The organism is Pantoea sp. CFCC18179 (assembly GCF_059412405.1).
In genome coordinates, this window is sequence record NZ_JBNBPM010000001.1 from 746,711 (window position 1) to 804,381 (window position 57,671).

General features: G+C 51.1%; 43 protein-coding genes and 1 tRNA gene (1 of these 44 cut by a window edge). 22 read left to right on the plus strand and 22 right to left on the minus strand.

The window, feature by feature from the left end:
• Positions 1-274 precede the first annotated feature (274 nt).
• The 5 genes from ACPUC7_RS03525 (at position 275) to yejF (ending at position 7,427) form a co-directional block, all read left to right on the plus strand.
• Positions 275-1,840, plus strand: coding sequence for a cyclic di-GMP phosphodiesterase (locus ACPUC7_RS03525; protein ID WP_494921787.1), 1,566 nt, complete (start codon positions 275-277; stop codon positions 1,838-1,840).
• Positions 1,841-1,905: 65 nt separating this feature from the next.
• The gene (locus tag ACPUC7_RS03530) at positions 1,906-3,714 is read left to right on the plus strand and encodes an extracellular solute-binding protein (protein ID WP_494921788.1); all 1,809 of its coding nucleotides are present in this window, start codon (positions 1,906-1,908) and stop codon (positions 3,712-3,714) included.
• Between the two features lie 10 nt (positions 3,715-3,724).
• Entirely contained in the window at positions 3,725-4,816 is a 1,092-nt protein-coding gene (locus ACPUC7_RS03535; RefSeq protein WP_494921789.1) for a microcin C ABC transporter permease YejB, read from the plus strand.
• Positions 4,816-5,838 carry an ABC transporter permease gene (locus ACPUC7_RS03540; protein ID WP_494921790.1) on the plus strand — a complete coding sequence of 341 codons (1,023 nt, stop codon included), beginning with the start codon at positions 4,816-4,818 and terminating at the stop codon, positions 5,836-5,838. Before ACPUC7_RS03535 ends, ACPUC7_RS03540 begins: the two co-directional genes overlap by 1 nt.
• Complete coding sequence (gene yejF / locus ACPUC7_RS03545) at positions 5,838-7,427, plus strand: microcin C ABC transporter ATP-binding protein YejF (protein ID WP_494921791.1); 1,590 nt, start codon at positions 5,838-5,840, stop codon at positions 7,425-7,427. Before ACPUC7_RS03540 ends, yejF begins: the two co-directional genes overlap by 1 nt.
• Here yejF and ACPUC7_RS03550 read toward each other — a convergent pair.
• The 3 genes from ACPUC7_RS03550 to rsuA form a co-directional block, all read right to left on the minus strand.
• Entirely contained in the window at positions 7,421-7,747 is a 327-nt protein-coding gene (locus tag ACPUC7_RS03550) for a YejG family protein (RefSeq protein WP_494921792.1), read from the minus strand. The genes yejF and ACPUC7_RS03550 overlap by 7 nt on opposite strands.
• A gap of 393 nt (positions 7,748-8,140) precedes the next feature.
• Entirely contained in the window at positions 8,141-9,334 is a 1,194-nt protein-coding gene (locus ACPUC7_RS03555; RefSeq protein ID WP_494921793.1) for a Bcr/CflA family multidrug efflux MFS transporter, read from the minus strand.
• A gap of 12 nt (positions 9,335-9,346) precedes the next feature.
• Positions 9,347-10,069 carry a 16S rRNA pseudouridine(516) synthase RsuA gene (gene rsuA, locus ACPUC7_RS03560; protein ID WP_494921794.1) on the minus strand — a complete coding sequence of 241 codons (723 nt, stop codon included), beginning with the start codon at positions 10,067-10,069 and terminating at the stop codon, positions 9,347-9,349.
• 166 nt (positions 10,070-10,235) lie between these two features.
• Between rsuA and radD the strand changes: the two genes are divergently transcribed.
• The 3 genes from radD (at position 10,236) to ACPUC7_RS03575 (ending at position 16,362) form a co-directional block, all read left to right on the plus strand.
• Positions 10,236-11,990, plus strand: a complete 1,755-nt coding sequence (radD, locus tag ACPUC7_RS03565; protein ID WP_494921795.1) for a DNA repair helicase RadD — start codon at positions 10,236-10,238, stop codon at positions 11,988-11,990.
• A 131-nt stretch (positions 11,991-12,121) separates the two neighbouring features.
• A complete protein-coding gene (gene rplY / locus ACPUC7_RS03570; protein WP_343553747.1) occupies positions 12,122-12,406 on the plus strand; it encodes a 50S ribosomal protein L25 in 285 nt (94 codons plus the stop codon).
• 179 nt (positions 12,407-12,585) lie between these two features.
• Positions 12,586-16,362, plus strand: coding sequence for a S6 family peptidase (locus tag ACPUC7_RS03575; RefSeq protein WP_494921796.1), 3,777 nt, complete (start codon positions 12,586-12,588; stop codon positions 16,360-16,362).
• A gap of 36 nt (positions 16,363-16,398) precedes the next feature.
• On the opposite strand, the gene yejK is transcribed toward ACPUC7_RS03575, so the two are convergent.
• Entirely contained in the window at positions 16,399-17,403 is a 1,005-nt protein-coding gene (gene yejK / locus ACPUC7_RS03580; protein WP_494921797.1) for a nucleoid-associated protein YejK, read from the minus strand.
• Positions 17,404-17,561: 158 nt separating this feature from the next.
• On the opposite strand from yejK, the gene ACPUC7_RS03585 reads away from it, so the two are divergent.
• The 3 genes from ACPUC7_RS03585 (at position 17,562) to ACPUC7_RS03595 (ending at position 19,714) form a co-directional block, all read left to right on the plus strand.
• Positions 17,562-17,789, plus strand: coding sequence for a YejL family protein (locus tag ACPUC7_RS03585; RefSeq protein ID WP_343553751.1), 228 nt, complete (start codon positions 17,562-17,564; stop codon positions 17,787-17,789).
• Between the two features lie 22 nt (positions 17,790-17,811).
• Positions 17,812-19,566: an LPS biosynthesis-modulating metalloenzyme YejM gene (yejM, locus tag ACPUC7_RS03590; RefSeq protein ID WP_343553752.1), complete on the plus strand. Its 1,755-nt coding sequence runs from the start codon at positions 17,812-17,814 to the stop codon at positions 19,564-19,566.
• A 71-nt stretch (positions 19,567-19,637) separates the two neighbouring features.
• Positions 19,638-19,714 (plus strand) — tRNA-Pro (locus ACPUC7_RS03595).
• A gap of 648 nt (positions 19,715-20,362) precedes the next feature.
• On the opposite strand, the gene ACPUC7_RS03600 is transcribed toward ACPUC7_RS03595, so the two are convergent.
• On the minus strand, positions 20,363-22,609 hold the full coding sequence (locus tag ACPUC7_RS03600) for a DEAD/DEAH box helicase (protein WP_494921798.1): 2,247 nt from the start codon (positions 22,607-22,609) through the stop codon (positions 20,363-20,365).
• 10 nt (positions 22,610-22,619) lie between these two features.
• Positions 22,620-23,501 carry a HamA C-terminal domain-containing protein gene (locus ACPUC7_RS03605; RefSeq protein WP_494921799.1) on the minus strand — a complete coding sequence of 294 codons (882 nt, stop codon included), beginning with the start codon at positions 23,499-23,501 and terminating at the stop codon, positions 22,620-22,622.
• Between the two features lie 677 nt (positions 23,502-24,178).
• On the opposite strand from ACPUC7_RS03605, the gene ACPUC7_RS03610 reads away from it, so the two are divergent.
• A complete protein-coding gene (locus ACPUC7_RS03610; RefSeq protein ID WP_343553764.1) occupies positions 24,179-24,382 on the plus strand; it encodes a hypothetical protein in 204 nt (67 codons plus the stop codon).
• A gap of 77 nt (positions 24,383-24,459) precedes the next feature.
• Complete coding sequence (locus ACPUC7_RS03615; protein ID WP_494921800.1) at positions 24,460-25,185, plus strand: 4'-phosphopantetheinyl transferase family protein; 726 nt, start codon at positions 24,460-24,462, stop codon at positions 25,183-25,185.
• 153 nt (positions 25,186-25,338) lie between these two features.
• On the opposite strand, the gene ACPUC7_RS03620 is transcribed toward ACPUC7_RS03615, so the two are convergent.
• From ACPUC7_RS03620 to apbE, 3 genes are all read right to left on the minus strand, one after another.
• Positions 25,339-26,991, minus strand: a complete 1,653-nt coding sequence (locus ACPUC7_RS03620; RefSeq protein WP_494921801.1) for a multidrug ABC transporter permease/ATP-binding protein — start codon at positions 26,989-26,991, stop codon at positions 25,339-25,341.
• A gap of 175 nt (positions 26,992-27,166) precedes the next feature.
• Positions 27,167-27,808, minus strand: coding sequence for a DNA oxidative demethylase AlkB (gene alkB, locus ACPUC7_RS03625; protein ID WP_494921802.1), 642 nt, complete (start codon positions 27,806-27,808; stop codon positions 27,167-27,169).
• A gap of 11 nt (positions 27,809-27,819) precedes the next feature.
• The gene (apbE, locus tag ACPUC7_RS03630) at positions 27,820-28,857 is read right to left on the minus strand and encodes an FAD:protein FMN transferase ApbE (protein ID WP_494921803.1); all 1,038 of its coding nucleotides are present in this window, start codon (positions 28,855-28,857) and stop codon (positions 27,820-27,822) included.
• 412 nt (positions 28,858-29,269) lie between these two features.
• On the opposite strand from apbE, the gene ACPUC7_RS03635 reads away from it, so the two are divergent.
• Entirely contained in the window at positions 29,270-29,431 is a 162-nt protein-coding gene (locus ACPUC7_RS03635; RefSeq protein WP_343553770.1) for a hypothetical protein, read from the plus strand.
• Between the two features lie 119 nt (positions 29,432-29,550).
• On the opposite strand, the gene ompC is transcribed toward ACPUC7_RS03635, so the two are convergent.
• Complete coding sequence (ompC, locus tag ACPUC7_RS03640) at positions 29,551-30,660, minus strand: porin OmpC (protein WP_494921804.1); 1,110 nt, start codon at positions 30,658-30,660, stop codon at positions 29,551-29,553.
• A gap of 855 nt (positions 30,661-31,515) precedes the next feature.
• On the opposite strand from ompC, the gene ACPUC7_RS03645 reads away from it, so the two are divergent.
• The 3 genes from ACPUC7_RS03645 to rcsB are packed head-to-tail and all read left to right on the plus strand — an operon-like array spanning position 31,516 to position 36,015.
• A complete protein-coding gene (locus ACPUC7_RS03645; protein ID WP_494921805.1) occupies positions 31,516-32,670 on the plus strand; it encodes an MFS transporter in 1,155 nt (384 codons plus the stop codon).
• Between the two features lie 23 nt (positions 32,671-32,693).
• On the plus strand, positions 32,694-35,363 hold the full coding sequence (rcsD, locus tag ACPUC7_RS03650) for a phosphotransferase RcsD (RefSeq protein ID WP_494921944.1): 2,670 nt from the start codon (positions 32,694-32,696) through the stop codon (positions 35,361-35,363).
• A 1-nt stretch (position 35,364) separates the two neighbouring features.
• The gene (gene rcsB / locus ACPUC7_RS03655; RefSeq protein ID WP_007889370.1) at positions 35,365-36,015 is read left to right on the plus strand and encodes a response regulator transcription factor RcsB; all 651 of its coding nucleotides are present in this window, start codon (positions 35,365-35,367) and stop codon (positions 36,013-36,015) included.
• Between the two features lie 63 nt (positions 36,016-36,078).
• Here the strand turns inward: rcsB and rcsC are convergent, their stop codons facing one another.
• Positions 36,079-38,928, minus strand: coding sequence for a two-component system sensor histidine kinase RcsC (rcsC, locus tag ACPUC7_RS03660; protein WP_494921806.1), 2,850 nt, complete (start codon positions 38,926-38,928; stop codon positions 36,079-36,081).
• A gap of 164 nt (positions 38,929-39,092) precedes the next feature.
• Positions 39,093-41,732, minus strand: coding sequence for a DNA topoisomerase (ATP-hydrolyzing) subunit A (gene gyrA, locus ACPUC7_RS03665; RefSeq protein WP_494921807.1), 2,640 nt, complete (start codon positions 41,730-41,732; stop codon positions 39,093-39,095).
• Between the two features lie 176 nt (positions 41,733-41,908).
• On the opposite strand from gyrA, the gene ubiG reads away from it, so the two are divergent.
• The 4 genes from ubiG (at position 41,909) to yfaE (ending at position 46,937) form a co-directional block, all read left to right on the plus strand.
• Positions 41,909-42,634: a bifunctional 2-polyprenyl-6-hydroxyphenol methylase/3-demethylubiquinol 3-O-methyltransferase UbiG gene (gene ubiG / locus ACPUC7_RS03670; RefSeq protein WP_494921808.1), complete on the plus strand. Its 726-nt coding sequence runs from the start codon at positions 41,909-41,911 to the stop codon at positions 42,632-42,634.
• A 570-nt stretch (positions 42,635-43,204) separates the two neighbouring features.
• On the plus strand, positions 43,205-45,490 hold the full coding sequence (gene nrdA, locus ACPUC7_RS03675; RefSeq protein WP_494921809.1) for a class 1a ribonucleoside-diphosphate reductase subunit alpha: 2,286 nt from the start codon (positions 43,205-43,207) through the stop codon (positions 45,488-45,490).
• 53 nt (positions 45,491-45,543) lie between these two features.
• Entirely contained in the window at positions 45,544-46,674 is a 1,131-nt protein-coding gene (nrdB, locus tag ACPUC7_RS03680; RefSeq protein WP_343554617.1) for a class Ia ribonucleoside-diphosphate reductase subunit beta, read from the plus strand.
• Positions 46,675-46,676: 2 nt separating this feature from the next.
• Positions 46,677-46,937, plus strand: coding sequence for a class I ribonucleotide reductase maintenance protein YfaE (yfaE, locus tag ACPUC7_RS03685; RefSeq protein ID WP_343554618.1), 261 nt, complete (start codon positions 46,677-46,679; stop codon positions 46,935-46,937).
• 36 nt (positions 46,938-46,973) lie between these two features.
• On the opposite strand, the gene ACPUC7_RS03690 is transcribed toward yfaE, so the two are convergent.
• Both ACPUC7_RS03690 and elaB read right to left on the minus strand, forming a co-directional pair.
• A complete protein-coding gene (locus tag ACPUC7_RS03690; RefSeq protein ID WP_494921810.1) occupies positions 46,974-48,170 on the minus strand; it encodes a nicotinamide mononucleotide deamidase-related protein YfaY in 1,197 nt (398 codons plus the stop codon).
• 154 nt (positions 48,171-48,324) lie between these two features.
• Positions 48,325-48,633: a stress response protein ElaB gene (gene elaB / locus ACPUC7_RS03695; RefSeq protein WP_494921811.1), complete on the minus strand. Its 309-nt coding sequence runs from the start codon at positions 48,631-48,633 to the stop codon at positions 48,325-48,327.
• A gap of 291 nt (positions 48,634-48,924) precedes the next feature.
• On the opposite strand from elaB, the gene ACPUC7_RS03700 reads away from it, so the two are divergent.
• On the plus strand, positions 48,925-50,583 hold the full coding sequence (locus tag ACPUC7_RS03700; protein WP_494921812.1) for a glucan biosynthesis protein D: 1,659 nt from the start codon (positions 48,925-48,927) through the stop codon (positions 50,581-50,583).
• 28 nt (positions 50,584-50,611) lie between these two features.
• On the opposite strand, the gene ACPUC7_RS03705 is transcribed toward ACPUC7_RS03700, so the two are convergent.
• The 8 genes from ACPUC7_RS03705 to nuoH all read right to left on the minus strand — a co-directional run.
• Positions 50,612-51,064: a GNAT family N-acetyltransferase gene (locus ACPUC7_RS03705; RefSeq protein ID WP_494921813.1), complete on the minus strand. Its 453-nt coding sequence runs from the start codon at positions 51,062-51,064 to the stop codon at positions 50,612-50,614.
• Between the two features lie 134 nt (positions 51,065-51,198).
• Positions 51,199-52,656 carry an NADH-quinone oxidoreductase subunit NuoN gene (gene nuoN, locus ACPUC7_RS03710; protein ID WP_494921814.1) on the minus strand — a complete coding sequence of 486 codons (1,458 nt, stop codon included), beginning with the start codon at positions 52,654-52,656 and terminating at the stop codon, positions 51,199-51,201.
• Between the two features lie 6 nt (positions 52,657-52,662).
• Positions 52,663-54,183, minus strand: a complete 1,521-nt coding sequence (nuoM, locus tag ACPUC7_RS03715) for an NADH-quinone oxidoreductase subunit M (protein ID WP_494921815.1) — start codon at positions 54,181-54,183, stop codon at positions 52,663-52,665.
• Positions 54,184-54,267: 84 nt separating this feature from the next.
• A complete protein-coding gene (nuoL, locus tag ACPUC7_RS03720; RefSeq protein ID WP_494921816.1) occupies positions 54,268-56,103 on the minus strand; it encodes an NADH-quinone oxidoreductase subunit L in 1,836 nt (611 codons plus the stop codon).
• Positions 56,100-56,402 carry an NADH-quinone oxidoreductase subunit NuoK gene (gene nuoK, locus ACPUC7_RS03725; RefSeq protein WP_343554856.1) on the minus strand — a complete coding sequence of 101 codons (303 nt, stop codon included), beginning with the start codon at positions 56,400-56,402 and terminating at the stop codon, positions 56,100-56,102. The genes nuoL and nuoK overlap by 4 nt, the downstream gene beginning before the upstream one ends.
• Positions 56,399-56,950: an NADH-quinone oxidoreductase subunit J gene (nuoJ, locus tag ACPUC7_RS03730; RefSeq protein WP_494921817.1), complete on the minus strand. Its 552-nt coding sequence runs from the start codon at positions 56,948-56,950 to the stop codon at positions 56,399-56,401. The genes nuoK and nuoJ overlap by 4 nt, the downstream gene beginning before the upstream one ends.
• 10 nt (positions 56,951-56,960) lie before the next feature.
• The gene (gene nuoI, locus ACPUC7_RS03735; protein WP_343554858.1) at positions 56,961-57,503 is read right to left on the minus strand and encodes an NADH-quinone oxidoreductase subunit NuoI; all 543 of its coding nucleotides are present in this window, start codon (positions 57,501-57,503) and stop codon (positions 56,961-56,963) included.
• An 11-nt stretch (positions 57,504-57,514) separates the two neighbouring features.
• Positions 57,515-57,671 carry the 3' end of an NADH-quinone oxidoreductase subunit NuoH gene (gene nuoH, locus ACPUC7_RS03740; protein WP_343554859.1) on the minus strand. It continues 821 nt past the right edge of the window, so 157 of the gene's 978 nt are visible here — the last part of the coding sequence; its start codon lies beyond the right edge, outside the window — the gene reads right to left on this strand; it ends in the stop codon at positions 57,515-57,517.

Sequence of the window (57,671 nt, forward strand, 5' to 3'; positions counted from 1 at the left end):
AGATCCTCTCAGCCAGAGAATAAGAAAACGCTGCCACGGCAGCGTTTTTTTTCGCCCGTCGGTTTTTAACTCAAATTCGAATGATAAAAAGTAATTGAGAATCAAAAATATAACGAGACTTTGTTCGCGCTCTCGTTATATTCTCGTTGACTTCCTGATACCCAAAACACGTGCTATAGACAGCGTTATAACGCTTGTCGTCAGCCCCAAAAATGGGTCGTCACCAAAAACGATAAACATAATAAAAAATGGCAAGACAAGGGGAATGAACTCCATGCCACTGTCGGGGACGCTGAAACGTCATGCAAGCTATTCACGCCGCATCGCCTGGAGTAGCGCGATCATCGGCGCTGTATTTTTTCTGCTTTTTGTCACCGTTCTCTTAACGCTGACCTGGCAAAAACGCATACAGCAACACGAACAGCTACTGGCTAATAGCCGCGACGATTTACAACAAGTCATCACAACCTTAGTGGATACACTTTATCCACTGCAGCAATACACCCAATTAACTTGTAACAATGTCAGCCGCGAGTTGACCTCACGCGCCGCCTTCGCGGGTAATATCCGCGCCATTTTGCTGGTGCGCGACGGCAATGCCTATTGTTCCTCCGCCACCGGCGCGTTTCTGCTACCTGCGAACGATATTTCTCCTGAATCAGAACTGGAACGCGATCGCGATATTCGCTTGATGGAAGGTACGCCGCTGCTGCCAACCAAACCGGCGCTGGCGTTATGGATGAAAAGCCCGGGAACCAAAGAAACCGGCATTCTCGCCACCATGAACATTAATCTGACGCCTTATCAGCTGCTGGCTTCTTATCATCCTGAAATCACCGGATTGGCGTTAGTGATCGGCAACAAAGCGCTGCTGAGCGGCACCAACAAAGTGGTGAAGGTCAGTGATTTGCCATTGCCGCTGCATGAAATAGCTTTCAAGAATAGCGCGCTGCATTTTATGTTGTTTGGCAGCACCTTAGCGCCGCGCGATTACTCGCTCGCGTTGTTGACCGGTTTGCTGTTCTCATTATTGGTCACCGCCGCAAGCTGGCTTTTGCTAACGCGCCATCAGCGCCCGGGCAAAGAGATCATGCAGGGGATGAAACGCGGCCAGTTTCACGTTGAGTATCAACCGCTGGTTACCGCGCATGATGGTCAGCCGTATGGCGTTGAAGCGTTGTTGCGCTGGACACATCCGATTGAAGGCATGATCCCGCCGGATGCGTTCATTAGCTACGCCGAAGCGCAGAACCTGATCATTCCGCTGACGCAGCATCTGTTCACTTTAGTGGCGCGTGACGCGCAGTTCCTCTGCCAGCAACTGCCGCGCGGCACACAGATGAGCCTCAACCTTTCACCGCTGCATCTGGCCTCTGAAGGTTTCCGTCATGATGTGCAAACGTGGATTAACGCTATGCCCGCCGACCATTTCAACTACGTGTTTGAAATCACCGAGCGGACGATGGTGGGCGAAAAGAATGCCGGAGAAATTTTCGCGTGGCTGCATGAACACAACTTCAAAATTGCCATCGATGACTTTGGTACCGGCCACAGCGCACTGATCTATCTGGAAAAATATCCGTTCGATTATTTGAAAATTGATCGTGGATTTGTGCAAAGCATTGGCACCGAAACCGTCACTTCACCGGTATTGGATGCGGTATTGCTGCTGGCGAAGAAGCTCAATCTGAAAACCGTAGCCGAAGGGGTTGAAACCGGCGATCAGGCCGCGTGGTTGGTGAATCGTGGCGTCACGCATTTGCAAGGTTATCTGTTCAGCCGTCCATTGCGTCCGGAAAAACTCGCCAGTTTTTTCCAACGTCAACGTATCCTGAGTTAACATCACGCGAACCCCATGAAACTGCTACCATAAAGTGCGGAACACCACAGGAGATCGCCCCACTTATGCTGCTGCGTCTTGTCACAGCGTTGTTGCTCTGTAGCGCCATTACGCCGCTTCAGGCCGAAACCATCAACGAAAGCTACGCCTTTGCTCAGTTGGGCGAACCGAAATACGCGGTCAATTTCAATCATTATGATTACGCAAATCCCGCCGCGCCCAAAGGCGGCAAGATTACCCTGTCGGTGGTCGGCACCTATGACAACTTCAATCGCTATGCTTCGCGCGGCAATCCCGGTCTTGGCACCGATACGCTGTACGACAGTCTATTTACCAACTCTGATGATGAACCCGGTAGCTATTATCCGCTGATTGCCGAATCGGCGCGTTATCCCAGCGATTATCACTGGATGGAAGTCGCCATCAATCCGCATGCGCAGTTTCAGGACGGCACGCCCATCACCGCGCAGGATGCCGCGTTTACTTTTCAGAAATTCATGACCGAAGGCGTTCCACAATTTCGCGTTGCCTATCGCGGCGTCAAAGTGACCGCGCTGAACCGCCTCACCGTACGCATTGATGTGCCGAAGTCGGATAAAGATTTGATTATGGGCTGGCTGACGCTGCCGGTGCTGCCGGAGAAATTCTGGCAAAACAAAAAGTTTAACGAGCCGATTGGTTATCCGCCGCTCTCCAGCGGGCCTTACCGTGTGACCTCGTATAAACCTGGCCAGTTTATTCAGTACAGCCGGGTGAAGGATTATTGGGCCGCCAATTTGCCGGTCAATCGTGGGCGTTTTAATTTCGATACCCTGCGCTACGACTATTATCTTGATGACAACGTGGCGTTCGAAGCCTTTAAGGCGGGCGCTTTCGATCTGCGCCAGGAAAGTTCGGCCAAAAAATGGGCGACGCAATATCGCGGCCGTAACTTTGATAACCACGCGATTGTGAAATCAACCATCCCTAATACCGTCTCGACCAACACCCAATGGCTGGCCTTTAACAATGAAAAACCGTTGTTTGCCGACCGCCGCGTACGCGAAGCCATCACGCTGGCGTTTGATTTTGAGTGGATGAACAAAGCGCTGTTTTACGGGGCTTACAAGCGAACTAACAGCTATTTCCAAAATACCGCTTACGCCGCGCAAGGCTATCCCAAAGCCGAACAACTGATTTTACTGGCACCGTATAAGGCGCAACTTCCAGCGGAAGTGTTCAACAATGAATATGCTCCGCCGCGATCCGACGGCAGTGGTTTTGATCGCGCCAATTTGCTGAAAGCCATGAACCTGCTGAAAGCGGCGGGTTGGGAAATTAAAAATCAGCAATTGGTGAATGTTAAAACTGGTCAACCGTTCCGTTTCGAACTGTTAATGCGCAGCGGCACGCAAAATGACTGGGCGCTGCCATTCCAGCACAGCCTTGAACGACTCGGCATTCAGGTCTCACTGCGGCAAATTGACAGCTCGCAATATTTGCGGCGCTTGCGTGAAGGTGATTACGACATGATTCCGTCACTCTATTACGCGATGCCGTGGCCTTCTACCAGCTTACGCACCATTTGGCAGTCTGAATTTATTACTTCATCGTGGAACACGCCGCGGGTGAAAGATCCGATTGTCGATCACTTTGTGCAGCAGATCGTCGAACATCAAGGTGATGAAAAAGCCCTCCTGCCGCTGGGTCAGGCATTAGACCGTATTCTGCTGTGGAATGCCTATATGATCCCGATGTGGTACAGCGCTGAAGATCGTATGGCGTACTGGGATAAGTTTTCCCATCCTGAGATTAAACCCGCGTTTGCTACTGGTCTGGATAACTGGTGGTACGACGTGAATAAGGCCGCGCGTTTACCGGCCGATCGTCGTTGAGGAGTGCCGTTTGCCCGCTTATTTTCTCCGCCGACTGCTGCTGATTATTCCCACGCTGTGGGCAATCATCACCTTAAACTTTTTCATTGTGCAGATTGCACCAGGCGGCCCGGTGGATCAGGCCTTAGCCAATGTGCAATTTGGTCACAGCACCGGACTTCCTGGCTCTGGCGGCGCTGACGTTGGCGCACGCGGTGCTTTGCAGCGAGACAATCCCGGCGACAGCCAATATCGCGGCGCGCGGGGTCTCGATCCTGAAGTGATTGCGGAAATTAAGCATCGCTATGGCTTCGATAAACCGCTATTGCAACGTTATGGAGAAATGCTGTGGAACTACATTCGCTTCGATTTTGGCGACAGCCTGTTCCGCAGTGCATCGGTGTTGCAACTGATCAAAGAGAGTTTGCCGGTTTCGATTAGCCTCGGATTGTGGAGCACGCTGATCATCTATTTAGTGTCGATTCCGCTCGGCATCAAAAAAGCGGTGCGCAATGGCAGCACTTTCGATTTCTGGAGCAGCATGGTCATCGTCATCGGTAACTCGGTACCAGCGTTTCTGTTCGGTATCATGCTGATTGTGTTGTTCTCTGGCGGCAGCTATTTCGACTGGTTCCCGCTGCGCGGCCTGACATCACCGCAATTCGATACGCTGCCGTGGTACAGCAAGATCTCCGATTACCTGTGGCACATCACGCTACCGGTGCTGGCAACGGTGATTGGCGGTTTTGCCACGCTAACCATGTTGACCAAAAACTCGTTTCTCGATGAGGTGCGTAAACAATATGTCGTCACCGCGCGCGCCAAAGGGCTGGATGAAAAACGCGTGTTGTATGGACACGTTTTCCGTAACGCCATGCTGTTGGTGATAGCCGGTTTTCCCGCCACCTTTATCAGTATGTTTTTCACCAGCTCAGTGCTGATTGAAGTGATGTTCTCGTTAAATGGATTGGGCCTGCTCGGCTACGACGCCACCATTCAACGCGACTATCCGGTGATGTTTGGCACGCTGTATATCTTCACCTTGATCGGCCTACTGATGAACATTCTCAGCGATTTGACCTACACCTTGGTCGATCCACGCATTGATTTTGAGGGACGCTGATGCGGTTATCTCCAATTAACCAGCAGCGCTGGCAGCGCTTTCGCCACAATCGTCGCGGCTATTGGTCGCTGTGGATTTTCCTGCTGATTTTTGTCCTGTCGCTGGGTGCAGAGTTGCTGGCCAATGACAAACCGTTGCTGGTGCATTACCAACAACGCTGGTACATGCCGCTGCTTTTCAACTACAGCGAAAGTGATTTCGGCGGCGATTTCTCTACGCCAGCGGATTATCAGGATCCGTGGTTAAAACAGCGCATCGATCAGCAAGGCTGGGCGATTTGGGCACCGATTCGTTTTAGTGACAGCACCATCAATTTCGCCACCGATGTGCCCTTCCCTTCACCCCCTTCCGCGCAAAACTGGCTTGGCACTGACGCCAATGGCGGCGACGTGCTCGCACGTTTGCTGTACGGCACGCGCATTTCGCTGCTGTTTGGTATCTTGCTGACGCTGTTCTCCAGCGTGATTGGTATCGTGGTCGGCGCGCTGCAAGGCTATTTTGGTGGGTTGATCGATTTGGTCGGCCAACGCCTGATTGAAGTGTGGTCCGGCATGCCGACGCTGTTCATGCTGATTCTGCTTTCGAGTGTGATTCAACCCGGTTTCTGGTGGCTGCTGCTGCTCACGGTGGTGTTTGGCTGGATGAGTTTGGTCAGCGTGGTGCGCGCCGAATTCCTGCGTACGCGTAATTACGATTATATCCGAGCCGCGCGGGCGCTTGGTGTCAGCGACAGCCGCATTATGCTGCGCCATATGTTGCCAAATGCCATGGTCGCCACGCTGACTTTTCTGCCGTTTATTCTCTGCGGTTCGATTACTACGTTGACTTCGCTGGATTTCCTCGGCTTTGGCTTGCCGGTGGGATCGCCGTCGCTCGGTGAATTGCTGTTGCAGGGAAAAAATAATTTACAGGCACCCTGGCTGGGATTGGCGGGCTTCTTCTCGCTCACCCTGCTGCTGTCGTTACTGATCTTTATCGGCGAAGCAGTACGCGATGCCTTTGACCCGAGCCGAGGACGCTAATGAGCCTGTTAACGGTAAATCATCTGGCGGTGGCCTTTCAGGATCGCCGCGTGGTGGAAGATATTTCATTGAACATCGATGCGGGTGAAACCTTGGCATTGGTGGGTGAATCCGGTTCCGGCAAAAGCGTTACCGCGTTGTCGATCATGCGCTTGTTGCCACAGCCGCCAGTCAATTATCCGCAAGGTGAAATCCTGTTTAACGGGCAGGATATTTTGCAGGCCAGCGAACGTGAGATGCGTGGACTGCGCGGCAACCAAATGGCGATGATTTTCCAGGAGCCGATGGTATCGCTCAATCCGCTACATACGGTGGAAAAACAGCTGTATGAGGTTTTATCGGTGCATTGCGGTATGCGACGTGAAGCCGCGCGCGGCGAAATGCTCAGCTGTCTTGATCGGGTTGGCATACGCAATGCTGCATCGCGATTACAGGATTTCCCGCATCAGCTTTCTGGCGGTGAGCGTCAACGTGTAATGATCGCTATGGCGTTGCTGACTCAACCGAAACTGTTGATTGCCGATGAACCGACCACCGCGCTCGACGTCACCGTTCAGGCGCAAATTCTGCAACTGCTGCGCGAACTGCAACGCGAGCTGAATATGGGCATGCTGTTCATCACCCACAACCTGAATATTGTGCGTCAACTGGCGCACAGCGTAACGGTAATGCGCAATGGTCGCGGCGTGGAACATAACCGCTGCGATTTACTGTTTAGCCAACCGCAGCAGGCGTATACCCGTGAGCTGCTCGCCGCTGAACCGGATGGCAACCCCGTGCCGTTGCTGGATGACAAACCGCTATTGCTGGTAAAAAACTTGCAGGTGGCATTCCCCATCCGTCGTGGAATACTCAGACGTACCGTGGCGGAAAAGATGGCGCTAAACGATCTCAGTTTCACCTTGCGTCGTGGTGAAAGCCTCGGATTAGTCGGCGAATCGGGTTCAGGTAAAAGCACTACAGGTCTGGCGTTGTTGCGCTTGATTGCCGCGCGCGGTGAAATCTGGTTTGACGATCAACCTTTGCACCAATTATCGCCAAAGCAGCTACTGCCGCTGCGCCAACGCATTCAGGTGGTGTTCCAGGATCCCAATTCTTCACTTAATCCACGTATGACGGTACATCAGGTGATTGCCGAAGGATTAGCGGTACATCGGCCAGAACTGAGCGCTGCCGAGCAGGAAGCTAAAGTGATTGCGGTCATGCAGGAAGTGGGATTGGATGTCGAGAGCCGTTCGCGTTATCCGGCTGAATTTTCCGGCGGCCAGCGCCAGCGCATTGCGATTGCCCGTGCGTTAATTCTTGAACCGCAGTTGATTGTGTTAGACGAGCCAACGTCATCGCTGGACCGCTCGGTGCAGAAGCAAATCCTGACCTTGTTGCGACGTTTACAGCAACAACATCAGTTAGCCTATTTGTTTATCAGCCATGATTTGCAGGTGGTACGCGCGTTATGCCATCAGCTGATTGTGTTGCGCCAGGGAGAAGTGGTGGAGCAAGGTGACTGCGATAAGTTGTTTAACGCACCAACAGCCGACTACACGCGTCAACTGCTGGCTTCCGCACAGGGAAAAGATTTGACTCAGTGACCATCGAAGGTCTCGGCGATCGCGACGCCTTGATTTTTCAGGCAACAATTAGTGGCGCTTTCATCTTCGCGTTGAATCAACAAACACGGTTGCCCTTCACACTCCGCAATTTTGCATTCCACTTGAATCTGCGCCAGCGTGTCCTGTAGCTGGTGCAGAATCTCCAACGCCAGATGACCATCGTGGCTAATCAGGCGTAACACCACTAAATCCTCAGCATGAACGCCATTGGCGCTTTCCAGACGTTCAATTTCACCCACATGATCCACCGACCAGCGATAGTGTTGTGGCAAGCGATGCACAACAGAAAGTTGCAGCATAGTTATACGGCCCCCCAGAGACGTAATTTCATTCACAACGACGGCATAACGTGGTGAATCCCAACCCGGTCAGCTAAGAATACGGACGTCAAGGTTTGCCTTCTCGTTTTCAATATAAAGCGTGATACAAAATTATTATTTGCGAGGCTTCTCGCATTTAGGCCTATGTTTACCGTGTTCGGCGGCAGTTAACAATCATTTTAGGTGCAATTCGGTTACTTTTTTATCCATAAAATTTCACATTATGGAAACATTAAGCATAACGAATGAATGGAGATTCGCGAATTTTAAGCGTGGGGACGAAAAGAATGGTGGTCACCATAAATGGCGACCCTACGGAAAAACGTGGAATTTCATGCACGTAGGGTCGTCATTTTTGACGACCTCCCTGAATTAAACAGCGTGGCGCGGACGTGAAGCGTAGCTAAACAACACCACCGAGATGGTGGCACACAATGCAATGGTCGCGACCATCGGCCAGGCACTGTTAATGCTCACTAATGACATCAACGCCCCGACCAATGCCCCGACGCCAAAACGCAGCGTGCCTGCCAGGGAAGATGCGGTCCCCGCCATATGAGGGAATTCATCGAGAATTACCGCCATCGCATTCGACGAAACTGTCGATACGCAGCCGATAAACATTGCTACGCCAAACACCAATGACAGGAAACCCAGATCCAGCGCGCTGGAGACTAATAACCAAATCCCCATCGCGAATTGAATCACCAATCCGATACGGAACATTTTCAGCGGGCCAAAACGACGCACTGCGCGGCTGTTAATCAAGGTCATCACAAACAGGAACACCACGTTCAAGCCAAAGTAGTAACCGAAGTTCTGCGGCGAGACATGGTTAATTTCGATGTACACAAACGGGCCAGCATTAAGGAAAGTAAACAACCCGGCGAAGGAGAAGCCGCTTGCCAGCATGTAACTAAAGGCGCGCTTGTGGCGAAATAAAGTCACGAAATTGCTGATCGTGGTACGTAAATGGAAACGTTGCCGCTGCTCCGGCTTCAATGTTTCACGGATTTGCGTCACCACCAAAACCGTGGTGATCAACGCGGCACCTGCCAACGTCCAGAAAATCGCATGCCAGTTCCACAACAGCAACAACCAGCCGCCAATGATCGGGGCCAGCAGCGGCGCGATAGTCGTCACCAGCATGACAAACGACATCATGCGCGAGAAGTCCTCTTTCGAGTAGGTATCGCGCATCAAGGCATTGATCACCACGCTAGCGGCAGCGGCCGATAGTCCATGCAGGAAGCGCATGATGATCAACTGATCGATGGTTTGAGACAGTGCGCAAGCGGCGGCGGCACAGGCAAAAATCAGCGTGCCTAACACAATCACCGGTTTACGACCGTAGCTATCCGCCAACGGGCCATACACTAACTGACCAATGGCAAAGCCGAGGATGTAGAGGTTGAGCGTCATCTGCACGCTACCTGCCGAAACCGCAAATTCCCGCGCGATTTGTGGCATGGCAGGCAAGTACATATCGATGGAAAGCGGCATCAACATCGCCAGTAAACCGAGGATGACCACTAAACCAACCGGCGAATTCTTTTCCTTGCGCACCGCTTTCTCCCGCTATTTGCGTTTTTTAAGTTCTTCAGGTAATCCGATGCTGTCGATCTCTTGCTGAGTCAGTTCACGGTATTCACCTTCACCGAGATCCTCATCCAGTTCAATGTCACCAATACGTTCGCGGTGCAGCGCAGCAACGTGGTTGCCCATCGCGGCAAACATACGCTTAACCTGATGGTAGCGTCCTTCACTGATGGTCAAGCGCGCGGCTTTCTCATCCAGAATTTCCAGCTGCGCCGGTTTAGTGAGATCTTTTTCATTGTGCAGCTGCACGCCAGCGGCGAATTTCTCCACCAGCGATGGATCAATCGGCTCTTCCACTTCCACCAAATAGGTTTTTTCGAGGTGGTGCTTCGGCGAAGTAATGCGGTGCGACCACTGACCATCATCGGTCAACAGCACCAAACCGGTGGTATCGATATCCAGACGTCCAGCGGCGTGCAGCTTGAACGCTGCTGGCTCTTCAATGAAGAACAGCACGGTTGGATGATCGGGATCGTCGGTCGAGCAGACATAACCTTGCGGCTTGTTCAGCATGAAATAGCGCGGGCCTTGCTGCACCACCAGCGGATTGCCATCGTATTCAACTTCATCGTCCGGCAGCACTTTGTATGCCGCATCGCGCACGACTTCGCCGTTAATGGTGACTTTTTTGGCGCGGATTTCGCGTCCAGCGATAGCACGGCTGACTTCCAGTTGCTGAGATATGAATTTTTCGAGTCGCATGAATTCGTTTTGCCTGTTACTGCGGGGGAAACTGAAACGGTGTTTTTGTCCGTTAAGAATGTGACGGGAGTATAGCTTGATCCTTCGCCTGCTAACAGTAGCCAACCTGCGTTTCACTGGCTTTCATGCCATAATGCGCGTCCGTTCCAGAAAAAAGTTTGTCTCAATGTCTTTCACCCTGCGACCCTATCAACAAGAAGCCGTTGACGCCACGCTCAACCACTTTCGTCGCCACGCCACGCCAGCCGTTATTGTGCTGCCAACCGGCGCGGGGAAAAGTTTGGTGATTGCTGAGCTAGCACGCCTGGCGCGTGGTCGTGTGTTGGTTTTGGCGCACGTTAAAGAGCTGGTTGAGCAAAATCACAGTAAATATCAGGCTTATGGATTAGACGCCGACATTTTTGCCGCCGGTTTGCAGCGCAAGCACAGCGAAGGCAAAGTGGTGTTTGGCAGCGTGCAGTCGGTGGCGCGTAATCTGGATCGCTTCGACAGCGCCTTTTCATTAGTGATCGTCGATGAGTGCCATCGCATCAGCGATAACGAAGAGAGCCAATATCAGCAACTGTTTGCCCACCTGCGTCAGCACAATCCGCAGTTGCGCCTGTTGGGATTGACCGCCACGCCCTTCCGTCTCGGCAAAGGCTGGATTTACCAGTTTCATTATCACGGCATGGTGCGCGGCGATGAGCAGGCGCTATTTCGTGACTGCATCTATGAATTGCCGCTGCGCTATATGATCAAACACGGCTTTTTAGTGCCGCCTGAACGGCTGGATATGCCGGTGGTGCAATACGATTTCAGCCGTTTGATCCCGCAAAATAACGGCTTATTTAGCGAAGCCGATCTCAACCGTGAACTGAAACAACAACATCGCGTGACGCCGCACATCATCCGCCAGATTGTTGAGTTCGCGGAAGATCGCCGCGGCGTGATGGTGTTTGCTTCCACGGTTGAACACGCGCGCGAAATTCTCACCTTGCTGCCGGAAAATAGCGCCTTAGTGTCGGCTGAAACAGCGGTGAAAGATCGCGATCGTTTGATTGCTGAATTCAAAGCGCAGCAACTGAAGTTTCTGGTCAACGTGGCGGTATTAACCACCGGTTTTGATGCGCCACACGTGGATTTGATCGCCATTTTGCGGCCGACGGAATCCGTGAGTTTGTATCAGCAAATCGTGGGTCGTGGTTTACGTCTAGCACCAGGCAAAACTGATTGTCTGGTATTGGATTACGCCGGAAATCCGCACGATCTTTTCACGCCGGAAGTCGGCACGCCGAAAGGTGCCAGCGACAATCAACCGGTGCAGGTTTTCTGTCCTGCCTGCGGTTTCGCCAATACCTTTTGGGGCAAAACTACCGAAGACGGCCACATCATCGAACATTTTGGCCGTCGCTGTCAGGGCGTGTTGGAGGATGATGATGGCGAGCGCGAACAGTGTGATTATCGCTTCCGCTTCAAAAACTGCCCCGATTGCAACGCCGAGAATGATATCGCCGCCCGCCGCTGCCGCGAGTGCGACAAGATACTGGTCGATCCGGATGACATGCTGAAAGCCGCGCTGAAACTGAAAGATGCGCGCGTGTTGCGCTGTGCCGGCATGACGCTGGAACAGGGGCGCGACGACAAAGGTGAATGGCTGAAAGCCACCTATTTTGATGAGGATGGCACCAGCGTGAACGAGCGTTTTCGCCTGCAAACGCCTGCGCAGCGCAAAGCCTTTGAGCAGCTGTTTATGCGTCCACACCAACGAGCGCCTGGCGTGGAACTCGGTTGGCAAACCGCCGCGGATGTCATCGCCCTGCAACCGTTATTGCGTCATCCAGACTTCGTGGTGGCACGCGCCAAAGGGCATTTTTGGCAGATTCGTGAAAAAATGTTTGATTATCAAGGCCGCTATCGCCGCGCTAATGAGCTGCGATAAGCGGCGGAATCATTTGCCCCTGTCACCCCATTGGGGCTATAATGCCGCTCGCTTTTGCATTCGTAAAAGCGTTTGAATAACCGTCCTGTTGCTGGGTCGCCTGTAGCAGGAACTATTGAAAGAGATATCAAATGTTCACTATTAACGCTGAAGTACGTAAAGACCAGGGTAAGGGTGCGAGCCGCCGCCTGCGTGCAGCAAACAAATTCCCAGCCATCATCTATGGCGGAAATGAAGCACCAGTCGCTATCGAACTGGACCACGACGCCGTAATGAACGTGCAGGTTAAACCTGAGTTCTACAGCGAAGTGCTGACCATCGCTGTTGATGGTAAAGAAATCAAAGTTAAAGCTCAGGCGGTACAGCGTCATCCGTTCAAGCCAAAACTGCACCACATCGACTTCGTTCGCGCTTAATCGCTGAATGAGTTGATGATAAAAGGGCCGGTTGCGAAACCGGCCCTTTTATTTTGCCTACTATTTAACCCTCGCCTGTTTTTGTCTTAAATCATTTAAGACCGTTCACCTGGCAGCCTAATTGACGAACTGAAATCATGCCGCCCTTAATTCAGGGACTCAGTGTCAAAGGAAATCTTGTGAACCTTACTCACCTCGCGTGCTTCGCTACGCTGTTTGTCAGCTTCTCTTCGTCGTCAGGCATTTTACGCCATGACACTCAAGTGCAGGATTATCGCGATTTCGCCGAGAATCTTGGGAAATATCGCATCGGTGTCAGCAATATTCCGGTGTATAAGAAAAACGGTGAACTTGACGCCGTGCTTCCATTTTCTATGCCCGATATGGGCAGCGTATCTCGTCGAGGGTTTGCTGGGTTGATCGCCCCTTCGTATGTTTCAAGCGTCCGTCATGTTACCTCACTGGGCAGCGTGTTTTTTGGTGGGCAATCAGCATTTTCCCCACGCTATATCTTTATAAACCGTAATGAAGTTGATGCAGTCATCGATCAGGACTATATGCTGCCGCGTCTGAATAAAGTGGTGACAGAGATTGCACCGGTTGAACGGGTTGAGAGTGGCGAACTTCGAGCAGGTATAGGGACACGCTATACGGCATTTGTCCGCGTCGGTGCAGGGTATCAACGCCAGGTTAACGATCAGCTGGATGGTCTCAACGCTCTAGCCGGCGCTTATGCATGGCTTTCCGGCGGTACAATCAATCCCGATATCATCACCACAAAACCTAATTATCTTTATTGGATTCAGTACAGTCCCGACGACCCGCGTGCATCACCTCTTTCTAACGCTTCCCAATCCGGTGACAGCGGTAGCCCGGTTTATGCTTATGACGCAATTGATAAAAAGTGGAAGCTGGTCGCTGCAAATCAAGGGCGCACCGTTGTAAAAGATAATTACGGTACGGAAACCCGCGCAACGCTGATACCGGATGGCTATTTCGATAGCATCGTGGCGGCACATGTTTCTCCCGATGTAACAGACGAAGATGCTAGTCGCCCCATTTACTGGAACAGTGGCGCGATTAATCAAGGCCATAAATCCTGGGGCTGGCAAGGTTTGGCAGAGAACTTCCGTCATCTGGCACCGGCGAAAGCCAGCCTAAGCGAGTTGGATGCCAGCAAGGATTTACGTTTCAACGGCGCCGGTGGCGACATTGTGTTAACCGATGCAGTGAATTTGGGCGCGGGTAAGCTGCAATTCTCTAACAACTACACAGTAAAATCTGCTGACGGTGCCAACGCCACTTGGGTTGGCGGCGGCGTTGAGGTTGATGCCAATCAGCGCGTGTTGTGGCAGATCAACGGATTAGCGGATGACAACCTGCATAAAATCGGTGCCGGAATCTTGCATATCAACGCGACGGGCATTAATGCCGGTGGCTTGAATGTCGGCGATGGCACCGTGATCCTCGATCAACAAGCGGATGACAAGGGCAAGCGCCAGGCTTTTTCACAGTTGTATATTGTTAGCGGCCGCCCGACGGTGATCCTGAATGGTGCTGACCAGGTTGTTGGTGACAATATCTTCTTTGGTTATCGAGGTGGCAAACTCGACTTAAACGGCAACGCATTGACCATGCGTACCATTAATCATACCGATGCCGGCGCGATCCTGCTAAACCAGAATAAAGAGCGCAACACTAACCTTACGTTAACCGGGTTCACCGCTAATGATGTCGCCATTAAAGAGTGGCAAGGTAACAATGCGGCTGGCGTTATTGGCGATATTTATGAGGATTACAATTCCAACTCGAAACGCATCGAATATTTTCAATTAAAAACGCCAACCTACAGCTGGTTTCCAACTAATCAAAAAGATAATAGCTATTGGAAATACATCGGTTTTGATGCGCAGGCAGCACAAGCCTATCGCGCGTCACAACTCAATCAACTGGTCTATCGCGGTTACATTGGTGCCAACCATCCTGACGTAGTGAATGGTGGCTTCGAGATAAATTTTTCACCGACATTGAATGATACTCGGCTGGCGTTAACTGGCGGAATCAACCTCAACGGTAATATCAACGTCAATAGCGGCACGCTGCTACTTTCGGGTCAACCGGTGCCACATGCGGGCGGCGTGGAGATTGAAGATGATTGGTTTGTTTCACGGTTTGCAGCCAGCAATGTGGTCATCACGAATAACGCACGCTTCCAGATTGGCGAATATGCTCAAGTACAAGCCGACATTCAGGCGGGCGATCATAGCCAACTGCTTTTAGGTTTCCAGCCGGATGGCAGCGCTGAACAACAAATTCTGCGTTGCACTGCGCCCATTTACAGTAGTGTGGGCTCATGCAATTCAGCTCAGCGTAATGCGCAACAACTCCACAATCTTCCAGCCAGTTTGCTCCATGGCGACATTACGTTGGGTGATCAGGCTGAACTCTATTTGGGTAAGATCGATTTCCGCGGTGCAATCACCGATCGTCAATCGTCGCATGTAGTCATGAGTGATTTGGCGTTTTGGAACCTCAACGCAAGCAGCCGCATACATCGTCTGAGTGCGCAAAAAGGGGGTATTATTTCTTTCTTACCTGCGGCGGATGAAGTGTGGAGCCCAAAGCAACTGCGCGTTGAACATCTGACAGCTAATAATCTGCAAATTGGCTTGGGCATTGCCCCGCAATCAGGCCTAAATGACAGCCTTTACATTGATCAAACCACACAAGGCAGCGGCAACACCATCGACCTTGGTTTTATGCTGGATGAAAGCTTCCCTGAACGAATTCCTCGAAACCTCATCCTGCTTGATGCTCCTGGCGGAACAGCGCATAACTTCTTCACTCTACCCGCCTTAAGACGTGGTTTTTCACTTTATACGCCTGACTATCAAGTGGTTGAAGATCAAGGCCGAGTTAAATGGGTGATCGCTAAAACACCCGATGTCATCACGCCACCGGAACCGGTGATTGATCCCGTCCCAGAGCCAGGCAAACAACCCGATCCCGAACCTGAAATTAAACCCGATCCTGAAAGTAAACCAGGCGCGGGCAAGCCGGAAGATTGGTTTAACGTAAGTGATGATCAACGGTTAGTAAAAAACACTCGCACACTGCTCTCTTCACGTCAGTATCTCTTTAATGAAGCAGTAAGTTCATTTAATGATCGCGCACAAATACTGCATGACGATGCTGAACTGCACGGTTCCTGGGTAACGCTCAGCCAGCTTCAGGACAATATAAACCAACAAACGTTAGAATTAGGCATTGACCAACATCGCGGTGCATCGCGGTATGGCATTGTTGCAAGCTATGGAATGGGCAAGACAAACAACGATGGTCAAGCCAAACATACTCTCACCACCCTGGGTGTTTACACCAGTTGGCTAAACCAAACAGGTTGGTTTGTCGATGCCGCAGCACGCTATATGCGTTTACATCAGGAGCTGCATCTTGACCCCGTATTGGGGATTAAAAATGACAAACAGCGCAGCGATATGGTCGCTGGCAGCATTAAGTTAGGCCATACATTTGATGTTGTTACACCGTCGTTGACGCTTTCACCCTATCTTGAAGCCAGTGTGGGTTACTTGCCGCGTTACAGCCTGCAAGGCGAGGATGCGGGGATTGCGATAAGTGCCGCAATGCCGTGGTCAGTGTCTCCTGGCATTGAGATTAAAAAGCAGGGATTGGGTGCGGCGTTACCGGGCATTTCATTGCGCGCGGGAATAGCAAAACAGTATGCGCCGGGCAGCAGCCATTCGACACTAACGCTGGAGGATCGTCATAGTCGCCGCGTTTACAACGCCTGGAACGATAATCGCTATCGCCTTCACATTGGGATGGAAGGCGCGCTCAGCGATAACTGGTCTCTGCACGTTGGTGCAAAACACAGCAGCGGCGGACAGTTCCGCCCGGATGCAACCTTGCAAAGCTCACTTAATTACGCGTTCTAACGAAAAAGCCGGGAACTCACGTTACCCGGCTTTCACTTATTTCCCGCTGGTGCGGCGCTGCAACTGATCGCGCAGATTCGGCGGCGTGCCCTTAATCGTCAAAGTATCCGTGGTCGGATCCCAGAAGATGCGCTCGCCCAACAGCATGGCATCAAAGTTTAAGGTCAATCCACCGCCGCTGCCGGCAAACTTGGTTAACTGGCGCAAGGTGCTACGATCCGCCGGGAAAGTCTCTTCCAGCTCGTAACCCTGTTCCTGAGTAAAGGCCTGGAAGGTTTTTTCACCCAGCGGTGGCAGTTCGCTAGAAAGATCTTCCAAGGCGATCTCTTCGCCCGCTTGCAGCTGTTCATTGCAGTAGCTGTAAACCTGCTGACGGTAGTTCTGACGCTCATTTTTATCGAGCTCAGACTCCGCACAATAATCATCAACCGCTTGCAGCAAGCCACGGTTCTGCGCTTTGGTGTCGAGACCGACGCTGGCGCCAAGGAAGTCCATGAAGAAATCAGCCACTTTACGACCAACACGACCGCGCAGGAAGGTTAGATAACGGGTCGATTCCGGATTGGTTTCCCACTCGGTGAGATCAATACGCGCTACGATATCGGCATGATTAATATCGAGATAATGGGTGCTGCTGATATCAAGCTGTTCGTTGACGCGCATACTGGATTGGCTGTTCAGCACCGCAATCAATAAATACTCGACCGCCAAATAGCGATAGTGCAGGAACAGCACCACGCCACCGTCGGCAAACGGATATTTACCTAACTCGTCGCGTAAACGTCCGGTCGCCGCGCGGCTAAAGGCCAGAAAGTCATCTTCCCCTTTGCGGCAGTTACGCAGCGCATCGGCCAGTTCGCTCTCTTCATTAAACAAGCCGTACGCTTTGCTTTTCGCGCTGTAAACCCGATGCAACTCTTCCGCCATCTCTTCAACCGCGCGGGTTGCCGGCAGCAAGGTGTCGCGCAGGACCAGTTCCAGCTGGTTTTCATCACGTTTAACTAACTGATGCAGGGCAATCTGGTCGATATCCAGACTCATGGTAGACTCTCCTTTAAGCTCAGGCGCGTATTCAAACACCGCCCGCAGCCGCTTTCAACTCCCAGCACAAACTGATCGCTCTGCTTGCGATAAAATTGCGGAAAAAAGTGCGTTGTTACGGTAATATACCGCCTTTTCACCCTTGATTAGACGACGATATGCCACAATCATCCCGCTACAGTGACGAACGCGTGGAAAAGCTCCTCGCAGAGATGGCGCAGATTCTTGAAAAAGACAAAGCGCCAACCGACCTTTCCCTTATGGTGTTGGGTAACATGGTAACTAATTTGATCAATACCAGCGTTTCGCCGGCCCAGCGCCGCAGCCTGGCACGATCTTTCGCGGATGCGTTGCAGTCTTCCGTACGCGACGATAACGCTCATTAATTGGCAGATTTGACCTCATAATATGGTAACCAACCGACAGCGCTACCGCGAAAAAGTCTCCCAGATGATCGGCTGGGGGCATTGGTTTGCCCTGTTTAATATTATCTTTGCCTTTATTTTAGGCAGCCGCTATCTGTTGGTCGCTGACTGGCCTGCTTCGCTTGCGGGTCGCATTTATGCATTCACCAGTTGGATTGGTCATTTCAGCTTTATCGTCTTCGCTGCTTATCTGTTGATCATCTTCCCGCTTACCTTTGTGGTGATGTCTCAGCGCTTGCTGAGGGTGCTATCGGCGATTATCGCCACCGCCGGGCTGACGTTGATCATGGTTGATAGCGCGGTGTTCAGCCGCTTCCATTTACACCTGAATCCGGTGGTATGGGAGCTGGTAATCAACCCCGATCAAAGTGAGATGGCGCGCGATTGGCAGCTGATGTTTATCAGCGTGCCGCTGATTTTCCTTGTCGAAATGCTGTTCGCGACATGGAGTTGGCAGAAGCTGCGCAGCCTTAATCGACGCTCGTTTGGCAAGCCGCTGGCCGCACTGTTTATCTGCGCCTTCTTCGCCAGCCATCTGCTGTACATCTGGGCCGATGCTAATTTCTATCGCCCGATTACCATGCAGCGCGCCAATCTGCCGCTCTCCTATCCAATGACCGCACGCCGCTTCCTTGAGCGCCACGGTTTGCTGGATGCGCAAGAGTATCAGCGCCGCCTGGTGCAGCAAGGCGATCCAGAAGCCTTGTCGGTGCAATATCCGCTGAGCGACATTACGTTCCGTGATGCCGGTACGCGTCACAATCTGCTGGTGCTGACCGTCGATGGTCTGAACAACGCCACGGTGGATAAAGCCCTGCCCGCGCTCAATCAATTCGCCAGCGAAAACGTACGCTTCACCCAGCACTACAGCGCCGGATTGCAGCCGGAAAAAGGCTTGTTTGGCCTGTTCTACGGCATCTCGTCCAGCTATATGGATGGCGTATTGGCCTCACGCACGCCGTCAGCACTGCTGAATGCCTTGAATGCGCAGGGCTATCAATTTGGCTTATTCTCGTCGAATGGCTTCAGCGAACCGCTGTATCGTCAGGCACTGTTAGCCGATTACTCGCTGCCGCAGGCGGATACGCAACCGAATAGCACCACCGTCACGCAATGGCAAAACTGGCTAAACGGCCAGAAAGGCAATAGCGCACCGTGGTTCTCATGGGTATCTCTGAACGGTGTCACGGTGAATGGCGATAATGTGAAAACACGCCAGCGCAGTTACCTGCGCCAGGCCGGCAGCGTGGATGAGCAGATCAGTGCGGTGCTGCAAACGCTGCAACAACGCGATTTGCTGAAAAATACCGTGGTGGTGATTACTGCTCAGCGCGCGATTAATCTGGATGGCAATGATGACAATCCAGGCAATCGCGCCACGCTGCAAGTGCCGTTGGTGGTGCATTGGCCGAATACGCCAGCGCAAACTATCGATCGTCTCACCGACCAGCAAGACGTAATGACCACGCTGATGCAGCGCCTGTTGCATGTGCGTACCAACGCGGCGAACTACTCGCAGGGTGAAGATCTGTTTGCCGCGCAACGAAGTCATGATTGGGTGGCGAGCAGCGAAGACAGTAAGCTGGTGGTGACCACGCCAACCGTAACGCTGGTGCTGAATAACAATGGCAGTTATAGCGCCTACGATGCGCGCGGCAATAAGCTGAAAGATCATAAACCACAGTTGGCGCTGTTGTTACAAGTGCTGACCGAAGAGAAGCGTTTTATCGCTAACTGATTAATAATGATGCAGTTAGCCGCTGCTTATATTGCAATCGTACGCGGAAACAGTAATATTCTTTGCACGTTCGGCACGTAGCGCAGCCTGGTAGCGCACGGTCATGGGGTGTCCGGGGTCGGAGGTTCAAATCCTCTCGTGCCGACCAAAATACTCTAATAGGTCAAGGGGTTAATCGAAAGGTTAGCCCCTTTACTCTATGTCCTTTTTTTGCACATGTGCAATCCCCTACTGCACACACTCCTTTGTCTATATCCCTCCCCATGAGAGTAAGTAAGATGGCTGAAAACCTAAAATCTCAAAAAGTGTGTGGAACTAAAACGGGTGTGACTACAAATTGTCTTCTCCCATATCGCTGACATAACTGTCGTTACGTATGCCTCATGGTTAGGAAGATTGACCCAGTTCTCATCGCAGCCCTGTTCCCAAGAAAAAAGATTGAATCTGAGTCCTGTGGCGCTTAGCTGGGCAAGACTACAGATATCGGTAATAAAGACGCGAGGGGATTATTGTAACGTTAAGTCATCTTCAATGCTGTCGACCCACTCAGCCTTAAACAAGGCACGATTTCCACTGAAAATCTTTCTCATGTATCCGCTAAGCCCGAGCTTTCCTCTTGGGTAGGCCTTGGCTCAAAAAGGAGTAATATTGCCCAGAGTTCATTGAGCAAACCGTTTAGAGTGATTTATTCAAATATTTTGTAGTTCTTAATGTCCAGCCATGTCTTTACGGCTTTGATGTGTTCTGTGGTCAAGTTTCAGGCCCCATACCCCATTATTTTAAATTTTTAAATCCATTAGACATATTTACAAAATATTTTATACTCAATTTCGCTCAGTCTGGACTTAACCTGCCCTCTGAATTTATTAAACACCTCTTGGACTTCTTGAAAACTTTCACAAGAAATAAAAAACTCCGAAAGTTTACCAATCATCTCCCTAGGTATCCCAGCATCTCTCAAGATTATTTCGTGATTCTCATTAGTTCCATATTCGAGCAATGCAACTATATAATCTAAATTTAGTGGTTTTTTATTTTTTTCAATTGCAACAAAATTAAATATCACCTCGAAAGCTTTGAAATAACGAGGCCATATAAACTCAAAGTATTTTGTTATTGTATCAAATGTAAGTCTAATCCTTGCATTTTCATTAGGGCTTAAATATTTCATCGTGCTTGAGTTTAGTAATGCATGGAAAGATGGTTGTTGATATATATAGTATTTAGTTAAATCTAAGAGGATTTTTTTACCATACTCACTATTATCATTATTGAACCTTTGTCCCTTATTATTTTCAGTGAATAAGTAATCATAAATCACACTTAAGATCGCTTCCGTTTTGTCTAATGTAGGTCTCTGTGAGGTGTAGTGATAAAGTTCAAAATTGCTGATGCTTCTCAAATGATTGATCAGTGCTATCTGACCCGTTATGCTTACGAACTTATTTTCTTTCAATAATGCAAGAGGAATTTTTTGCTCATTCAATAACTGTACAAATTTAACAAAACCCGCCTTTTGTTCATCTGTAATATCTCGTTCTTCTAACTGTACTAAAGTTTCCATGTTGGGCGTTGAACTATCTACAAATTCTATTTCAACATTGGTGGCTTCATCTAATTCTTTCTCTACTTTTTCAAAATAGAATACCCTTCCAAGAAAGTGACGCATAAACCTTCCTGCTCGCCCCTCAATATTTCTTCTATCTAAGTTAGCTAATGGCTCACCATTTCCAATTTTTAAGTCATATAAAATAACATTTTTTGCCGTTGAATTTACACCTTCCGTCAAAGACGTGGTGCAAAAAAGATACTCCAAATTTCCTTCTGATGAGTTAAATTCATCTATAATTAAATCTTGAATATGTCTTGGCATTGCTCCATGATGGAATGCAACACCTCTTTTTAAACATTCGTTTAGAGACCATGTTTTAGAAATGTTTTGCTCCAGATAATTTATCAACTCTTGGTTGAACGGAACTAACGGTAAATCTTCTAAAAACTTTTCGGCTAACTGTTCTACATATCTTTTCTGATAGCGATAAATTAAAAACTTACCGTCGACATTGCTTTTTCGTGTAACTCTTAACAAGTTTTGGTATTTATCGCCTATTATTTTTAAAGCGACACCTTCAACGTCCTTTGTTCCACGTGAATTTATACAGTCAAATTCATAGTAATCCTTTTGAACTATCTCAAGGTCATATTTCAACATTGTAATATTGAATTTTTCGCGAAACTTCTTACTGAAGTCATTTATGTAAGGACCTATAAGATATAAATCAGCACCACTTTTTGTTAATCTATATAAAACATCCGCAAAAACTCTGAATCTTTCATCATTAAGTTTGTAGTCTGCCTTGTAAACTTCATCCATTACAAAAAAATCTATTTCCAGCTTAGGGTTATCCTGAATAAGCACGCTCATACGTTCAGGGGTTAAAACAAGAATATATTTATTCTCACTACTTACTTTTATTCTAGATGACTTTGATACAAGATATTCAGAGTTGAATTCATTTTTGAAGTCATGGTATGCTTCAGATAACAACGATATAGTTGGCATTATTATCACAATAACTTTGTAGCTATTATGTGATATAATCTCTCTGATAATTCTTGTTTTACCAAAAGAAGTAGGAGCGCTAACTATTAAACGTTTGTTCTTTTGAAAGGAGTTAAATATTTCCTTTTGAGGCTTCGTTAAGGTTGTTTCTGATTTTGAACTTGTATAAAACCCTCTTAAAAAGATATCCTGTGGCGACATATCTGGATTGTAATTTATTTCATTACTTGAAAGCATATCATCATACATAAATATTCTGGATTTGACGATGCAATCGTGAAGTAACTGCTGAATCATTCTATCCTTGATCTTTTTATCCGCTATAAAGCATATTAACTTCACACACAAGTTATAACTCTCAGAGTTATCCAGTTCTTTATAAATACGAATGAGAGCATTCTCTATTCTCTCAAAATCAGGATGGTCTTTATTTTTAAATAATTCATAGAGATCAATTTCGACATCGTAAATATTTTCCATAATATTCCTCTCAGAACCTCATCGCCATTTCTACCATTTCTATTTTTTCTTTTAATTCGGTTACGCTTTCGAAAGGGAAAAGAAAAAACACCAACCTAATATTGTTATCTTCAGGCCATGTCTTTTTATAAATAGCATCAAAATGAGATTGCAGTTCCTTTTTCACCTCGGAAAGAAATGGTTCACTTTTAATAGATGTATTTTTATCTCCATTGCGTGAAGATATATATTGGCTATCGTAAGTAAGCAATACCGGAACGGCTATATCGATTGAGTCAAGTGATTTTCCACCATCCACATAACTTTTTAACTTGTAATACGCATTTTCATCTAATGATTTATTGATTTCAATCTCTCCGCCAAGCAACCTCAACTCACTCTTAATTCTATTTTTATCACCTATATGCTCTGTGAGTGATTCAAATGCTGAAGATATTGCATTACTAAGCGTTTTATGAAACTTTGCTTCCCCTAACCATAAAGTAACTTTTTCTTCATCTAATGAAAAATGAGCGCAGTCAAACCCTTTAATTTGTTCTCTTGTAGTTGACCTTAAACGTGCTTTTGTAACAAATTTAGGGACATCATAAAAGATACTCAGAATTAGATATAAAAGAAGCTCACCATAATCTCCTTTTGACTGCTTTCTTGCATCAGAGATACGAGTGAAACTCCTTCGATGCAACTCTGATATTTCTAATTCTTCCAGTTCACTTTGTGTTAATGAAAAGTAAGGTACGACATCTCTTATGAGACCAACTAGATCATTTTGCCTATAGACTCCCTCTTCAAAGTCTAAAGTGAATGCACTATCGAGAACACCGCAACCTTTGAGAGGGATTTCATACTTGAAAATCTGGTTTTTTGTCCTTAATTTCAACATGTTATCCATGTTTGCTTCCCTTAATAAACTATATGCTTGTTTGTAAATGCATAAGAATTACTTTACAGATTAGGATTTTATCAATATCAGATGCAATAACAAGGCAAGAAATTTTCGACAACCACGCCAAAGTGAAACTTTACTTTATATTCATTAATTTCAATTAGTTACAATCTTAACACAACAATCTTTTTTTACCCTATCTTCCATTTATAAATTCTTTTTATTTTCCTTATGTTAATCGATTATTTCATGCTGGCCTTATGACCAACATTTAATACATGCTTTGCATATTATCGATAACGAGATTATAAAGAATATTAAGGCATATTAAGTAGGAATTTATTTACTAAACTCGTACATAACAAAAATTTAAATCACTTATTCAAATCCTCTCGTGCCGACCAAAATCCTACGAAGAAGCAGCCTTTATGGCTGTTTTTTTTTGCCTATCATCCCACCGCCAAACGCCTTATCCCTATACTCAGCCAATAATTACATTCAGATTATTGCCAACCCCACTCCAATTCCTGGCTTAAAATCAGTAACTTACCGAAAGCAATTCAAATCCACCACGATCACATTTTCAGATAAAAATGACATCCATTCATCAAACTGAAACAAAATTGTCACAGAATTCTCTTACTCTATCTTCTCCGTTTTTTCCTTTTACGATGGAAACCGTTATGGTCATCAAAGCAAAAAACCTGCAGGACGCGGAAGAACTGCTGCACTCGGGTATCAACAAAGTGGAACTGGCTTACGATATCGGCAGTGACGACTTCTTCCGTCTGGCCACACGCTGGTGCGATCGGGGCGCTCGCATCACCAAAGGCAATCAGCACTTCGTGGTGCAGATTAAAGGTATGTCGATTCCCCCGAACCGCTAAAAGTGAGTGAGCCCCTTTGGCTTGCTCTCCATCCGGCTGACTGGTAAAACAACGTTTTCCGTCAGCCGTGATTTTTTATGTTTCCCTGCCAAACACCACTTACTCTGCCCTCTTCCCCCTTCATCCGTGCTGCTGGCATTACGCAGGACACGTTGCCGATCGCCTGGTGTCAGTTCGATCAAAATCAATGGCACGCTGAATTGCATCAACATTGGCAAATGCCGTTGCCGCTAGCCCTGCAAAGCGCAGTGACCAAACGCAAAGCCGAACATCTGGCGAGCCGCTGGTTGGCGCAGCAAAGGATGGCGCAACTCGGTTTACCTGATTTCGTGCTGCGCAACGCCCCCGATCGTTCACCTTTGTGGCCCGCTGGCATTCAGGGTTCGCTTTCGCATTCACGCGATTGCGTGGTGTTGGTTGCGACAACCGAATCGCTGTGTGTCGGCGTGGATGTTGAACAGATGATGAGCGAGGAAACTGCGCTAGAAACCGCCGAACTGTTGATGAACACTGCTGAAAAGCAGCGCCTGCATCACCAGCCATTGCCCTTCGCGCATGCAGCTACCTTGCTGTTTTCCTTGAAAGAGAGTGTGTACAAAGCGCTGTGGCCGCAACTGCATCAGCCGATGGATTTTGTTCAGGCGGAAATAGTGGATGTGGATCTCAATCAAGGCCGCGCGCAACTGCGGTTAAAGCAGGATTTTGGTAAAAATTTTGATCAGCAAACGCTGTTACAGGCGCAGTTTTGGCTGACTGAGACGTGCGTGGTGACATTGCTAACGCATCCTTTGCCTGGACAATAAAAAACCGGCCCAGAAACTAACCTGAGCCGGAGACAATAATAGACGACATAGTGTTCCAGGGACGCAGAAACGAGGATTCCTGCTAACAGCGACTTTAGCGGCTATCCAACCTCTTGCCCAATAAGGCTTTTTGCTAAGCTTTGCCAGCTAACATCAATGGCCGGTATCGGTGCGTTGCACTGCATCCAGCGTCGCCATTTCACGCTCGTTGCCGGTCAGTTCACTCAGTTGGCCTTCGCGCATCTCCAACAAACGATCGGCGTGAATAAAGTAGTGATCGTCGTGGCTGATGGCGAACACGGTTTTACCCGATTGCTGCAACCACGGCAGCAGTTCGCGATAGAAGATACGGCGGAAATGTGGATCCTGATCGGCGGCCCATTCATCAAGGAGCAAAATATCGCGCTCTTCCGCCGCCGCCAGCAACAGCGCGAGGCGCTTGCTCTGCCCTTTCGACAGTTGCAGATTCAGCACTTTGTTGCCTTCCAGCTTGAGTTTATCCTGCATTTTCAGGCGCTCCAGCCATTGCTGCACCAGCGCCGGATTGGCCGGTTTGCCTTGATCGCTAATCAAGCGATCAAACAGATGAACGTCGGTAAATACCGCCGAGAAATGTTTGCGATAGGCATCGAGATTGTGCCAATCCACCACGTTGCCATCCAGCAGTAAGCTGCCAGACTGCGGTTGATACAGACCAGTGAGCAACATCGCTAAGGTTGATTTACCGCTGCCGTTGCCGCCAATCAGGAACACCAATTCGCCGCGCCGCAGGGTGAAATTGATCGGTCCGACCTGGAATCCGTGTTCGCCATAGTGGAAACAGACATCACGCAACTCCAGCGTTTGCCAGTCGCTGACTTTCGGCAACGCTTTAAATTCCTGCTCATACGGCGCTAATTCAAAGGTGTTGAGTTTGCGGAATGCCACTTGCGCACTTAGCAAGGTAGGCAACGCGCCGACCGCCGCCAGCAGTGGTGTACGCAGGAACAGCAGCGTCAGTGAATAGGTCGCCGCCACCGCGGTATTCGCCCAGCCGAGAGCATTCGCCATAAAGAACACGATGCCAATCGCGCCCAACATCATGATATTCGACCAGTTTACCGCGCTGAGGTGGAAGGTATCGGCGCGCACAATGTGATGGCGATAACTTTTGGCATTTTCCTGGTACACGCTGTCGTAAATCAGCTGCGCACGCTCGCGGTTCAATTGCAGCTCTTTGCGCCCTTCAATAATGGTCTGGAAGTCGCGATAGAGATCGTCTTCAACCTCGCGCAACTTTGCCATGTGTTGATAAACGCGAGACACCAGCAGCCAGCCGCCGACTAAGGTTACCACCAGCCACAAACTGGTGATCAGCAGCATTTTCGGTGACAGCCAGGCCAGATATAGTGCCGATCCGACGGTGATAATGATGCCTTGAATCAGCTCGGGCAAACGCACGAAGGCGATGGTGATGGCACGCACATCGCTGGTGAGACCGGCCAACAACTGCGCATTGCCGATTTGTTCGATGCGTTCGACGCGGGTGTCGAGGATGCGTTTGATAAATTCGCCGCGCAGACGCCAGACAAAATGATGGCCGAGCATGGTCAGCGCCAGCTGTGAACCGAGCGTCACCGCCATCAGCAGGAATAACTGGCCGAGGAAGTTCGGCAGCACGGAAATCGAGGTGTTGACCGCGACGATCAGCTCATTATTGATATAGGCAATCAGGCCGATGCCGAGCACCGCGCTTAACAAGGTGAGAAGAATGACACCAATAAAAGGCCAGCGGTACTGGCGGTAAACGACATGCAGCAAAGCCATCAAAAAATTCCAGCGGTCAAGAAAGCAGCCTGCAGTTTAATGTCGCCGCGGTTGATAGCAAGAATAATTCTCATCTGACATTAACGTTTATCACCGCACGGTTTCGTAGCGGCGCAAATTATTGCGCGATGAATCGCGCCACTACGAAATTGTGCACTTTGGAAATCCATTATGGCTAAAATGCGCGGCGGAAAGTCAGGTTATAACGAAATGCGCCAGCCTGCGGATGAATACCCGCTTTGAGCGGCAGAATGCCGTGATAACGCAGGCGCGAAGGTCCGCCCCACACCACGATATCGCCGTGTTCCAGTAACACGCGTTGTGTTGCATCGCCGCGTTCGAAACCACCAAACTGAAACACCGCGGGTAATCCCAATGACACCGAAACTATTGGCTGGCGCAGATCTTTCTCATCTTTGTCCTGATGCAAAGTCAGTTTAGCGCCGGGTTCGTAGCGGTTAATCAAACAAGCATCGGGATTGAAACCCGCAAATCCCGTCTCACGCGCGCAGCTCTGCGCCAGCTCACGAAACAGCGCGGGCATCGGCGGCCAGTGATGTCCGCTGCTCGCATCCTGTTCAGTATATTGATAACCGCGCGAATCGGTTGACCAACCAAAATCGCCGCAGTTGGTCATCGCCACCGACATGCGATGCCCGCCAGGCGTGATGCGATGAGCAAAGGGATTCAAGCCAGAGATTTCGTGAATCGCCGCCAGCAGCGCATCGCCCTGATCGCGTGCGCGACGTCGCAAGATCACCGCGCCATCCGCCAGTGGTTCCTGCCACGGTGCTTCGTCGCTAAATAAATCCAACATCTGCGCCTCCTTTACTGTGATTGCGGATCGATCAGGAAGGATTTGAACTGCGGTGACATCCAGTGCGTGAAGCCATCGCCCTGTTTACTGATCAAATAGACCGCCAGATGCTCCTTCAGCGCCAGCGCTTGGGCACGTTCGCTGCCGAGCACCATCAAGCCGGTATCCCAGCCGTCGGCTTCCAATGCAGTGGTGGCAATCACGGTGGCGGAAACCAACTTGTGTTCGATTGGCCTGCCGGTTGCCGGATCGATCACGTGCGAAATGCGTTTGCCGTCCAGTTCATAATAGTTGCGATAACTGCCGGACGTACTGATGCCGTGACCTTGCAAATCAACGCGCGCTTCAACCGCATTTTCACGATCGGTGGGTTTCTGGATCGCTACGCGCCACGGTTGTTGGCTGGCATTCAGGCCACGACTGAGCACCGCGCCGCCCACTGAAACCAGATAATTGGTGATGCCTTGCTGCTCCATCAAGCGTGCCAGATGATCGGTGGCGTAGCCTTCACCCATGGTCGAGAGATCAACGTATAAACCGGGTAAATCTTTTTGCAGCCATTGACCATCAACGCCCTGCATCACACGCAGATGCTGTAAACCGGTCAAGGCTTTGGCAGTGGCGATCTCAGAATCTGTTGGCGTGTGCGCTGGCTGCTTGGTTGGGCCAAAGCCCCACAAATTGACTAACGGACCGACGGTGATATCCATCGCACCATCTGTTTTCTTACCGATACGTAGCGCCATGGTGACAATATCTGCCATATCAGCGCTGACCGGCTGCGGCGCACTGCCCTGATATTGATTGAAATGCGACAATACCGAATCATTTTTCCATGTCGATAGTTCGCCGTCATCACGATCTAATTGCTGCTGAATCAGCTGCTGCAATTCGGCTTTGTGCTGCGGATCAACACCCGCCAGACTCACGCGCCACACGGTGCCCATGGTTTTACCTTCCAGCACCAGCGCTTGCTTAACATCATTTTTGTCGCAGCCACTCAAACCCAAAGCCATTAAGCCAATCAGCAGAATATTCTGAAAACGCATCACTTCCTCATATGTAACCTAGTGCTTCAGCCGATGACAAAGCATAACTCGCTTGTAAAAGCGTCTAAAGCTGCTTGAAGTTGGTTAAGCACTGACACAGCATAGAACGTTCCTGCAACGTCATAGCAAGTCATAACTACAGGAGCAAAAGATGGATTATGTCATTCTTGTCGTAAGCGCTGGACTGTTTATCTATGGCGGCATCAAATGCTGGCAGAACTATCGCCACCGTCCGATACAACAGTACCCTGCACGTCGACGTTAATTTTTTGCACCAGAAGAACATCATCCTGCACCGCTTCAGCGCTGGCGCAGTGTAGCAAAATCACACAAGGTCGCGTGGCGCTGAGAGCGGTGTTGTGGCATGAATTCTGCATCGTTGAGGGGGAGTTGAACTTCAGCGAGGTGCAGAATGGAAAAGAGTAAAACCCAAAACAATAAATGGCAGCACTGGTTGAGTTTCTCGGCGTTTACGCTGGCGGGTGTGGCGATGGAGGGGGCTTTGTTTAACAATGCGAATGCGCCAATGACGCAACCCGCGCCAAAAGCAAAAAAATGGCGTTCTGTGCAGTGAAATGAATCGTTAATTCACCACGCAACGTCTAAGCAAGCGCGATCTATCGCGCTTTTTGCGTTTTTATGGCTTGGGATAAAACGGGAGCGCGGCTGGCAAGCCACGCTCCATCATCACAATTAGAACTGGTAAACCAAGCCCAGCGCTACGACGTCATCGGTGTTGATACCGGCTGCGTCGGTGAAGTTGTTGTCATCCAGCAGGTTGATTTGGTAATCAACATAGGTAGACATGTTTTTGTTGAAGTAGTAGGTCGCACCCACATCAACATATTTCTTCAGGTTCTGGCTGCCGTAACCTTCGATATCGGAGCCGCGAGAAGAAACGAAGGCCAGAGACGGACGCAGGCCGAAGTCGAACTGATACTGTGCCACCAATTCCCAGTTATCTGCGGTGTTCGCATAACCGTAAGCGGTTGCGCTGCTAGAACCGAAGCGCGTGGCGTTGTAAGAACGGGTGTACATCGCAGCCAGGTACACGTTGTTGGCGTCATATTTCAGACCACCGGTGTAGGCTTCTGCTTTGTCACCGCGACCGAGGATGCCCGGCGCGTTGCCGTTCTGGTTGTTGGTACGGTCAGACTGGAACATCGCTGCACCGATACCGAAACCTGAACCCAGATCATAGGTAGTGCTCAGGCCGTAACCGTCACCGTTCTCGCCCAGTACATCACGACCGGAGGAAGATTCGGTTGGGTTGTCGTTTTTACCTTGATACTGCACCGCGAAGTTCCAACCATCGACCAGGCCGAAGAAGTTGGTGTTACGGTAGGTCGCCAGGCCATTGCTACGCTGGAACATGAAGTTGTCCGCACCGTAGGTATCGCCGCCGAACTCAGGCAGGACGTCAGTCCATGCGCCGATGTCGTACAGTACGCCGTAGTTACGGCCGTAATCGAATGAGCCAGCATCGCCAAATTTCAGACCAGCAAAACCAACACGGGTAAAGCTGTTGGCAGTGCCTTCACTTTCAGCAGTGTTCAGTGCGGCCTGATATTCCCACTGGCCGTAACCGGTCAGTTGGTCAGCGATCTGAGTTTCACCTTTGAAACCGAATCGCAGGTAAGACTGGTCACCGTCTGAGCCAGAATTATCTGAGAAATAGTGCAGACCATCGACTTTACCGTAGAGGTCTAATTTGTTGCCATCTTTGTTATAAATTTCTGCTGCGCTTGCTGATCCTGCTACCAGCAATGCAGGGATCATCAGGGAGAGAACGCGACGATTCATTTTATTACCCTCTTTAATGTGCCTTTATTTATGCCACTGCAAACTGAACGATTAAAAATTCAGCCGGCAAGCCATTGTTGTTTTATGTTGGGCAATAATCTATCACGAAAATGCTACTAAATTTCCAAAACTGTTTCATTGTATTTAATAGTTATTTCAGGATGTAAATTTCGGGGAACTAATAACCAGCACAGATCGATAAAAAATATCGCACTTATTGACAACATAAAAATAATTCATTTAAAAACAACCCACTACATTATTTTCTTTTTCGCACTGAATGACAAAACCTCTTGACGCCCTGAGCATACAATTACTCCCGCTATCATCATTTATTTCATTATTACCTTCATTCACCCCGAATGAGTTGTTTTACCCTAATTCCCGCCGGACATGATTGTCCGGCATTTTTTTGCCTGCTATTCCGCTAAGCCAATCTATATTCCGTAAAGTTAATTGCATGGGTTAAATTAACTCAAAATGAGTAGCGCATTATTTGCCGCTTTTCGCACATTTTGTTCAATCGTTAGCCGTAATACGATAATGTTAATTTCTGCCTGCAACAAAGATTGCTGGAATATTGCACGGATCATTTTATTTAATTCTCTCCCGAAATTATTTTCCATTATTCAGCCAATTATGCCGATGCCTCATGCTGAATTCCTGACCGCTTTTAATTTCACTTATGCGCAAAATACCAGGAAAGTTCTGGAAAAATTCAGCGCCTATTAAAAAATCGGTAAGATGCCGTGGTTGAGTGAGCACTATGCGGGATGATTATCGTCTGAGACGCAGTGTGTAAGCCGCTTTGATGCTAAACTTCGACGCTTTACTAGATAATGAAAAATAACGTTTATGACAGCACTGGACGCCGCACAGCACAATAAATTGCACCATCGAGTCAATCTTGGGACCCGCATCGTTTTCCTCATCGCCGGTTTAGGCATGTCCGCATGGGCACCGCTGGTGCCGTTTGCCAGTCAACGTTTAGCGCTCAGCGGCGCGTCGCTCGGCGGCCTGCTGCTGTGCTTGGGTATTGGATCGCTGGCGGCGATGCCGGTAACCGGCGGTTTGATCGCCCGTTTTGGTGGCCGCAATGTGATGTTGTGCTCCACCTTAATTGTGCTGGCCGTATTGCCGTTACTGGCAACGCTTGATGTGATGTGGCTGATGGCGGCCAGCTTAATGATTTTCGGCGCTGGCCTCGGCACGTTGGACGTGGCAATGAACGTGCAAGCTGTAGAAGTAGAAAAAGCCGCGCGTAAGCCGATGATGTCAGGTTTTCATGGCTTCTTTAGCCTCGGCGGGATTATTGGTGCCGGTTCAGTCAGCTTGTTATTGGGCAGCGGATTGACGCCGTTGCAGGCGGTTGCGGTGGTGATGGTGTTGATTGTGCTGCTGCTGTTGTGGAGCTTGCCAACCTTAATGACGGAGCGCCTGCATCAACCCGATCAGCCGTGGTTAGTGATTCCACGCGGTTGGGTAGCCTTTCTTGGTCTGCTGTGTTTTATCCTGTTTCTCGCTGAAGGCGCGGTGCTCGATTGGGGCGCGCTGCTATTACTGCAAAGCCCATCAATGAGTGCAGCCCATGCCGGTTTAGGCTATGCGGTGTTCTCAGTGGCGATGACTATCGGTCGTTTAACCGGCGATAAAGTGATTCAGCGTTTTGGCCGTTATCCGGTGATGTTAACCGGCGCGCTAGCCGCCGCAACGGGCATGACATTGGCGGTTCTGCTGCCGTGGCCGCAAGTGGCGTTACTGGCATTCCTGCTGGTCGGTTTTGGTCTCGCGAATACGGTGCCGATGTTGTTCAATGCTGCCGGGAATCAACACGATATGCCATCAAATCTGGCGATTTCGGCCATGACAACATTGGGCTATGCAGGTATTCTTTCAGGTCCGGCTTTAATCGGATTAATTTCCCAATGGATCAGCCTGAGTGGCGCATTTTTACTGATCGCTCTGCTGCTGCTGGTCGTTGCTGCCAGCGCCCGACGGGTTGCGCGCTAATTCCATGATCCTGAGACTCTATGCTGCCTTATAAATTTCCGCTGACATCCGGCAACGTAACGCGCTTTTTCGTGGTGTTTAGCCTCGTACTGTTTCTGGCGCTGGGCGCGATGGTGCATAACAGCGTCAATGCGTGGCTCACCGAGAAGCGCTATGCGATGACCGATTTGGCGCGCGCGATGCAAAAGCGTATCGACGCATCGCGTTTCGCTACCTGGCAGATTTATGAAAACCTCGCCACCAGCGCGGCGGGATCGACGCCAAATAGCAATCTTCAGGAAACCCGCCTGCGCCCGGATGTCTATTATCTGGAAAAAACCCGCCGCAAAACCGAAGCACTGATCTTTGGTTCACATGACAGCAGCACGCTGGATATGACCATGCGCATGTCGAACTATCTCGATACGTTGTGGGGCGCGGAAAATCCAACCTGGTCGATGTACTTTCTGAATGGTCAGGACAACAGCCTGATCATGATCTCTACCCTGCCGCTGAAAGACATGGCGACACGCTTTAAAGAGAGCGCGATTAACACGCTGGTTGATAGTCGCCGCGCCGAGATGTTGCAGCAGGCCAATGCGCTGGATGAACGTGAAAGTTTCTCGCCGCTGCGCCATTTTGCCTGGCAGAACGATCACTATTTTACGCTGCGCACCACCTTTAATCAGCCGGGCCATTTAGCCACCGTGGTAGCGTTTGATCTGCCGGTTAATGACTTGATTCCGCGCAACATGCCGCTGGAAAACTTCCAGTTGCGTCAGGACGTCACCCAAACCGCCAGTTCCGCAACCACCACCAACACCGACGATGCCAGCAGCGAGAGCACGCATGTATCGCTGGTGAATCCTAATCTGGAAATTGCCGCGTCACTGCCAAGCACCTCACTGCAACTGGTTTATCGCGTGCCGCTGACCAGTCTGGCGCTGGACACGCTGCATAACCTGATGTGGCCTTTGCTGATCAATCTGGTTCTTTTATTGTTATCGATTGCCGGCATCACGCTGCTGCGTCAGCAATCGCTGCGTCCTAACGAGAACCAGAGCGCCGAACTCGATTCGCTGCGCATGCTGAATGAAGAGATTGTCGCCAGCCTGCCGGTCGGTTTGCTGGTGTACGACTTCGCTACCAACCGTACTTTGCTGAGCAACAAGATTGCTGAACATCTGTTGCCGCACCTGAATTTACAGAAAATCATCAATATGTCCGATCAGCATCAGGGCGTATTGCAGGCGACGATCAATAACGAAGTGTACGAAATTCGCCACGCGCGCAGCGTGTTATCGCCGCATACGCAGCTGTTTATGATGCGCGATCAGGACCGCGAATTATTGGTGAATAAGAAGTTGCAAAAAGCGCAGCAAGTGCTGGATCGCAACCACCAAATGCGTCAGCAGCTAATGCACAACCTCGGCCACGCCTTGAATCGTCCTTTGCAAAGTATGGTGACGCAGTTGGTGCAACTGAGTCAGCGTGATGATGACGAAAGCGTGCTCGACCTGCTGGACGAGAGCCAGGGCTTGGCGCGTTTGGTGGATGACATCGTGCTACTTAATCGCCTTGAAGCACATGATTGGTCGCCGGATGCCAGCGTATTTAATTTGCAAGATATGCTGGATGAAATCGCATTGGAAAGCCTGCCGCTGATGCGTCGTAAAGGCCTGGCGTTGGTGGTGAACAATCACTTAGCTAACGACGAAATGCGCTTTGGCGATCGTCGTGCACTGCGTAAAGTGCTGACCACTTTGATGCATTATTCCCTCACCACCACGCGCTGGGGCAAGATCACGCTGGAGATCAAAACCAGCGAAGATAAGCCGAATCAAGTGCTGCTGCAATTGGTCGACACCGGCTCAGGCTTAAGCGTGGATGAACTGGCGAATGTCGATTTCCCTTATCTCGGCGAAACCACTCAGGATCGCTTCGGGCAGGCTTCTGGCATGGCGTTCTTCCTGTGCAAGCAGTTGTGTAAGCAGATGGGCGGCCAGTTAGAGATCATTGCCAAGCCCGATATTGGCACGCGCTACAACATTCAACTGCCGCTGGCGTTAGAACAGCAAGGCGAGCAGGAAGAGAAGTTGCTGGAAGGCGTCACCGCATTAGTGGATATCGCGGTGGAAGATGTGCACAAAATTGTTTGTCGCCACCTCGAAAATTGGGGAGCGAAATGCCTGACCTCAGACGAACGTTTGACCGGTCAGGATCATGATGTGTTGGTAACAGATGATCCGGCTCGCCTTACGGGCTGGGCGCTGTTATTGGCCGGTGACGAAATGGGTCACCACGCGTTGAACGATCAGCAATTCCGGGTCAATTTCAATCTCAGCAATGCGCTGCTCGATGCACTGCTGGCCCTGATTGAAAAGCAACTTTCCCATGATTTGTTAGAAGAGAGCAACGAAGATGAAGAAGCCACGCCGCTAATGAGCGGAGGCTATTTCCAGCTGTTTACCGAGACAGTACCGCCAGATGTGAAGAGACTGTATACTGAGGCGGCGGAAAAGGATTACCCTTCGCTTGCTCAGACAGCACATCGCCTGAAAGGCGTGTTTGCCATGCTCAATCTGGGGTCAGGTAAACTGCTTTGTGAAGCGTTAGAACAACACATTAAAGTATGTGACGATTTAACCATTAAAAATACCACCAGTGAAATTGACGCTTACGTCAGTAAACTGCTGCAGCAAGGTAACCAATAAGATGAATAACTTGAACGTAATTATTGCCGATGACCATCCGATCGTTCTGTTCGGTATCCGTAAGTCACTGGAACAGATTGAATGGGTTAACGTTGTAGGTGAGTTTGAAGACTCAACAGCACTGGTAAACAGCTTACCCAAGCTGGATGCGAATGTCCTGATCACCGACCTCTCCATGCCAGGTGAGAAATACGGTGACGGCATTACCCTGATTAAATACATCAAACGTCACTATCCGGATCTCTCAATTATCGTTCTTACCATGAACAATAACCCAGCGATCCTGAGCGCGGTGTTGGATCTGGATATTGAAGGGATTGTCCTGAAGCAAGGCGCGCCAACCGATTTACCAAAAGCGCTGGCTGCGTTGCAGAAAGGCAAAAAGTATACGCCGGAAAGCGTGGCAAAACTGCTGGAGCGCATCAGCGCCGGTGGTTACGGTGACAAACGTCTGTCGCCGAAAGAGAGTGAAGTGTTGCGTCTGTTCGCCGAAGGTTTCCTGGTGACCGAGATTGCTAAGAAGCTGAACCGCAGTATCAAAACCATCAGTAGCCAGAAGAAATCAGCGATGATGAAACTGGGCGTGGAAAACGATATTGCGCTGCTGAACTACCTCTCTTCTGTCAGCGCGACGCAAGTCGACAAAGAGTAATCATAAAAATGGCGGCCTATTTAGGCCGCCATTTTTTTCGCTCAATCTAAACCCATCCTGCAATCACCCTTCCCGGCTTTTCCTCACGCGTTCCGCGTAAACCGCCAAGGTACTTTTCAGCACATCTAACGTTACTGGCTTCGACAGACAGTTATCCATGCCTGCATCCATACAACGCTGCTTCTCTTCTGCCAACGCATTAGCCGTAACGCCGATTACCGGGAAAGTATGTCCCAACTGGCGCAAGCGCTGCGTCAGGCGATATCCATCCATATTCGGCATGTTGACGTCACTCAGCACGATATCGATGTGATTGCGGCTCAACACGTTCAACGCATCCACGCCATCTTGTGCCGTTTTGGTTTGATAGCCAACAGTGCCAAGCTGCTCAGACAGCAACATGCGGTTTATCGGATGGTCATCAACGATCAGCACAATGATGTCTTCATACGTCGCCGCCTGTGGTGCCGGCAATTGCAGCTGCGTGGTGGTGTCGCTATTGATGTTGATGCGGTAGATGCGGCCAAGCAACTGCGGCAAATCATGCAGCATGGCACTGCTCTGAATCCATTGGCCTGGCGCGGTTTCCTGCGCGGTATCAATGTGTCGGCCGCAAATATGAATGTGCGCACGCACGCTTTGCGCTGGCGCATCATCATGATCGCTGATGATCACATCGTCACTGGCCGCGAGGCCTTGATAATGTGCCACCTGAATCCCTTGCTGTTGCAGCAGACGCAACAGGAAACTGGCGAGATAATCATTACGCATATCCAGCCAGATGGCTTTTTCCTGCAAACCATCCAGCAACGGCGGCGTTGGTTGCTGCCCAGCATAAATCGGAATGCGCACCACAAACTGGCTGCCCATGCCCGGTTCGGAATCCACCTCGATATCGCCGTCCATCATGTTGATCAGCTTTTCACAGATCGCCAGGCCCAAACCGGTTCCCTGGAAATTACGCTGCACACCCGAACCGACCTGGAAGAACGGATCGAACAAGCGCGTGACTTCCTTGGCCGGAATCCCCACGCCGGTATCGCGCACGCGGAATGCCAGATAACCTTCTTTCACGTAGGCATGAAGGATAATGCAGCCGGTATGTGTGAACTTGATGGCGTTATTCAGCAGGTTAGAAATCACCTGTTGCAGACGCATGGCATCGCCATCCAGCGTCAGCGGCACATCGTTTTCGATCAACACATACAAAGTCAGGCGCTTGCGTACCACCAGCGACAAATAGTTACTGGCGATGTGATTGACCACTTCGCGCGGCGAGAATGGATGTGGCTCGATTTTGAGCTGCTCCGATTCGATTTTCGAGAAGTCGAGAATATCGCTGATGATCTTTAGCAACAGGCTGGATGAGTTATTCATCGCCGTCACCAACGAATCAACACCTTTCGGCAGCACTTTGGTTTGCAGCAGATCGAGGTTACCGATAATCCCGTACAGCGGCGTGCGCAGTTCGTGGCTGACGGTCGCCAGGAACATCGATTTCGACTGGCTGGCTTGTTCTGCCGAATGCGCCATTTCCTGCAATGATTGCTCCATGCGCACACGTGCGGAAACATCGACCAGCACGCAAATCGCCACGTTTTCATTGCGATAGCGCGAATGCACGAAGCTGATTTGCAGGTTGGTATTGCTGCCGGTCAGTACATCAACAAAATTGACCTGCTGACCGCCGATAATTTCATTCAAACGCTGGCGATCTTCCTGGGTTAACAGCGTCAGATAGTTATGCGCCAGTTCATTACTCAGGATGTTGGTGCCATCGCTGGTACGCAGAATGCAGATACCCACCGGCGCGGAGGCGACAATCTTACGGTTGAACTGCTCGTGTTCCTCCAGTCGGTGCGCGTTTTCTTCAGCCGGCAGGAACATACGACGTTCGAATACCCACGCCAGCGTGAACAAAATCACCGCACTGAAAATATTGAGCAACAGCGCATTGATCAGCATTAATTTTAGCTGATCGACCAGCACATCGGTGGAGAGCGACCACACCACATTGAGATTCGAGGGCGGCAGCGGCTTTTTCAGCACCAGCTGGCGATAGTTGTCGAGATAGCCAAACCAGGTGCTGCTATCCGGTAAATCGTCGAGCGAATAACCTGGACCACCGCGACGTGAACTGAGCAGCGGACGATAATTCTCATCAGTAATCGTCGCCACCAGCGGCAAACCGCCCGGCTGGATGAATTCGTCAAAGCGAATGTTCTGTTCTACACCAAGTAGCGCTTGCAGCTTATTCGCCACATACACCGGCACCACCATATAGAAATTGCCGACGCCTGGCTGCGCGCTGCTGGTGATCCAGTACATCGGTTGGCGCCGCTCTTCTTCATTGCCATTGCGATAATGCAGCACGCGCTCGCGCAGCGCTTTCAGGCTGCGTTCACGATCGACCGAGTTGTTATTACCGATGGTGAAATCGGCGAGGCACTGATTTTCTCCGCCGATAAAGAACACGCGGTTCAACTCGTAAGCGGAGGCGAAATTACTTTTCCAGTAATTGATGTAGTAGCTGAGCGAATCCAGCGAGTTGCGCCAGGTGTTGCTCATTGAGGTGCAATCGCCATCGGAAAACAGTGGGGTAAATTGCGGTAGCGTGCCTTTGCCCGGCGGCATCCCGTTGAGCACATCCAGACCGTTCGCGTTGGCGCTGAGGCGATTTTCGGTGATGTACTTCAGCTCGCGCATCACATCCGCAGAGTGGCGCACATACCAAACCGCTTGACCATAGTTAGTGGCAAACTCCTGACGAACCGCGTTCTCTTTCTCGTGCAGCACATTGATGATGTAAAAAGTGGTCAGCAGCGCGCCCAGCGCCCAGAGCAGCAACGCCAGCGCACGAAACAGATAGCGCGAAATACGAAGCGTGGTGCGAAAGGAGACGAGATATTTCAAAAGAGGCTCACTGGCGGTAAGAGGTTATCAGGATGTTGAAAAGCTTCCATACACTAGCTTTATCGGTTGAAAAAAGCCAGTTGGCGTGCGCCGTTAGCGTAAAACTCAGATAAAAAAACGGCAGGTCAATTTACTGACCTGCCGTTTTTAAACGCCGTTACGAATTACTCTTCGTCATCCGCTTCAGGCGCGTCGTCTTCAGTGTCAACTTCCGGCGCGATGTCGTCTTCGCCTTCGGCTACGCTGCCGTCGATGGCGTCGAGTTCTTCTTCTTCCACCGGTTCAGCCACACGTTGCAGACCCACTACGTTTTCATCTTCCGCGGTGCGGATCAGAATCACGCCTTGGGTGTTACGGCCAACCACGCTGACTTCCGACACGCGAGTACGCACCAGCGTACCGGCATCGGTGATCATCATGATCTGATCGCCATCCACCACCTGTACCGCGCCGATGACCGGACCGTTACGATCGGTGACTTTAATCGAGATCACACCCTGCGTCGCACGCGACTTGGTTGGATACTCGGTGTTGGCGGTACGTTTGCCGTAGCCGTTCTGCGTCACGGTGAGGATTGCGCCCTCTTCACGAGGAACAATCAGCGACACCACTTTGTCTTTCTCAGCCAGCTTGATACCGCGTACGCCCGAAGCTGAACGGCCCATGGCACGTACCGCAGTTTCTGAGAAGCGCACCACTTTACCGGCAGCAGAGAACAGCATCGCTTCGTCACTGCCGTTGGTCAGCGCCACACCAATCAGCTCATCATCTTCACGCAGGTTGATGGCGATAATGCCCGCACTACGCGGACGACTGAACTCTTGCAGAGCGGTTTTCTTCACCGTACCGTCAGCGGTCGCCATGAAGATATTGAAGCCTTCAGTGTATTCACGCACTGGCAGAATGGCGGTGATACGTTCGTTAGCTTCCAGTGGCAGCAAGTTGACGATTGGACGTCCACGCGCGCCACGGCTGGCTTCTGGCAGCTGATAAACCTTCATCCAGTAGAGACGACCACGGCTGGAGAAGCACAGAATGGTGTCGTGGGTGTTAGCGACCAGCAGACGATCAATGAAGTCTTCTTCTTTAATACGTGCCGCGGATTTGCCCTTACCACCACGACGCTGCGCTTCATAATCGGTCAGAGGTTGATATTTGACATACCCCTGATGCGACAGCGTGACCACTACGTCTTCCTGATTAATCAGGTCTTCGATGTTGATATCCGCTCTGTTGGCGGTGATCTCGGTACGACGTTCGTCGCCGAACTGATCGCGCATTGCTTCCAGTTCTTCACGAATCACTTCCATCAAACGCTCAGCGCTTTGCAGGATGTGCATCAACTCAGCAATTTGATCCAGCAGCTCTTTGTATTCATCCAGCAGTTTTTCATGCTCAAGGCCAGTCAGTTTCTGCAGACGCAGATCCAGAATCGCCTGTGCTTGCTGCTCGGTCAGATAATATTGACCATCGCGAATACCGAACTCGGCTTCCAGCCACTCTGGACGCGCAGCGTCGTTACCTGCACGCTCCAGCATCGCAGCAACATTGCCCAGATCCCACGACTGCGCCAGTAAGCCGGTTTTGGCTTCGGCTGGCGTTGGTGCGCGGCGAATCAGCTCAATGATTTCATCAATGTTAGCCAGCGCAATCGCCAGGCCTTCAAGGATGTGCGCACGATCGCGCGCTTTACGCAGTTCGAAAATGGTACGACGTGTCACAACTTCACGACGGTGGCGCACGAAGGCTTCAATGATGCCTTTCAGCGTCATGATTTTCGGCTGGCCCTGATGCAGCGCCACCATGTTGATGCCGAATGACACTTGCAGCTGGGTCAGCGAGTAGAGGTTGTTGAGCACCACTTCGCCGACTGCGTCACGTTTGATCTCGATAACGATACGCATACCGTCTTTGTCGGATTCGTCACGCAAGGCGCTGATGCCTTCCACGCGCTTCTCTTTCACCAGCTCAGCGATTTTCTCGATCAGGCGTGCTTTGTTCACCTGATAAGGAATTTCATTGACGATGATAGTTTCGCGACCGGTTTTAGCGTCGGTTTCCACTTCGCCACGCGCGCGGATGTAAATCTTGCCGCGACCGGTACGATAAGCTTCTTCAATACCACGACGGCCGTTGATGAACGCAGCGGTCGGGAAATCTGGCCCGGTGATGTGTTCCATCAAGCCTTCAACGGTGATGTCTTCGTCATCGATAAATGCCAGACAGCCGTTGATCACTTCCGTTAGGTTGTGCGGTGGAATGTTGGTCGCCATACCTACGGCAATACCGGACGAACCGTTTACCAGCAGGTTAGGAATTTTAGTCGGCAGGACTTCAGGGATCTGCTCGGTGCCATCGTAGTTTGGCACGAAATCGACGGTTTCTTTTTCGAGGTCCGCCAGCAGCTCCGAAGAGATCTTCGCCATACGTACTTCGGTATAACGCATCGCTGCCGCAGAGTCGCCATCGACCGAACCGAAGTTACCCTGACCGTCAACCAGCATGTAGCGCAGGGAGAACGGTTGAGCCATACGTACGATACTTTCGTACACTGCGGAATCGCCGTGCGGGTGATATTTACCGATAACGTCACCGACCACACGGGCAGATTTTTTATAGGCTTTATTCCAGTCGTTGCCCAGTTCGCTCATGGCAAAAAGCACACGGCGGTGAACCGGCTTCAGACCATCACGTACATCGGGTAAGGCTCGGCCAACAATGACCGACATGGCGTAATCGAGGTAAGAGTTCTTTAACTCTTCTTCGATATTGACCGGTGTAATTTCTCTCGCAAGGTCGCTCATGGAGCCGCTATCCCTCTACATAATCCCGGATTTAAAGGTGCGAAAGTATATCACATAGCTTCCCTACGGTGAACGTTAACCAGGGTTTAATCCCGCTTTTCCTTCGCCTTGAGAGATGCGTTCACGCGACTTAAGCGTTTATACTGAGGGAATATTTTGTCTGGAGTGATGATTCAATGATTGAACAACCGCAGGAAAGCCGCCAGAACGTTGACCACGCCGAGATTGCCAAGTTTGAGGCCGTGGCTTCGCGTTGGTGGGATTTAGAAGGTGAATTTAAGCCGTTACACCGAATCAATCCCCTGCGCCTGGGCTGGATTGCGCAACACAGCAACGGTTTGTTTGGCAAGAAAGTGCTGGATGTCGGTTGCGGCGGCGGCATCCTCGCCGAAAGCATGGCGCGTGAAGGTGCCAACGTTACCGGCCTCGATATGGGTGCTGAACCATTAGAAGTGGCGCGTTTGCATGCATTGGAAAGCGGCATCAGCGTCGATTACGTGCAGCAAACCGTGGAAGACCACGCCGCCAGCCATGCGGGAACTTACGATGTGGTGACCTGCATGGAGATGCTGGAGCACGTGCCCGATCCACGTTCAGTGGTATTAGCTTGCGCGCAATTGGTCAAGCCGGGCGGCGAAGTGTTCTTTTCTACCATCAACCGCAATCCTAAAGCTTGGCTGCTGGCGGTATTTGGCGCGGAATATGTGATGCGTATGGTGCCGCGCGGCACGCATGACGTGAAGAAATTCATCCGCCCTGCCGAACTGCTGAACTGGGTCGATGAAACGCCACTGCGCGAAATGGGGATGATCGGCCTGCACTACAATCCGCTCACTAACCAGTTCCGTTTAGGTCGCGGTGTTGATGTGAACTATATGGTTCATACCCATCGTCAGGAGTAACCTGCACACGATAAAACTTCGGTCACCATAAATGGCGACCCTACAGATAATCGGTGCGTTTTCGTAAGGTCGCCATTTATGGTGACCTCCATCCAACAACATTTGGCTCTATCCAGATCAATTTCCTTTTAGACGCCTCCCGCCATTTTTTATACCGTAAACAGGTCACAAAAAATTCATAAGCAATTTTAGATAAGTTCGCTACTGGCGGCCTTGTCAGACCTTTTTTCGTCTAAGAAAAATCCTGAAACCTGTGAGTTGAGCAAGAAACACGCGTCTGATCATAAAGTGAAAAAAAAGTGTGGAGCGGTTGACACTAAGTGCAGGCCTTGCGGCATGGGGATCCAGGATTTTAGCCACCCCCTGAGGACGATTTTTTAGTGAAAATCAACTCTTGTTAAGAACAGATAGCTGACTAAAATACTCACCATATTGTTGTTCAAACTTCCCGCACCCCCTATATATAGTGTTTATCCACAGGCTTACTCACAACGAGCGGCTTGTGCATAGACCTTGTGCATAGATGGGGGATAAATACGTCATTCATGCATGGACAGGTAAAAACGCGACATGAACCAAAGTCTGCTCGTTACTAAACGCGATGGCCGCCAGGAGCGCATTGATCTCGACAAAATCCATCGTGTACTGGATTGGGCTGCCGAAGGACTGAACAACGTTTCAGTTTCCCAGGTTGAACTGCGCTCACACATTCAGTTTTACGATGGCATCAGAACCTCTGATATTCATGAGACCATTATCAAGGCTGCCGCAGACCTGATTTCCCGTGATGCGCCGGATTACCAATACCTGGCTGCACGCCTGGCGATCTTCCACCTGCGTAAAAAAGCTTACGGCCAGTTTGAGCCGCCGAAGCTGTACGATCAGGTGGTGAAGATGGTTGAGATGGGCAAATACGATCGCCATCTGCTGGAAGATTACAGCACTGAAGAGTTCGAGCAGATGGACGGCTTCATCGACCATTGGCGCGACATGAATTTCTCTTACGCCGCAGTTAAGCAGCTGGAAGGGAAATATCTGGTGCAGAACCGCGTCAGCGGTGAAATCTACGAAAGCGCGCAGTTCCTCTATATTCTGGTCGCCGCTTGCCTGTTCTCAGGCTATCCGCGCGAAACCCGCATGGACTACGTGAAGCGTTTCTACGATGCGATCTCCACCTTTAAGATCTCATTGCCAACGCCAATCATGTCCGGCGTGCGTACGCCAACGCGTCAGTTCAGTTCTTGCGTACTGATTGAGTGCGGCGACAGCCTCGACTCTATCAACGCGACTTCAAGCGCTATCGTGAAATACGTTTCGCAGCGCGCTGGTATCGGTATCAACGCCGGTCGTATTCGTGCGCTGGGCAGCCCGATTCGTGGCGGTGAAGCGTTCCACACCGGTTGCATTCCGTTCTACAAACACTTCCAGACCGCGGTTAAATCGTGTTCACAAGGCGGCGTGCGTGGTGGTGCAGCAACGCTGTTCTACCCGATGTGGCATCTGGAAGTTGAAAGCCTGCTGGTGCTGAAAAACAACCGCGGCGTAGAAGGCAACCGCGTGCGCCATATGGATTACGGCGTACAGATCAACAAACTGATGTATACCCGCTTGCTGAAAGGCGAAGACATCACGCTGTTCAGCCCTTCCGATGTGCCGGGCCTGTACGACGCGTTCTTCGCCGATCAAGACGAATTCGAACGTCTGTACACCAAATACGAGAAAGACGACAGCATCCGCAAACAGCGCGTGAAAGCCGTTGAACTGTTCTCACTGATGATGCAGGAACGTGCTTCAACTGGCCGTATCTACATTCAGAACGTCGATCACTGCAACACCCACAGCCCGTTTGATCCAAGCATTGCGCCAGTGCGCCAGTCCAACCTGTGCCTGGAAATCGCGCTGCCGACCAAACCGCTGAACGATGTTAACGACGAGAGTGGCGAAATCGCGCTCTGTACGCTGTCTGCGTTCAACCTCGGTGCGATCAACAGCCTTGATGATTTGGAAGAGTTGGCCACTCTGGCGGTACGTGCGCTGGATGCGTTGCTGGATTATCAGGATTACCCAATCCCGGCAGCACAACGTGGTGCTATGGGTCGTCGTACCCTGGGTATCGGCGTGATCAACTATGCGTACTACCTGGCGAAAAACGGCGTACGTTATTCTGACGGCAGCGCTAACAACCTGACGCACAAAACCTTCGAAGCGATTCAGTTCTATCTGTTGAAAGCCTCGAACGAGTTGGCGAAAGAGCAAGGTGCTTGCCCGTGGTTCAAAGAGACCACCTATTCGCAAGGCATCCTGCCGATCGATACCTATAAAAAGGATCTCGATGCGGTGTGCAGCGAGCCGCTGCATCTGGATTGGGAAGGTCTGCGTGAGTCAATCACCACGCACGGTCTGCGCAACTCAACGCTGTCTGCGCTGATGCCGTCTGAAACCTCGTCGCAGATTTCAAACGCCACCAACGGCATTGAGCCTCCGCGTGGACACATCAGCATTAAGGCCTCAAAAGACGGCATTCTACGTCAGGTGGTGCCAGAGTATGAACGCTTGAAAGATCAGTACGAACTGCTGTGGGAAATGCCGTCTAACGATGGTTACTTACAGCTGGTTGGCGTGATGCAGAAATTCATCGACCAGGCGATTTCGTCGAACACCAACTACGATCCAAGCCGCTTCGCCAATGGCAAAGTGCCGATGAAACAGTTGCTGAAAGACCTGTTGACCGCGTACAAATTTGGCGTAAAGACCCTGTATTATCAAAACACCCGTGATGGTGCGGAAGATGCGCAGGACGATATGGCCCCTTCCATTCAGGATGATGGCTGCGAAAGCGGCGCATGTAAGATCTAATCTCATCTTGTCAGGGCCGGCATTGGCCGGCCCTCTTCACTTTTGGACTCAAAATGGCTTACTCCACATTCTCGCAGAACAAGAATAACCAGCTGTTAGAACCGATGTTCTTCGGCCAGTCAGTCAACGTTGCCCGTTTCGATCAGCAGAAATATGACATCTTTGAAAAGCTGATTGAAAAGCAGCTGTCCTTCTTCTGGCGTCCAGAAGAAGTTGACGTTTCACGCGATCGTATCGATTACCAGGCGCTGCCGGATCACGAGAAACACATCTTCATCAGCAACCTGAAGTATCAGACGCTGCTGGATTCAATTCAGGGACGCAGCCCGAATGTGGCGCTGCTGCCGCTGATTTCTATCCCGGAACTGGAAACCTGGATTGAAACCTGGGCGTTCTCTGAGACCATCCATTCACGCTCTTACACGCATATTATTCGTAATATCGTCAACGATCCGGCGGTGGTGTTTGACGATATCGTTACCAACGAGCAGATTCTGGCGCGCGCGGAAGACATCTCTAAGTACTACGATGACCTGATCGAGATGACCAGCTACTGGCATCTGCTGGGCGAAGGTACGCATCAAGTCAACGGCAAAACCGTCACCGTTAACCTGCGCGCGCTGAAGAAGCAGTTGTACATCTGCTTGATGAGCGTCAATGCGCTGGAAGCGATTCGTTTCTACGTCAGCTTCGCCTGTTCATTTGCTTTTGCCGAGCGCGAGCTGATGGAAGGTAACGCCAAAATCATCAAACTGATCGCACGCGATGAAGCGCTGCACCTGACCGGCACCCAGCATATGCTGAACCTGCTGCGCACCGGTGAAGACGATCCAGAGATGAAAGAGATCGCCGCAGAATGCCGTGATGAGTGCTTCGAGCTGTTTAAGAAAGCCGCCGAGCAGGAAAAAGAGTGGGCGGATTATCTGTTCAGCGGCGGCTCGATGATTGGCCTGAACAAAGACATTCTGTGCCAGTACATCGAGTACATCACTAACATCCGCATGCAAGCGGTTGGCCTTGATCTGCCATTCCAGACGCGTTCAAACCCTATTCCATGGATCAATTCATGGCTGGTTTCCGATAACGTGCAGGTTGCACCGCAGGAAGTTGAAGTCAGTTCATATCTGGTTGGTCAGATTGATTCTGAAGTAGGTGAAGACGATTTCGACGGCTTCCAGCTGTAATCATGAATCGTTCTGTTGTTATTCTGCGTAGCTCTGGCTCGAGGCTGGAGTGCGCAGAAGATCATCCCAATCTGCTGACCACCTTAGAAGCCAACAATGTCTGTGTTGAGTTTCAATGCCGTGAAGGTTATTGCGGTTCTTGCCGCATGCGTCTGCTGAAAGGCGAAGTGGCTTATGCAGAAACCCCGTTGGCGTTTGTGCAGCAAGGCGAGATTTTGCCGTGCTGCTGTCGCGCCAAAGGGGAGATTGAGATCGAGCTGTAAGTTGCAGGTTGCCTGACGCGGCAACCTGCCATTCTGTTAGCTTTTCACCGTTTCCAGTATTTCAATCCAACCGTGCCCGGTACTGACTTCGCTGCCATGCAGCCAGCGGCGCAGCATATTCATCGCCATCATCGCCACTACTTTCTGCCGCGTCTCGACGTTATGACGTCCATGCACGAACTTCACGCGCTGACCCCAACTCGCTTCCGGCGTGTGCAAAGCAATCGCTACTTCACCATCGACTAAATTCCCGACCGATAGCGCCAAAACAGTGCCGTGATGGGCTGCCAGATCGCGCGTGCGCGTTACTTGGGCTTCTAACGCTTCATCGTGTGCAGGTAATATTTCTGCGCCGCTCAACGGCACTTCAGCAGACGCTAGTTGCCAGTTAAGCAAACCCGCAGTGAACTGCTCACTGATGGCCAAACGGAAACCGCGTTGCTGTAACTCACCTGCCAGCAACGCCGGTAAACCTTCGGTGCCTTGGAAGATGGTGCATTCTGCCAACAACAGTTTCACCTGCTGCCAGGCTTGTTCCATCGCCACACGTTGGCTTGCCGGTCCGGTGAGTTTGATCTCGATAATCGGCATTGATGAGCGATAGCCCATCACTGCGCCTTCTGGCAACGCGAGCGGCTCCAACTCGGCGGCGATATCGCTTTCACCGCGACCAAAGGTGGTCAAGCGCAAACACAGCGGCGGTTCAGGCAGTTCAAAACGCGCCTTAAGGCGTGGAATGATCTCCTGCTCGACCATCACTTTAAATTCCGACGGCACGCCCGGCGTGAAGAAAATCCAGCAGCGATTGAGTTGCAGCGCAAAGCCGCAGGCGGTGCCGACCGGATTATCCAGCATTTCGGCATTCGCCGGGATTTCAGCTTGTTTGCGGTTGCTCGGCGCCATGATGCGTCCCCGGCTGGCAAACCAGGCTTCCATTTTTTCCAGCCACGCCTGTTGAATCACCAATTCAGTGCCACAGGCGTTTGCGGCGGCTTGAGCACTGAGATCGTCGCTGGTTGGCCCCAGGCCGCCATTGACGATCAGCACATCAGCAACCTGACTGCGACTTTGCAAAGCCTCCACCAGCGATGACATCGCATCACCGACCGTGCTGCGGCTGGTCATGGGTAAACCGTTCTGGAACAGCACATCAGCTAGCCATGCGGCGTTGGTATCAACAATCTGCCCATGTAACACTTCATCGCCCGTTGAGAGCATTTCTACACGTATCACGTTGCGTTCTCCTTGAGTCCCTGTCGCTTTACTGTAGGAAGTGCCCAGGCGAAACACAATCGCGGATGATGCGAAACAAGGAATTGGTGGGAATTGAAACAGCGAAAGGGGGATGAGCGAGGATTCGGGCGCGGAATATCGCGCCCGTTGCAACTTAGCGTCGAGCCAGCAGTAAACCGACAAACAAGCCAGCGGCGGCACCAATGCCAATCCCCTGCCACGGTTTTTCATGCACGTAATCATCGGCGCGATACGCGGCGTTTTTGGCGCGATAGTAATAGCTGTCCGATGCCTGGCTCACGCGAGATTTTACGTCTTCCAGCGCTTGCTCAGCTTTGAGTTTCAGTTCGATATATTTCTGATCGGCGGGATCGCCTGAAGCGCGAAGCACTTCTTCCAGCGTTTCCGTCAGCAGCGCCAGGTCGTCATCAAGGCGTGATTCAAATTGATCTGAAGATGACACTATGTAGTTCCTCCATGTTCGTAACGCGTTGTGGTTTAACTATAGTCATTAATTCCAGTTTTGCTGGCGGGCGTTAACCAGGAATTCACCGAGTTTCACGGCTCTCAATGCAAAGTTATGTTATCCGCACACCAGCAACGCGAAATCTGCTTCGCTTATTTGATTAATCTGATAAATTTTCCGCAGACTGAATTTTTTATTTCCACGACTGTCGTAACCCCCTGTAGTCAGACGTTTCTCGTCTTACGAGAGTCAAAATACACCCGAGCAGCTAAGGATTAGATTTCCGGCATGAATCGTAGAAAATTTATGAAAGCGTCCATGGCCCTCTCCGCAGTAAGCGGCATGACGGGTCTCTCCACGCTGTTTGCACAGTCCGCCTGGGCCGATGATGGTATCGCCGACGGAGCCGCGGTGCGCTTCGATTTCGACTCACTGAAAAAGAAAGCGTCTGCGTTGGCAAAACAGCCCTGGGGCGGCGCACCCGGCGCCCTGCCCGACACGTTGGCCAATCTGACCCCGCAGGCCTACAACGAAATTCAGTACGATGCCAATCACTCGCTGTGGAATAACATCGCCGATCGCCAGCTTGATGTGCAGTTCTTCCACGTGGGAATGGGCTTCAAACGCCGTATTCGCATGTTCTCCGTTGATGCAGATAGTCGTGAAGCGCGTGAGATTCACTTCCGCCCTGAGCTGTTTAACTACAACAACGCCAACGTTGATACCAAGCAATTAATCGGTAAAACCGATCTTGGCTTTGCCGGTTTCCGCGCGTTCAAAAAGCCGGAACTGGCGCGTCGCGATATCGTCTCCTTCCTCGGCGCGAGCTACTTCCGCGCGGTGGACGAGACCTTCCAATATGGCTTGTCCGCGCGTGGCGTGGCGGTAAACACCTTTAGCAACGGCAAAGAAGAGTTCCCAGACTTCACCGCCTTCTGGTTTGAAACGCCGAAAGCCGACGACACCACTTTTGTGGTTTACGCCTTGCTGGATGGCGCGAGCATCACCGGCGCGTACAAATTCACCATTCACTGCGAAGAAAAACGCGTGGTGATGGAAGTGGAAAACCATCTGTTTGCCCGTAATGAAATTCGCCAGCTTGGCATCGCGCCAATGACCAGCATGTTCAGCTGCGGCACCAACGAGCGCCGCATGTGCAACACCTACCATCCGCAAATTCACGATTCCGATCGTCTGGCGATGTGGACCGGTGAAGGCGAGTGGATTGCGCGCCCGCTAAATAATCCACAGCGTTTGCAGTTCAACGCCTATCAGGACGAGAACCCACGTGGTTTCGGCCTGTTGCAGTTGGATCACGACTTCAAGAATTACCAGGATGTGATTGGTTGGTACGACAAACGTCCAAGTCTTTGGGTTGAGCCGATTGGTAAATGGGGCAAAGGCGCCATCAATGTGATGGAGATTCCCACCACCGGTGAAACGCTGGATAACGTGGTGTGCTTCTGGCAGCCATCAGAACCGGTGAAAGCCGGCAGCGAATTCAACTTCCAGTACAAACTGTATTGGAGCCAGTTGCCGCCAGTGCGCAGCGGCTTGGCACGCGTCGATGCTACTCGCACCGGTATTGGCGGCTTCCCGGAAGGTTGGGCGCCAGGCGAACACTTCCCGGATACGTGGTGCCGTCGCTTTGCCATTGATTTCGTGGGGGGCGATTTGAAAGCCGCTGCACCGAAAGGCATTGAGCCGGTGATCACCGTTTCTAGCGGTACCTTTAAGCAGGTTGAGATTCTCTACGTCGAGCCGCTAAACGGTTATCGCATCCTGTTTGACTGGTATCCAAACAGCGACTCGACTAAGCCAGTCGATATGCGTCTGTTCTTGCGTACCAAGGACGAGACGCTGAGTGAAACCTGGTTGTATCAGTACTTCCCGCCACCGCCAGATCAGCGTAAATACGTTGATGACCGGCAGATGACGCCGGGCTAAGCCTAACGGCGAGGAGCGATCCTCGCCGTTATTGTTTCTGCATGCCGATATGCGGAATCTCGTCTTCGAGATACACGTCGGTGACCGCTTTGAATCCCAACCGACCATAGAATCCTTCCAGATGTGCCTGCGCGGAAAGATAGATGGCTTGATCTGGCCAATGCTGTTCGCAACTCTCTAACGCCTGTTCCATTAGGCGATAGCCTAACTTCAAGCCGCGTGCTTCTTCAGAAACAATCACTCGGCCAATCAACACCGGCGAATCCTCATGCACTGGCGTCAGTACACGCGCATAGGCCAACAGTTTGCCATCGAGAAAGCCCAGAATGTGGCGGTTATCCGCCGCTAAATCCTGCCCATCAATGTCTTGATACGGGCAATTCTGTTCCACGATGAACACCTGATTACGCAATGCCAGCAAAGTATAAAGCTGCTGTGCGGTCAATTGACTGTGATGGCAATCTAGCCAAATCATTTCCATGATGATTCCCGGTGTGAGCGAAAAAAAGATCCCGTGAGAATACCACAGTGCCAAAACGCAACTGTGATTTGCCCGATTTTAGGCAAAAAAAATCAGGCACGGAGGCCTGATTTTGTTGGTGAAGCGTTTGTGAATTACATCAGCGGTTGAGCCATCTGCACCAGCGAGATCAGCGGCTGCGGATAGACACCAAGCAGCAGCACCAGAATCGCGGAAATCAGCACCACCACACCACCGGCGGTAAACGCCCAGTTGGCTGGCGTATCGCGGTTGTGCAGTTCTGGCGGGCTGAGGTACAGGCTGACGGTAACGCGCAGATAGTAGTAAAGACCAATCGCACTTCCGGCCACCACCGCGCCAGTCAACCACCACAGATGCGCGTTCACACCGGAAGCAATCACGTAGAACTTACCAATGAAGCCGAGCGTCATCGGGATACCCGCCAGCGACAGCATCATCACAGTCATTACCGCTGACAGAATCGGACGATGCCAGAACAGGCCACGGTACGAATACAGCGTATCCGCATCTGGACCACGGTACGGGCTCGACATCAGGCTAACCACACCGAAGGCACCCAAGCTGCTGAACAGGTAACCTGCCAGATAGACACCGGCGGTTTCCAGCGACAGCTGATGGGTTTTCACCGCAATCAACGCCACCAGCAGATAACCCAAGTGCGCGATAGACGAGTAACCCAGCAGACGTTTGATGTTGCTCTGCGAGATTGCCATCAGGTTACCGAACAGAATCGAGGCAAAGGCAATCACACCCAATACGGTGCGCACCGCTTCGCTGTCGGTCACTGGCGCGTACATGAACAAACGCATGATTACGCCGAAGATGGCAATTTTACTCGCGGTCGCCAGGAAGGTTGAAACTGGCGCTGGCGCACCTTGGTACACGTCTGGCGTCCACAGATGGAACGGCACCAGCGACAGCTTGAAGCCGAGGCCGATAATCATCATGCCGAGACCCAGCAGCAACAACGGCTGTTGGATCATGCTGTCGCTCAGGCTTTTGCCCAACTGCACAAAGCTCAAGCTACCGGAATCCGCATAAATCAGCGCAATACCGAACAACAGGAACGAAGAGGCTGCAGCCGACAGGATGGTGTATTTCAGTGACGCTTCCAGAGAACGTTTCTGGCGGAAGGCGTAACCAATCAAGCCAAACAGCGGCAGCGACAGCAATTCGATACCAATGAACAACGCTGCCAGATGATTCGCGCTCGCCAGCACAATGCCGCCGAGTGCCGCAATCAGCACCAGCAAGTAGAACTCATCTTTGTTGTCTGGGAAGCCAGCCAACCACGGATAAGCAAAGGTACAGGTTGCGAGGCTCGCTAGCACCACCAGCGCGGTATAGAACATCGAATAGGCATCAACGCGCAGCAACGGCGTGACATCCATTGCTCCGGCCTGGCCAACAAACCACAGAGAAAACAGCGCAAGGTTAAGTCCGATCACCGTCAGCGTGGCATTAACAAAGTGATTGCGTCGCCACGCAATGGACAGCATCACCACCACCACCGTCAATCCGACGATCAACAGCGGCAGTAACGCGATCAGATGTTGAGGAGTTATTGTCATGGCGAATTACGGCCTTGTAGTTGAAATTGAAGCGGTAAACCACTGCTGAATATTGCTCATCGCAGCATGGGATGTGTCGAGGATTGGCTGCGGATAAATCCCCAGCAGCACCAACAACACCACCAATACGCCGATAGTCAGGAACTCACGCGGTGACATGCCTGGCAGCGGATCTTTCGATTTCGCTTCGCCGTAATAGGCGCGCTGCATCATGATCAAGGAGTAAACCGAAGCAAACACCAGACCGAAGGTGGCAATCACGATAGTGACAGGAACAACCTGGAAGCTTCCGGTCAGAATCATGAATTCGCCGACAAAGTTACCGGTGCCCGGCATACCGAGGTTGGCAACCGCGAAGAACAGCGACAGGCCCGGAATCCACTTAATGCGCGACCACAAGCCGCCCATCTGACGCAAATCACGCGTATGCAGACGCTCATACAGCTGACCACATAAGATGAACAGTGCCGCCGCAGACAGACCGTGCGCAATCATCTGAATCACCGCGCCCTGGAATGCCAGTTGGCTGCCGGTGTAGATGGCAATCAGCACGAAGCCCATGTGCGAAATCGAGGTGTAAGCAATCAGGCGTTTGATATCGAACTGCGAGAACGCCATCCATGCGCCGTAGAAGATGCCGATCAGGCCAAGGCCCATTGCAATCGGTGCAAACTCAGCTGACGCGTTCGGGAACAGCGGCAAGCTAAAGCGCAACAAGCCGTAAGCCGCGGTTTTCAGCAAAATCCCTGCGAGGTCAACCGAACCGGCGGTTGGCGCCTGGCTATGTGCATCGGGCAACCAACCGTGCAACGGCACCACTGGCATTTTCACCGCGAAGGCGATGAAGAAGCCCAACATCAGCAGGTATTCAACGTTATGCGACATTGGCGTTTTCAGCAGCTCTTCGTAGCTGAAAGTCCACACGCCAGTGGCGTTGTAGTGCACGAACACCAGCGCCAGGATGGCGATCAACATGATCAGACCAGACGCCTGGGTATAGATGAAGAACTTGGTGGCCGCTGAGATACGGGTTTTACCGTCTGAGGCTTTGTGACCCCACAGTGCGATGAGGAAGTACATCGGCACCAGCATCATTTCCCAGAAGAAGAAGAACAGGAACATGTCGATGGAGAGGAACACGCCAATCACACCACCGAGGATCCACATCAGGTTGAGGTGGAAGAAGCCCTGATACTTCTCAATTTCGTTCCAGGAACACAGCACCGCCATCAGGCCAAGCAGACCCGTCAGCACCACCATCAGCAGTGACAAACCGTCAATCGCCAGATGGAAGTTAATGCCGAAACGTGGAATCCACGGTACAGAGAAGGTGGACTGCCACTGCGGAATGCCCGCAGCCTGAGTCAATGAGTAGCCTCCCTGCAACCACAATTGCAGGCCCAACGCCAAAGTCAGACCCATGGTAATCATGGCGATCCAGCGTGGCACTTTCGCACCGAGGCGTTCTGCTAACCAGCAGAGCAAGCCCCCGACGAAGGGGATAATTATGAGCCAAGGTAATAACACGGCGAACTTCCCTTTTTATTGCCTTACTTCAGGCAATTTTTGACATTCTAATTGGGCGAGCGAACCCGCCCCGCTCATCAATCTTTAAATCACCAGCAACAGTGCCAGCACCACTACCGCACCAACACTCATTGAAGCCACATACCAGCGCAGATAGCCGTTTTCGCTGACGATCAAACCTTTGTTACCAATGCGCGAGATCAGCGCTGGCAAGTTCATCAGTGAATTCAGCGGATCGCTTTTCAGCAGCCAGGCAATGCCGAGATAAGGTTTTACAAACACCTTGTCATACAGCCAGTCGAAGCCCCAAGCTGCAAACCACCATGTGCCGAAGAAACGACCCGGCGCACTGTTGGCAATGCTGGTAACCAGTTGGCGTTTGCCCAGCCACAGCGCTGCGGCAATCAGAATACCGACGATAGCGACCACGCCAGAAGTGATTTCCAGCGCCACTTTGCCCTCTTCACCAAATTCATTTTGCGGCAACACGCCCGCCAGCGGCGGAGTAATCAACGCACCAATGAAGGTTGAGAGCACCAGCAGCACAATCAGTGGCAGATGGTGAGTGATGCCTTTACCGGCATGCGCATGAATTTTCTCTTCACCGTGGAACACAATGAAGATCATGCGGAAGGTGTAGATCGAGGTGAGGAATGCACCCACCAGACCCGCAACCATCAGATTGATATGGCCATTCGCCAGCGCACCGAACAAGATCTCATCTTTACTGTAGAAACCAGCGGTGATGATTGGCAGTGCTGCCAGCGCCGCGCCACCCACGAGGAAGCAGACGTACACCAGCGGAATGCTTTTACGCAGACCACCCATTTTGAAGATGTTCTGCTCGTGATGGCAGGCAAGAATGACCGAGCCTGAAGAGAGGAACAGCAGTGCTTTAAAGAACGCATGCGTCATCAGGTGGAAAATCGCCGCGTCCCATGCCTGCACGCCGAGTGCGAGGAACATGTAGCCGATCTGACTCATGGTTGAGTAAGCCAGCACGCGTTTGATGTCGGTTTGCACCAGTGCAGCAAAACCGGCCAGCACCAAGGTTACCGCGCCGACGATACCCACCAAATGCAGCACTTCTGGCGTCAGCAGGAACAGACCATGTGTGCGCGCAATCAGATACACACCCGCGGTTACCATGGTTGCGGCGTGGATCAGTGCAGAAACCGGCGTTGGACCCGCCATCGCATCTGCCAACCAGGTTTGCAACGGCAGTTGCGCTGATTTACCCACCGCACCGCCCAACAGCATCAGGGTTGCCCACTGCAACATGTGGTTGTCGGCAGCAAAGTGCGCCGGTGCCAGCTCGACCAGTTCACGGAAGTTCAGCGTGCCCAGCTCGTTGTAGAGGATGAACAATGCAAATGCGAGGAACACATCACCCACACGGGTGATGATGAACGCTTTCATTGCGGCTTTACCGTTCTCTGGATTGCTGTAGTAGAAGCCAATCAGCAGATATGAGCACAAGCCCACGCCTTCCCAGCCGAGATACATCAGCATCAGGTTATCGGCCAGCACCAACACTACCATGCTCGCGATGAACAGGTTGGTGTAAGCGAAGAAGCGCGAATAACCCTCTTCACCACGCATGTACCATGAAGCGAACATGTGGATGAAGAAGCCGACGCCAGTGACCACAGACAGCATGGTCAGCGACAAGCCATCCAACACCAAATTAACTTTGATGTTGAAGGTGCCAACGTGAATCCACGTCCACAATGCTTGCGTAAACGGCTGCTGGCCCTGGCTGAAGAAGTCAACACCAACAAAGATGGTGGTGAGTGCGGCTAAACCGACCGAACCCATACCAACGGCTGCCGACAGGTTCTCCGACCAGCGACCGCGTGAAAACGCCAATAGCAAGAAGCCAATCAGCGGAAATAATACGGTTAAATAGAGAAGATTCATCCGCGCATCTCGCTCACTGTGTCAATGTTCAGCGTCTGACGACGACGATAGAGCTGGAGCAACAGCGCCAGACCAATACTCGCTTCCGCCGCCGCAAGGCTGATTGCCAGGATGTACATCACCTGACCATCCGCTTGTCCCCAATAACTGCCCGCCACCACCAGCGCTAACGCTGAGGCATTGATCATGATTTCGAGGCCAATCAGCATAAACAGGATGTTACGACGCAGTACCACGGAGGTGAGGCCGAGAACAAACAGCACAGCGGCCAGAATCAAGCCGTGTTGTAACGGGATCATGCGTGATCCTCCTTATTCGCTTGCGCATCAGCGGCGCGATTACTCAGCACTTCGCCGTGACGCTCTTCACGTCCAATATGGAAGGCCACAACCAGGCCCGCGAGCAGCAGCATTGAAGCCAGCTCAACCGCCAGAACGTAAGGACCAAACAAGCTAATGCCCACCGCTTTCGCATCGATAACGGTGCCATCGATACCCTGATCGGTTGCAGTGCTGATGGCATAAATCATCACTGCCAGCAACAGCAACGAGACAATACCCGGTCCGACCCACAATGACGGTTTCAGCCACTCACGCTCTTGATCCTGCTGGGTTTTGCCCAGGTTCAGCATCATCACCACGAACACGAACAGCACCATAATGGCACCCGCGTAGACGATGATTTCCAGCGCACCGGCAAAATAAGCGCCCATGGAGAAGAACACGCCAGCAATCGACAGTAGCGAAACAATCAGGTACAGCAGCGCATGTACCGGATTGGTGTGCGTGATGACGCGCAATGTCGTCAGCACCGCCACCAGTCCGCAAAGATAAAACGCAAATTCCATACCTGGCTCCTTAAGGTAACAACCCTTTGACGTCGATTGGCTTGGCTTCGTTTTCCGCTTCGCCCTTCTCTTTTCCGTCGATCGCCATACCAGCCATACGATAGAAGTTGTATTCCGGATATTTACCCGGACCAGAAATCAGCAGGTCCTGCTTCTCGTACACCAGATCCTGACGCTTGAACTCACCCAGTTCGAAATCGGGAGTCAACTGAATCGCGGTAGTCGGGCAAGCCTCTTCACACAATCCGCAGAAGATGCAGCGCGAGAAGTTGATGCGGAAGAATTCCGGATACCAACGTCCATCCTGCGTCTCTGCTTTTTGCAGCGAGATACAGCCCACTGGGCATGCTACTGCACATAAGTTACAGGCAACGCAACGCTCTGCACCGTCTGGATCGCGCGTCAGCACAATACGACCACGGTAACGCGGCGGCAGATAAACCGGCTCTTCCGGATACATTTGGGTTTCGCGCTTGGCGAAGGCATGCATGCCTATCATCCAGATACTGCGCACTGTCGTGCCGAAGCCTACGACAATATCTTTTAAAGTCATCTCAATGTCCCTTACTGCGCGGTGGACAGAATCACTGCGGCGGTCGCCAGCAGGTTCAACAGCGTCAACGGCAGACACACTTTCCAGCCGAACGACAGCACCTGGTCATAGCGTGGACGCGGCAACGCAGCACGAATCAGGATAAACATCACCATAAAGAACGCCGTT

Coding starts and splice junctions, on each gene's coding strand:
- ubiG (WP_494921808.1), top strand. CDS start 41,909: ATGATTGAACAACCGCAGGAAAGCCGCCAGAACGTTGACCACGCCGAG.
- yfaE (WP_343554618.1), top strand. CDS start 46,677: ATGAATCGTTCTGTTGTTATTCTGCGTAGCTCTGGCTCGAGGCTGGAG.
- ACPUC7_RS03525 (WP_494921787.1), top strand. CDS start 275: ATGCCACTGTCGGGGACGCTGAAACGTCATGCAAGCTATTCACGCCGC.
- ACPUC7_RS03635 (WP_343553770.1), top strand. CDS start 29,270: ATGGAAAAGAGTAAAACCCAAAACAATAAATGGCAGCACTGGTTGAGT.
- yejF (WP_494921791.1), top strand. CDS start 5,838: ATGAGCCTGTTAACGGTAAATCATCTGGCGGTGGCCTTTCAGGATCGC.
- radD (WP_494921795.1), top strand. CDS start 10,236: ATGTCTTTCACCCTGCGACCCTATCAACAAGAAGCCGTTGACGCCACG.
- ACPUC7_RS03585 (WP_343553751.1), top strand. CDS start 17,562: ATGCCACAATCATCCCGCTACAGTGACGAACGCGTGGAAAAGCTCCTC.
- nuoL (WP_494921816.1), bottom strand. CDS start 56,103: ATGAATCTTCTCTATTTAACCGTATTATTTCCGCTGATTGGCTTCTTG.
- ACPUC7_RS03600 (WP_494921798.1), bottom strand. CDS start 22,609: ATGGAAAATATTTACGATGTCGAAATTGATCTCTATGAATTATTTAAA.
- rplY (WP_343553747.1), top strand. CDS start 12,122: ATGTTCACTATTAACGCTGAAGTACGTAAAGACCAGGGTAAGGGTGCG.
- nrdB (WP_343554617.1), top strand. CDS start 45,544: ATGGCTTACTCCACATTCTCGCAGAACAAGAATAACCAGCTGTTAGAA.
- nrdA (WP_494921809.1), top strand. CDS start 43,205: ATGAACCAAAGTCTGCTCGTTACTAAACGCGATGGCCGCCAGGAGCGC.
- gyrA (WP_494921807.1), bottom strand. CDS start 41,732: ATGAGCGACCTTGCGAGAGAAATTACACCGGTCAATATCGAAGAAGAG.
- ACPUC7_RS03610 (WP_343553764.1), top strand. CDS start 24,179: ATGGTCATCAAAGCAAAAAACCTGCAGGACGCGGAAGAACTGCTGCAC.
- yejK (WP_494921797.1), bottom strand. CDS start 17,403: ATGAGTCTGGATATCGACCAGATTGCCCTGCATCAGTTAGTTAAACGT.
- ACPUC7_RS03700 (WP_494921812.1), top strand. CDS start 48,925: ATGAATCGTAGAAAATTTATGAAAGCGTCCATGGCCCTCTCCGCAGTA.
- ACPUC7_RS03540 (WP_494921790.1), top strand. CDS start 4,816: ATGCGGTTATCTCCAATTAACCAGCAGCGCTGGCAGCGCTTTCGCCAC.
- alkB (WP_494921802.1), bottom strand. CDS start 27,808: ATGTTGGATTTATTTAGCGACGAAGCACCGTGGCAGGAACCACTGGCG.
- rcsB (WP_007889370.1), top strand. CDS start 35,365: ATGAATAACTTGAACGTAATTATTGCCGATGACCATCCGATCGTTCTG.
- ACPUC7_RS03705 (WP_494921813.1), bottom strand. CDS start 51,064: ATGGAAATGATTTGGCTAGATTGCCATCACAGTCAATTGACCGCACAG.
- ACPUC7_RS03620 (WP_494921801.1), bottom strand. CDS start 26,991: ATGGCTTTGCTGCATGTCGTTTACCGCCAGTACCGCTGGCCTTTTATT.
- rsuA (WP_494921794.1), bottom strand. CDS start 10,069: ATGCGACTCGAAAAATTCATATCTCAGCAACTGGAAGTCAGCCGTGCT.
- ACPUC7_RS03550 (WP_494921792.1), bottom strand. CDS start 7,747: ATGCTGCAACTTTCTGTTGTGCATCGCTTGCCACAACACTATCGCTGG.
- ompC (WP_494921804.1), bottom strand. CDS start 30,660: ATGAATCGTCGCGTTCTCTCCCTGATGATCCCTGCATTGCTGGTAGCA.
- yejM (WP_343553752.1), top strand. CDS start 17,812: ATGGTAACCAACCGACAGCGCTACCGCGAAAAAGTCTCCCAGATGATC.
- nuoI (WP_343554858.1), bottom strand. CDS start 57,503: ATGACTTTAAAAGATATTGTCGTAGGCTTCGGCACGACAGTGCGCAGT.
- ACPUC7_RS03605 (WP_494921799.1), bottom strand. CDS start 23,501: ATGGATAACATGTTGAAATTAAGGACAAAAAACCAGATTTTCAAGTAT.
- nuoJ (WP_494921817.1), bottom strand. CDS start 56,950: ATGGAATTTGCGTTTTATCTTTGCGGACTGGTGGCGGTGCTGACGACA.
- nuoN (WP_494921814.1), bottom strand. CDS start 52,656: ATGACAATAACTCCTCAACATCTGATCGCGTTACTGCCGCTGTTGATC.
- ACPUC7_RS03645 (WP_494921805.1), top strand. CDS start 31,516: ATGACAGCACTGGACGCCGCACAGCACAATAAATTGCACCATCGAGTC.
- ACPUC7_RS03530 (WP_494921788.1), top strand. CDS start 1,906: ATGCTGCTGCGTCTTGTCACAGCGTTGTTGCTCTGTAGCGCCATTACG.
- nuoK (WP_343554856.1), bottom strand. CDS start 56,402: ATGATCCCGTTACAACACGGCTTGATTCTGGCCGCTGTGCTGTTTGTT.
- apbE (WP_494921803.1), bottom strand. CDS start 28,857: ATGCGTTTTCAGAATATTCTGCTGATTGGCTTAATGGCTTTGGGTTTG.
- ACPUC7_RS03615 (WP_494921800.1), top strand. CDS start 24,460: ATGTTTCCCTGCCAAACACCACTTACTCTGCCCTCTTCCCCCTTCATC.